51 protein-coding genes (2 of these 51 cut by a window edge) are annotated in these 55385 nt (G+C 74.6%); 27 read left to right on the top strand and 24 right to left on the bottom strand.

Translation table 11 applies throughout. From position 1 onward, the window contains the following. The 4 genes in view from ACZ3IL_RS14815 to ACZ3IL_RS14800 are tightly spaced (each overlapping or abutting the next) and all read left to right on the top strand, a layout consistent with a single transcriptional unit that may run on beyond the window. Nucleotides 1-242, top strand: the 3' end of a protein-coding gene (locus ACZ3IL_RS14815; protein ID WP_467390245.1) for an ABC transporter ATP-binding protein. The gene continues 571 nt to the left of window position 1, outside the view; the window shows 242 of its 813 coding nt (coding positions 572-813); its start codon lies beyond the left edge, outside the window; the stop codon is at nt 240-242. Beyond that, nucleotides 239-1129, top strand: a complete 891-nt coding sequence (locus ACZ3IL_RS14810; protein ID WP_467390243.1) for a branched-chain amino acid ABC transporter permease — start codon at nt 239-241, stop codon at nt 1127-1129. Before ACZ3IL_RS14815 ends, ACZ3IL_RS14810 begins: the two co-directional genes overlap by 4 nt. After that, nucleotides 1122-2261 carry a branched-chain amino acid ABC transporter permease gene (locus tag ACZ3IL_RS14805; protein ID WP_467390241.1) on the top strand — a complete coding sequence of 380 codons (1140 nt, stop codon included), beginning with the start codon at nt 1122-1124 and terminating at the stop codon, nt 2259-2261. The genes ACZ3IL_RS14810 and ACZ3IL_RS14805 overlap by 8 nt, the downstream gene beginning before the upstream one ends. Further along, nucleotides 2258-3523 carry an ABC transporter substrate-binding protein gene (locus tag ACZ3IL_RS14800; RefSeq protein ID WP_467390239.1) on the top strand — a complete coding sequence of 422 codons (1266 nt, stop codon included), beginning with the start codon at nt 2258-2260 and terminating at the stop codon, nt 3521-3523. Before ACZ3IL_RS14805 ends, ACZ3IL_RS14800 begins: the two co-directional genes overlap by 4 nt. A 7-nt stretch (nt 3524-3530) precedes the next feature. Here ACZ3IL_RS14800 and ACZ3IL_RS14795 read toward each other — a convergent pair whose 3' ends face one another. Further along, nucleotides 3531-4367 carry an NAD-dependent epimerase/dehydratase family protein gene (locus ACZ3IL_RS14795; protein ID WP_467390236.1) on the bottom strand — a complete coding sequence of 279 codons (837 nt, stop codon included), beginning with the start codon at nt 4365-4367 and terminating at the stop codon, nt 3531-3533. A gap of 57 nt (nt 4368-4424) precedes the next feature. Here ACZ3IL_RS14795 and ACZ3IL_RS14790 point away from each other — a divergent pair, with 57 nt between their 5' ends. Then, entirely contained in the window at nt 4425-5072 is a 648-nt protein-coding gene (locus ACZ3IL_RS14790) for a GNAT family N-acetyltransferase (RefSeq protein ID WP_467390233.1), read from the top strand. A 64-nt stretch (nt 5073-5136) separates the two neighbouring features. Here the strand turns inward: ACZ3IL_RS14790 and pssA are convergent, their stop codons facing one another. The 9 genes from pssA to ACZ3IL_RS14745 all read right to left on the bottom strand — a co-directional run bounded on the left by pssA (nt 5137) and on the right by ACZ3IL_RS14745 (nt 16046). After that, nucleotides 5137-6003 carry a CDP-diacylglycerol--serine O-phosphatidyltransferase gene (gene pssA / locus ACZ3IL_RS14785; protein ID WP_467390231.1) on the bottom strand — a complete coding sequence of 289 codons (867 nt, stop codon included), beginning with the start codon at nt 6001-6003 and terminating at the stop codon, nt 5137-5139. Then, entirely contained in the window at nt 5996-6652 is a 657-nt protein-coding gene (locus ACZ3IL_RS14780; protein WP_388695929.1) for a phosphatidylserine decarboxylase, read from the bottom strand. The genes pssA and ACZ3IL_RS14780 overlap by 8 nt, the downstream gene beginning before the upstream one ends. A 168-nt stretch (nt 6653-6820) precedes the next feature. After that, nucleotides 6821-8026, bottom strand: a complete 1206-nt coding sequence (locus ACZ3IL_RS14775; RefSeq protein ID WP_388695927.1) for an acyl-CoA dehydrogenase family protein — start codon at nt 8024-8026, stop codon at nt 6821-6823. Between the two features lie 2 nt (nt 8027-8028). Further along, entirely contained in the window at nt 8029-8553 is a 525-nt protein-coding gene (locus ACZ3IL_RS14770; RefSeq protein WP_467390227.1) for a MaoC family dehydratase, read from the bottom strand. A 5-nt stretch (nt 8554-8558) separates the two neighbouring features. Further along, nucleotides 8559-9533, bottom strand: a complete 975-nt coding sequence (locus ACZ3IL_RS14765; protein ID WP_467390225.1) for an HpcH/HpaI aldolase/citrate lyase family protein — start codon at nt 9531-9533, stop codon at nt 8559-8561. Further along, the gene (locus ACZ3IL_RS14760) at nt 9530-11551 is read right to left on the bottom strand and encodes a protein meaA (protein WP_467390224.1); all 2022 of its coding nucleotides are present in this window, start codon (nt 11549-11551) and stop codon (nt 9530-9532) included. Before ACZ3IL_RS14760 ends, ACZ3IL_RS14765 begins: the two co-directional genes overlap by 4 nt. A 14-nt stretch (nt 11552-11565) precedes the next feature. Further along, the gene (ccrA, locus tag ACZ3IL_RS14755) at nt 11566-12903 is read right to left on the bottom strand and encodes a crotonyl-CoA carboxylase/reductase (RefSeq protein WP_467390223.1); all 1338 of its coding nucleotides are present in this window, start codon (nt 12901-12903) and stop codon (nt 11566-11568) included. Between the two features lie 418 nt (nt 12904-13321). After that, nucleotides 13322-14149: a TetR family transcriptional regulator gene (locus ACZ3IL_RS14750; protein WP_467390221.1), complete on the bottom strand. Its 828-nt coding sequence runs from the start codon at nt 14147-14149 to the stop codon at nt 13322-13324. Nucleotides 14150-14264: 115 nt separating this feature from the next. Then, on the bottom strand, nt 14265-16046 hold the full coding sequence (locus ACZ3IL_RS14745) for a 3-hydroxyacyl-CoA dehydrogenase family protein (protein WP_467390219.1): 1782 nt from the start codon (nt 16044-16046) through the stop codon (nt 14265-14267). Nucleotides 16047-16364: 318 nt separating this feature from the next. Here ACZ3IL_RS14745 and ACZ3IL_RS14740 point away from each other — a divergent pair, with 318 nt between their 5' ends. Next, nucleotides 16365-16967 (top strand): HEAT repeat domain-containing protein, encoded by a 603-nt coding sequence (locus ACZ3IL_RS14740; RefSeq protein ID WP_467390217.1) that lies wholly within the window; start codon nt 16365-16367, stop codon nt 16965-16967. Between the two features lie 87 nt (nt 16968-17054). On the opposite strand, the gene ACZ3IL_RS14735 is transcribed toward ACZ3IL_RS14740, so the two are convergent. The 3 genes from ACZ3IL_RS14735 to ACZ3IL_RS14725 all read right to left on the bottom strand — a co-directional run bounded on the left by ACZ3IL_RS14735 (nt 17055) and on the right by ACZ3IL_RS14725 (nt 20342). Continuing rightward, nucleotides 17055-17531, bottom strand: a complete 477-nt coding sequence (locus ACZ3IL_RS14735) for a RidA family protein (RefSeq protein WP_467390215.1) — start codon at nt 17529-17531, stop codon at nt 17055-17057. A 46-nt stretch (nt 17532-17577) separates the two neighbouring features. Further along, nucleotides 17578-19197 carry an alpha/beta hydrolase gene (locus ACZ3IL_RS14730; RefSeq protein ID WP_467390213.1) on the bottom strand — a complete coding sequence of 540 codons (1620 nt, stop codon included), beginning with the start codon at nt 19195-19197 and terminating at the stop codon, nt 17578-17580. An 80-nt stretch (nt 19198-19277) separates the two neighbouring features. Beyond that, nucleotides 19278-20342: an Rv2578c family radical SAM protein gene (locus ACZ3IL_RS14725; protein WP_467390489.1), complete on the bottom strand. Its 1065-nt coding sequence runs from the start codon at nt 20340-20342 to the stop codon at nt 19278-19280. 148 nt (nt 20343-20490) lie between these two features. On the opposite strand from ACZ3IL_RS14725, the gene ACZ3IL_RS14720 reads away from it, so the two are divergent. Both ACZ3IL_RS14720 and ACZ3IL_RS14715 read left to right on the top strand, forming a co-directional pair. Further along, the gene (locus ACZ3IL_RS14720; protein ID WP_467390211.1) at nt 20491-20934 is read left to right on the top strand and encodes an SRPBCC family protein; all 444 of its coding nucleotides are present in this window, start codon (nt 20491-20493) and stop codon (nt 20932-20934) included. A 252-nt stretch (nt 20935-21186) separates the two neighbouring features. Next, nucleotides 21187-23703, top strand: coding sequence for an MFS transporter (locus ACZ3IL_RS14715; RefSeq protein WP_467390209.1), 2517 nt, complete (start codon nt 21187-21189; stop codon nt 23701-23703). 9 nt (nt 23704-23712) lie between these two features. Here the strand turns inward: ACZ3IL_RS14715 and ACZ3IL_RS14710 are convergent, their stop codons facing one another. Then, complete coding sequence (locus ACZ3IL_RS14710; RefSeq protein ID WP_467390207.1) at nt 23713-24987, bottom strand: hypothetical protein; 1275 nt, start codon at nt 24985-24987, stop codon at nt 23713-23715. Nucleotides 24988-25202: 215 nt separating this feature from the next. Here ACZ3IL_RS14710 and ACZ3IL_RS14705 point away from each other — a divergent pair, with 215 nt between their 5' ends. Genes ACZ3IL_RS14705 through ACZ3IL_RS14690 form a run of 4 tightly spaced genes read left to right on the top strand, consistent with a single transcriptional unit; the run spans nt 25203 to nt 30370 of the window. After that, nucleotides 25203-26036, top strand: coding sequence for a M55 family metallopeptidase (locus ACZ3IL_RS14705; RefSeq protein WP_467390204.1), 834 nt, complete (start codon nt 25203-25205; stop codon nt 26034-26036). Continuing rightward, nucleotides 26029-27363: a M20/M25/M40 family metallo-hydrolase gene (locus ACZ3IL_RS14700; RefSeq protein ID WP_467390202.1), complete on the top strand. Its 1335-nt coding sequence runs from the start codon at nt 26029-26031 to the stop codon at nt 27361-27363. The genes ACZ3IL_RS14705 and ACZ3IL_RS14700 overlap by 8 nt, the downstream gene beginning before the upstream one ends. Before the next feature lie 50 nt (nt 27364-27413). Beyond that, entirely contained in the window at nt 27414-29414 is a 2001-nt protein-coding gene (locus ACZ3IL_RS14695; protein ID WP_467390200.1) for a S9 family peptidase, read from the top strand. After that, nucleotides 29411-30370 carry a S66 peptidase family protein gene (locus ACZ3IL_RS14690; RefSeq protein ID WP_467390198.1) on the top strand — a complete coding sequence of 320 codons (960 nt, stop codon included), beginning with the start codon at nt 29411-29413 and terminating at the stop codon, nt 30368-30370. The genes ACZ3IL_RS14695 and ACZ3IL_RS14690 overlap by 4 nt, the downstream gene beginning before the upstream one ends. Before the next feature lie 135 nt (nt 30371-30505). Here the strand turns inward: ACZ3IL_RS14690 and ACZ3IL_RS14685 are convergent, their stop codons facing one another. Both ACZ3IL_RS14685 and ACZ3IL_RS14680 read right to left on the bottom strand, forming a co-directional pair. Next, nucleotides 30506-31594, bottom strand: a complete 1089-nt coding sequence (locus tag ACZ3IL_RS14685) for an adenosine deaminase (protein ID WP_467390196.1) — start codon at nt 31592-31594, stop codon at nt 30506-30508. Between the two features lie 55 nt (nt 31595-31649). Beyond that, on the bottom strand, nt 31650-32468 hold the full coding sequence (locus tag ACZ3IL_RS14680; protein ID WP_467390194.1) for a GntR family transcriptional regulator: 819 nt from the start codon (nt 32466-32468) through the stop codon (nt 31650-31652). A 180-nt stretch (nt 32469-32648) separates the two neighbouring features. Here ACZ3IL_RS14680 and ACZ3IL_RS14675 point away from each other — a divergent pair, with 180 nt between their 5' ends. After that, nucleotides 32649-33242: a GNAT family N-acetyltransferase gene (locus ACZ3IL_RS14675; protein WP_467390192.1), complete on the top strand. Its 594-nt coding sequence runs from the start codon at nt 32649-32651 to the stop codon at nt 33240-33242. A gap of 81 nt (nt 33243-33323) precedes the next feature. On the opposite strand, the gene ACZ3IL_RS14670 is transcribed toward ACZ3IL_RS14675, so the two are convergent. The 3 genes from ACZ3IL_RS14670 to ACZ3IL_RS14660 all read right to left on the bottom strand — a co-directional run bounded on the left by ACZ3IL_RS14670 (nt 33324) and on the right by ACZ3IL_RS14660 (nt 35256). After that, on the bottom strand, nt 33324-33656 hold the full coding sequence (locus ACZ3IL_RS14670) for a DUF6204 family protein (RefSeq protein ID WP_467390190.1): 333 nt from the start codon (nt 33654-33656) through the stop codon (nt 33324-33326). A 156-nt stretch (nt 33657-33812) separates the two neighbouring features. Beyond that, nucleotides 33813-34649 (bottom strand): methyltransferase domain-containing protein, encoded by an 837-nt coding sequence (locus ACZ3IL_RS14665; RefSeq protein WP_467390188.1) that lies wholly within the window; start codon nt 34647-34649, stop codon nt 33813-33815. Nucleotides 34650-34698: 49 nt separating this feature from the next. Next, entirely contained in the window at nt 34699-35256 is a 558-nt protein-coding gene (locus ACZ3IL_RS14660; RefSeq protein WP_467390186.1) for a GNAT family N-acetyltransferase, read from the bottom strand. Nucleotides 35257-35585: 329 nt separating this feature from the next. Between ACZ3IL_RS14660 and ACZ3IL_RS14655 the strand changes: the two genes are divergently transcribed. The 3 genes from ACZ3IL_RS14655 to ACZ3IL_RS14645 all read left to right on the top strand — a co-directional run bounded on the left by ACZ3IL_RS14655 (nt 35586) and on the right by ACZ3IL_RS14645 (nt 39237). Next, nucleotides 35586-36797 (top strand): sulfite oxidase, encoded by a 1212-nt coding sequence (locus ACZ3IL_RS14655; RefSeq protein WP_467390185.1) that lies wholly within the window; start codon nt 35586-35588, stop codon nt 36795-36797. Between the two features lie 116 nt (nt 36798-36913). Continuing rightward, entirely contained in the window at nt 36914-38182 is a 1269-nt protein-coding gene (locus ACZ3IL_RS14650; RefSeq protein WP_467390183.1) for an aminotransferase class I/II-fold pyridoxal phosphate-dependent enzyme, read from the top strand. Nucleotides 38183-38208: 26 nt separating this feature from the next. Continuing rightward, nucleotides 38209-39237, top strand: coding sequence for an MBL fold metallo-hydrolase (locus ACZ3IL_RS14645; protein WP_467390181.1), 1029 nt, complete (start codon nt 38209-38211; stop codon nt 39235-39237). On the opposite strand, the gene ACZ3IL_RS14640 is transcribed toward ACZ3IL_RS14645, so the two are convergent. Both ACZ3IL_RS14640 and ACZ3IL_RS14635 read right to left on the bottom strand, forming a co-directional pair. Further along, a complete protein-coding gene (locus ACZ3IL_RS14640; RefSeq protein ID WP_467390179.1) occupies nt 39217-39897 on the bottom strand; it encodes a DedA family protein in 681 nt (226 codons plus the stop codon). The genes ACZ3IL_RS14645 and ACZ3IL_RS14640 overlap by 21 nt on opposite strands. Further along, nucleotides 39894-40673, bottom strand: coding sequence for an MBL fold metallo-hydrolase (locus ACZ3IL_RS14635; protein WP_467390177.1), 780 nt, complete (start codon nt 40671-40673; stop codon nt 39894-39896). Before ACZ3IL_RS14635 ends, ACZ3IL_RS14640 begins: the two co-directional genes overlap by 4 nt. Nucleotides 40674-40828: 155 nt before the next feature. Between ACZ3IL_RS14635 and ACZ3IL_RS14630 the strand changes: the two genes are divergently transcribed. From ACZ3IL_RS14630 to ACZ3IL_RS14615, 4 genes are all read left to right on the top strand, one after another. Next, nucleotides 40829-41233: a hypothetical protein gene (locus tag ACZ3IL_RS14630; protein WP_467390175.1), complete on the top strand. Its 405-nt coding sequence runs from the start codon at nt 40829-40831 to the stop codon at nt 41231-41233. 120 nt (nt 41234-41353) lie between these two features. Continuing rightward, a complete protein-coding gene (locus tag ACZ3IL_RS14625) occupies nt 41354-43567 on the top strand; it encodes a phage holin family protein (RefSeq protein WP_467390173.1) in 2214 nt (737 codons plus the stop codon). A gap of 65 nt (nt 43568-43632) precedes the next feature. After that, complete coding sequence (locus ACZ3IL_RS14620) at nt 43633-45036, top strand: amino acid permease (RefSeq protein ID WP_467390171.1); 1404 nt, start codon at nt 43633-43635, stop codon at nt 45034-45036. A gap of 301 nt (nt 45037-45337) precedes the next feature. Beyond that, nucleotides 45338-45778, top strand: coding sequence for a hypothetical protein (locus ACZ3IL_RS14615; RefSeq protein ID WP_467390169.1), 441 nt, complete (start codon nt 45338-45340; stop codon nt 45776-45778). Here ACZ3IL_RS14615 and ACZ3IL_RS14610 read toward each other — a convergent pair. Continuing rightward, complete coding sequence (locus ACZ3IL_RS14610) at nt 45772-46605, bottom strand: helix-turn-helix domain-containing protein (protein WP_467390167.1); 834 nt, start codon at nt 46603-46605, stop codon at nt 45772-45774. The genes ACZ3IL_RS14615 and ACZ3IL_RS14610 overlap by 7 nt on opposite strands. A 99-nt stretch (nt 46606-46704) precedes the next feature. On the opposite strand from ACZ3IL_RS14610, the gene ACZ3IL_RS14605 reads away from it, so the two are divergent. Then, nucleotides 46705-47010: a 4a-hydroxytetrahydrobiopterin dehydratase gene (locus ACZ3IL_RS14605; protein WP_467390165.1), complete on the top strand. Its 306-nt coding sequence runs from the start codon at nt 46705-46707 to the stop codon at nt 47008-47010. Nucleotides 47011-47382: 372 nt separating this feature from the next. After that, complete coding sequence (locus ACZ3IL_RS14600) at nt 47383-48318, top strand: class I SAM-dependent methyltransferase (protein ID WP_467390163.1); 936 nt, start codon at nt 47383-47385, stop codon at nt 48316-48318. Nucleotides 48319-48409: 91 nt separating this feature from the next. On the opposite strand, the gene ACZ3IL_RS14595 is transcribed toward ACZ3IL_RS14600, so the two are convergent. Then, a complete protein-coding gene (locus tag ACZ3IL_RS14595) occupies nt 48410-49204 on the bottom strand; it encodes an aldo/keto reductase (RefSeq protein ID WP_467390487.1) in 795 nt (264 codons plus the stop codon). 291 nt (nt 49205-49495) lie between these two features. After that, a complete protein-coding gene (locus ACZ3IL_RS14590) occupies nt 49496-51319 on the bottom strand; it encodes an AMP-dependent synthetase/ligase (RefSeq protein WP_467390161.1) in 1824 nt (607 codons plus the stop codon). A gap of 522 nt (nt 51320-51841) precedes the next feature. On the opposite strand from ACZ3IL_RS14590, the gene ACZ3IL_RS14585 reads away from it, so the two are divergent. The 5 genes from ACZ3IL_RS14585 to ACZ3IL_RS14565 form a co-directional block, all read left to right on the top strand. After that, a complete protein-coding gene (locus ACZ3IL_RS14585) occupies nt 51842-52363 on the top strand; it encodes an isochorismatase family protein (RefSeq protein WP_467390159.1) in 522 nt (173 codons plus the stop codon). Then, entirely contained in the window at nt 52360-52743 is a 384-nt protein-coding gene (locus ACZ3IL_RS14580) for a (2Fe-2S) ferredoxin domain-containing protein (RefSeq protein WP_467390157.1), read from the top strand. The genes ACZ3IL_RS14585 and ACZ3IL_RS14580 overlap by 4 nt, the downstream gene beginning before the upstream one ends. A 224-nt stretch (nt 52744-52967) precedes the next feature. Next, nucleotides 52968-53915 (top strand): beta-ketoacyl-ACP synthase III, encoded by a 948-nt coding sequence (locus ACZ3IL_RS14575; RefSeq protein ID WP_467390155.1) that lies wholly within the window; start codon nt 52968-52970, stop codon nt 53913-53915. Between the two features lie 165 nt (nt 53916-54080). Next, nucleotides 54081-54791, top strand: a complete 711-nt coding sequence (locus ACZ3IL_RS14570) for a hypothetical protein (protein ID WP_467390153.1) — start codon at nt 54081-54083, stop codon at nt 54789-54791. Between the two features lie 163 nt (nt 54792-54954). After that, nucleotides 54955-55385 carry the 5' portion of a class F sortase gene (locus ACZ3IL_RS14565; protein WP_467390151.1) on the top strand. Its footprint extends 220 nt past the window's final position, so 431 of the gene's 651 nt are visible here — the first part of the coding sequence; its start codon is at nt 54955-54957; its stop codon lies beyond the right edge, outside the window.

The following is a 55385-nucleotide window of genomic DNA, read 5'->3' as shown; positions in this document are numbered from 1 at the left end:
AGCCCGTCGCCGGGATGACCGCCGACGAACGGCGCCGGACCGCCTCCGTCATCGCCGGGGTCCGCGACGGCCTGGGCATCTCGGTGCTCCTCGTCGAGCACGACATGGGCCTGGTGATGCGGCTCGCCGACTCCGTCACCGTCCTCGACTTCGGCCGCCGGATCGCCGACGGGGCACCCGCCGACGTGCAGGGCGACCCGGCGGTCGTCCGCGCCTACCTCGGAGAGGAGCCCGCCGCGTGAGCACCTTCGCGGAGTTCCTGATCAACGGCGTCTCGCTGGGCTCGATCTACGCCCTCGTCGCCCTCGGCTTCGTCGTCATCTTCCGTGCCACGGAGGTCGTCAACTTCGCCCACGCCTCCCTCCTCCTGGCCGGCGGCTACGTCACCGCCGTGCTCCACGACGAGATCGGCTTCTGGCCCGCGCTGCTCGCCGGCGTCGCCGGCGCGGCGGCGGTCGGCGCGGCCGTCGAGTTCCTCGTCATGCGCCGTCACCGGGGCTCCGACCACAGCGTCCTCGCCATCGTCACCATCGGCGTCGACATCCTGCTCGCCACCGAACTGACCCGCCGGATCGGCACCGACATCCTCCCCCTGGGGGACCCCTGGGGCGACGCCGTCGTCACCGCCGGACCGGTCACCGTCGCCCAGACCCGGATCGCCGCCCTCCTCGCGGCGGCCCTCCTCATCACCGCCTTCCTGCTCGCCTTCCGGTACACCTCCTGGGGCGTCGCCATGCGGGCCGCCGCCGAGAGCCGGGAGACCGCCGCGCTCATGGGCATCCGGCTCGGCCGGGTCTCGCTCGGCGCCTGGGCGGTCGCCGGCGGTCTCGCCGCCGTCGCCGCGCTCTTCCTCACCGTCTTCCCGACCCCCGGTCTGGAACGGGCCACCTCGCTCGCCGCCCTCAAGGCGTTCCCGGCCGCGATCCTCGGGGGCCTCGACTCGACCACGGGCGCCCTCGTCGGAGGCCTCCTCGTCGGCGTCACCGAGTCCCTGGTCACCGGCTACCAGGGCGACCTGGCGTTCCTCGGCCGGGGGATCGGCGACCTCGCCCCGTACCTCGTCATGGTCGCCGTGCTCCTGGTCCGCCCGGCCGGACTCTTCGGCACGAAGGAGCCCGCCCGTGTCTGAGACCCCCGCCCGCCCCGCCGGCACGGAGCGTCCCGCCGCGTCCGGGGCCCCCGCCCGCGCCCGCCTCCGGGGCCGCCCCGCGCTCTACGGAGGGGCCGCCGCCGGCCTCGTCCTGCTCGCCCTGCCCTTCTACCTGGACCGCTTCTGGCTCCAGGCCGGCCTGTTCGCCATGGCCGCCGCCCTCGGCGCCGTCGGGATCAACCTGCTGACCGGTGCCACCGGCCAGCTCTCGATGGGGCACGCCTTCTTCCTCGCCGTCGGCGCCTACGGCTACTGCGCCTTCGCCGGGGACGGCGGCGACGGCCTCACCGGCCTCGGTCTGCCCGGCTGGCTCGCCGCCGTCCTCGCGGTCGTCCTCGCCGGCCTCGCGGGCGGGGTGTTCAGCCCCATCGCGGGACGGCTGCACGGCGCGTACCTCGGCATCGCCACCCTCGCCCTGATCTTCATCGGGCAGCACGTGCTCTTCAACGCCCACGACCTCACCGGGGGCTACAACGGCCGCGCCGTCCCGCCGCTCTCCCTCTTCGGCCTCTCCTTCGACGACACCGAGGTGCTCGTCGCCCAGGTCCCCTTCGGCGCCGTCGAGAAGCTCTGGTACCTGGGGCTCGCGCTGCTCCTCGCCGGGGTGCTCTTCGCCGGGGGAGTCCTCCGGGGCCGCCCCGGCCGCGCCATGAACGCCATCCGGGACCACCGCATCGCCGCCGGCGTCATGGGCGTCCCCGTGGCCCGTCACCGCGCCGCCGTCTTCGTCCTCTCCTCCATGTACGCGGGCCTGGCGGGAGTCCTGCTCGCCCTGGTCTTCCAGCGGACCGTGCCGGAGTACTTCGGCATGGCCCTCTCCCTCGAGTACCTGGCCATGATCGTCATCGGCGGCCTCGGCTCGGTCGCCGGCGCCGTGGCCGGGGGCGTCTTCGTCGCCCTCCTGCCCCAGCTCCTCACCCGGTACGGCGACGCCCTGCCGCTGGTCTCCGCGCCCGGGACGGGCGGGATCGCGCCGGGGGAGGCCGCCCGCTACCTGTACGGCGCCGCCGTCGTCGCGGTCGTGCTGTTCCTGCCCGGCGGCCTCGTCCGCCTCGCCGCCCGGACCCCCGAGACCCCCACGTCCACCGAACCCCCAGGGGAGACACGATGAACCACAGACGACAGGCCGTGCGGGGCCTGGCCGCCGCGCTCGCCGCGCTGGTCGCCCTCACCGCCGCCGGATGCAGCTCCAAGGCGAAGACCGGCGACGGGAAGCGGACCGGCGCGGACGGGGTGAGGACCGGCGAGGGCGTCACCGACGGCACGATCGCGCTCGGCGCGCTCACCGACATGACCGGCGTGTACGCCACGCTCGGCAAGAGCGTCACCCAGGCCCAGCAGCTCTACGTGAAGCAGGTCAACGCCGCCGGCGGGATCTGCGGCCGGCGCCTGGAACTGACGGTCCGCGACCACGGCTACGACCCGCGGAAGGCCCTCGCCGCCTACACCGAGCTGGAGCCGAAGGTCGTCGGCTACGCCCAGTTTATCGGCTCCCCGTTCGTCGCCGCCGTCAAGCAGCTCATCGACACCCGGGACAAGGGCCTCGTCCTGCCGCAGGCCTGGTCGGCCTCGCTGCTCGGCTCGCCGTACATCCGCGTCCTGGGCTCCACGTACGACATCGAGACGATCAACGCCGTCGACTTCCTCGTCAAGGAGAAGGGGCTCCGGAAGGGCGACCGGCTCGGGCACGTCTACTTCGAGGGCGACTACGGAGAGAACGCCCTCGAAGGATCGAAGTACGCGGCGGACAAGGCGGGCCTGACCGTCGTCGAGCAGAAGATCAAGCCCACCGACAACGACATGTCCGCGCAGGTCGCGGCGCTCAAGCGGGCCGGGGTCAAGGCCGTCGTCGTCAGCGCAGGCCCCCGCCAGGCCGCCTCCCTCGTCGGCGTGGCCGCCGCGACCGGTCTGAAGGTCCCGGTCGTCGGCAACAACTCGGCCTTCGCCCCCCAGCTCCTCGGCACCCAGGCCGGTCCCGCCCTGGAGAAGATGTACTGGTTCGCCTCCCCGAGCCTCCCCGTCGGCGCGGACACCCCGGTCGCGAAGAAGCTGGTCGCCGACTACAGGGCCGCCCACCCGGGCGACACCCTCGACAACGGCGTCGTCGCCGGCTGGACCGCCGCGAGCGTCTTCGGCGAGGCCCTGAAGAAGGCCTGCGCCGACAAGGACCTCACCCGCGAGGGCGTCGGCAGGGCGCTGCTCACCCTGACGGCGTACGACGCCGGCTTCGGCATGACCCACGACCTCGGCGACCCGAAGGCGCCGTCGTCCCGCGAGTCCGTCATCGTCCAGCCGGACAAGTCCGTCCCCGGCGGCATGCGCACGGTCCGGCGGCCCTTCGTCTCGGACGCGGCGAAGACCTACAGGCCGTAGGCGCCCGTCACCGCTCCTGGTCGGCGAAGCCCGTCCGCCAGGACGGGCGGGCCGGGACCCAGCCGAGCGCGCGGGCCCGGGCGTTCAGGGCGCCCCGGGCCCAGGGCGTCCGGCCCCCGGTCCGCGCGGGGGCCGGGACGCCCAGGGCCTCCGCCAGGACCGGCAGCCAGGCGTGACCGGGCGCGGGCTCGTCGTCCACCACGTTGTACGCCCCCGGGGGCCAGGCCAGGGCCCGCACGGCGGCGTCGGCGGCGTCGGCCACGTGCACGAAGGAGCTCACCGAATCGTCGGCCGCCACGCTCCCCAGGAACCGGGCCCCCGGGTCCCCGGCGAGCGCGGCGGCGACGGCGCCGCCCGGCGCGTACCAGGTGCCGGGGCCGTAGAGGATTCCGTACCGCAGGACCACGGCCTCCGGCAGCCCGGCCACCGCCGACTCCAGGGCGCGCACCCCGGCGACGATCCGGGCCCTGGGGGCCTCCTCCGCCGGGTCCAGCGGCACGGACTCGTCGGCGGGCCCGTCTCCGGGGGCGTACGCCCAGGAGATCGACTGCGCCACGATCCGCCGGACGCCCGCCGCGCGCGCCGCGTCCACCAGGTTCCGGGTGCCCTCGACGCGGACCCGGTTGTTGGCGGCCCCGTCCGCCCCGCTCAGATCGGTGAGCTGGTGCACCACCGCGTCCGGCGCGGCCCCGGCCACCGCCCGCCGCACCGCCCCGGCGTCGAGCACGTCCACCGGGCGCGGACCGTGCCGAGAGATGCCCACGACCTCGTGGCCCGCCGCCTCCAGGAGGGGGACGAGCCGGCGACCCACGGCGCCCGTGGCGCCCGCGACCAGTACGCGCATGGACGCAGCTTAGAGGGACGTCACCTCCCGGAAACAACGCGGTGTGAAGCTCGTCCCATGCACCCGCTCTCCACGAACCCGCTCTCCGGAGACCCGCTCTCCACGAATCCCCTCTCCGGGGCCCCGCTCTCCGGGGACCGCTCGCGCCCCGGCCGCCTCCGTGCCGGGGAAGCCCCGGCGGCCGGCCGCGTCGAACGCCTCACTCCCGGCGCCGTGCGCGCCCACGCCCCGGAGGGGCTCGCCGCGCTCCTGGTGGACGCCGTGGACGACGGGGCCTCCGTGGGCTTCCGCGCGCCCCTGGACCCCGTCGAGGCGGCCTCCTGGTGGTCGGGGGCCGCCGGCGAGGCCGAGCGGGGCGTCCGGGACGTCTGGGCGGTCCGGGACGGGGAGGGGCGCCCGGTCGGGGCCGTCACCCTGGTCCGTACCGCCACCGCCAACGGTCGGCACCGGGGAGAGATCGCCCGGCTCCTGGTCCACCGTTCCGCGCGGGGCCGCGGCCTCGGCCGGAGCCTCCTCGCCGCGGCCGAGGCGCACGCCGCCGCCACCGGCCTGACCCTGCTGGTCCTGGACACCCAAACCGGCAGCCCGGCCGAGCGCCTCTACCGGGGCGCGGGCTGGACGGCCGCCGGGACGATCCCGGACTTCGCCGCCGACCCGGCCGGGGTCCTGCGCCCCACCACGCTGTACTACAAGCGCCTCGGGTGAACCCCGGCCACGCGAAAGGGCCCGGAAGGCGAGTCGCCTTCCGGGCCCTTTCGTACGCCGTCCGCTACGGCAGCTGTGCCGCCCGCGCCTCCCGGCTCTCGCGCCGGTTGCCGCGGAAGGTGTTCACCCGGCGGGCCGTCGCGAAGAGGGGGATCACGGCGCCCAGGACGACCTGGAGGGCGCAGCCGGTCTGGAGCAGGAACGCCCCGCCCGGGGCGTCGAACGCCCAGGCGGCCAGCATGCCCATCGCGCCGACGATCCAGCAGAGCATCGCCACCGCGAGCACACCGCGCGGCTTCGGGTACTCGACCCGGCTCACCATCAGCCAGGCCACCCCGATGATCGCGAGCAGCGTCGGGACGAACGGCAGCTCCAGGAGCACGATCGAGACCACCGTCAGCGCCCCGAAGGGGCTCGGCATGCCCTGGAACATGCCGTCCTTCATCGTCACGCAGGAGAATCTCGCGAGCCTGAGCACCACCGCGAGCAGCACCACGATCGCGGCCACGGCCGAGACCTTCTGCTGCGCGTCGTCCGCGACCATGCCGTACACGAGCACGAAGTAGGCGGGGGCGAGACCGAAGCTGATCAGGTCCGACAGGTTGTCGAGCTCGGCGCCCATCGGGGAGCTGCGGAGCTTGCGCGCCACCAGCCCGTCGAAGAGGTCGAAGACCGCCGCGCACAGCATCAGGATCACGGCGGTGGCGGCGCTGTTGCGCGCCATGCCGGTCTCGTTGCTGCCGGTGAGGTGCGGGATGAGGATGCCCGTGGTGGTGAAGTACACGGCCATGAAACCGCACGTGGCGTTACCGAGCGTGAGGGCGTCCGCTATGGACAGCCTCAGCGACAACGGCATCTCCTCGGCCTCCTCGGCCGCCCGCGCCTCGGCGTCGGCGGCCCAGTCGGCCGTCTGTGTGTCGGGATCAATCACGGTCAATGCGAGTCACCCCCGCTGTGGTGACCTGGCCGACCTCGACCGCGACCTCGACGCCCTCGGGGAGGTAGATGTCGACGCGCGAGCCGAAGCGGATCAGGCCGATGCGGTCGCCCTGCTCCACCTTCGTCCCCTGCGGGACGTACGGCACGATGCGCCGGGCGACGGCGCCCGCGATCTGTACCATCTCGATGTCGCCGAGCTCGGTGTCGAAGTGCCAGACAACGCGCTCGTTGTTCTCGCTCTCCTTGTTGAACGCCGGGACGAACCCGCCGGGGATGTGCTCCACGGACGTCACCGTGCCGGCCAGCGGCGCGCGGTTGACGTGGACGTTCAGCGGGCTCATGAAGATGGCGACCCGGGTGCGTCCGTCCTTCCACGGCATGATGCTCTGCACCACACCGTCGGCGGGGGAGATGACCCGGCCCTGAGCGATCTCGCGCTCGGGGTCGCGGAAGAACCACAGCATGCCGGCCGCGAGCGCGGTGGTCGGCACGGCGATGGCCGCGGCGCGCCTCGACCCGCGCGCGCGCACGAGGCTGAGCGCCGCGGTGGCGACGGTCGGCAGGAGCCACGGCGATGCTCCGCGCGCGAGGCGTACGCCCTTGAGGCTGTCGCGGTGTGCAGAGGTTTGGCTGTGGGGCATGGATGACCTTCGTAGCGGATGATGCCGCACTGGCAACGGGGACGGCGGCTTTCCGGCGATGCTATCGGTTGCGGGGCGCAACTGGGCAAGCCAGGAACCGAGTCGGCGGCCGGAAGACGAACACGGGGTGTGATCTTCTTCGCGGCCGAACCGGCTCAAAAGCGACAATCAACCCTGGAATCGGTACTCCTCCAGCAACCGGCGACCAATGATCATTTTCTGGATCTCGGCGGTACCTTCGCCGATGAGCAGCATCGGAGCCTCCCGGTAGAGGCGCTCGATCTCGTACTCCTTGGAGAAGCCGTATCCGCCGTGAATGCGGAAGGCGTCCTCGACGACCTCCTTGCAGTACTCGGAGGCGAGGTACTTCGCCATCCCTGCTTCGAGGTCGTTTCGTTCGCCGGAGTCCTTTTTGCGTGCTGCGTTCACCATCATGGCATGGGCGGCCTCGACCTTGGTAGCCATTTCGGCCAATTTGAACTGGATCGCCTGGTGCTGGGCGATGGCCTTGCCAAAGGTGTGGCGCTGCTGGGCGTACGAAACGCCCAGTTCGAACGCACGCTGAGCGACGCCGCACCCACGCGCCGCCACATTCACGCGTCCGACCTCGACGCCGTCCATCATCTGGTAGAAGCCCCGGCCGGTGACTCCGCCGAGCACACGATTGGCCGGAATACGCAGTCCGTCCATGATGAGCTCGGTCGTGTCGACGCCCTTGTAGCCCATCTTGTCGATCTTCCCGGGGATGGTGAGGCCCGGACGGACCTCTCCGAAGCCGGGCTCCTTCTCCACGAGGAAGGTCGTCATCGACTTGTGCGGGGCGGTGCCCTCCGGGTGTCCTTCGTCACTCCGGACGAGAACGGCCACCAGCGACGAGGTGCCGCCGTTCGTCAGCCACATCTTCTGGCCGTTGAGGACGTACTCGTCACCGTCCCTGACGGCCTTCGAGGTGATGGCCGACACGTCCGACCCGAGGGCCGGCTCCGACATCGAGAACGCGCCGCGCGTCTCGCCGGCCGCCATCCGGGGGAGGAAGTACTCCTTCTGCTCCTGCGTGCCGTGCTGCTTGAGCATGTACGCCACGATGAAGTGGGTGTTGATGATGCCGGAGACCGACATCCAGCCGCGGGCGATCTCCTCCACGCACAGCGCGTAGGTGAGCAGCGACTCGCCCAGGCCCCCGTACTCCTCGGGGATCATCAGGCCGAAGACGCCGAGCTCCTTGAGCCCGTCCACGATCTGCTGGGGGTACTCGTCGCGGTGCTCCAGGCCGGTCGCGACCGGGATGATCTCCTTGTCCACGAAGTCGCGGACGGTGGCCAGGATCTCCTGCTGGACATCGGTCAGACCGTGGGTCTGGGCGAGTCGCGCCATGACTACTTCTCCGACTTCTTGGAGGGCTCGACGAGCGTGGGGCGGCCGGGCTGCTCGCCGCCGCGCTCCTTGACGTACGTCTCGGTGGGGACCATCACCTTGCGGCGGAAGACGCACACCAGGGTGCCGTCCTGCTTGTAGCCCTTGGTCTCGACGTACACGATGCCGCGGTCGTTCTTCGACTTCGAAGGGGTCTTGTCGAGGACCGTCGTCTCGCCGTAGATCGTGTCGCCGTGGAAGGTCGGCGCCACGTGCCGCAGCGACTCGATCTCCAGGTTGGCGATGGCCTTGCCGGAGACGTCCGGCACGGACATGCCGAGCAGCAGCGAGTAGACGTAGTTGCCGACGACGACGTTCCTGCCGAAGTCCGTCGTGTTCTCGGCGTAGTTCACGTCCATGTGCAGCGGATGGTGGTTCATCGTGAGCAGGCAGAAGAGGTGGTCGTCGTACTCCGTGACCGTCTTCCCGGGCCAGTGCTTGTAGACGGCACCGACTTCGAACTCCTCGTACGTGCGGCCGAACTGCATCGGGATCAGGCCTCCGGGATCTCGAACTTGGTGGTACGCCGCATGCCGGCGGCGCGGCCCTTGCCGGAGATGACCAGGGCCATCTTGCGGGAGGCCTCGTCGATCATCTCGTCGCCGAGCATCGCGGAGCCCTTCTTCCCGCCGGCCTCGGACGTGTAGTAGTCGTACGCGTCGAGGATCAGCTCGGCGTGGTCGTAGTCCTCCTGCGAGGGCGAGAAGATCTCGTTCGCGGCGGCGACCTGGTCCGGGTGCAGCACCCACTTGCCGTCGAAGCCCAGGGCGGCGGCACGCCGCGCGACGGCCCGGTAGCCCTCCTGGTTGCGGATCTGGAGGTAGGGGCCGTCGATCGCCTGGAGGTTGTTGGCGCGGGCGGCCATCAGGATGCTCATCAGGATGTGGTGGTACGCGTCCGCCGGGTAGCCGGGCGGCTGCTCGCCCACGACGAGCGACTTCATGTTGATGGAGGCCATGAAGTCGGCCGGACCGAAGATGATCGTCTCGACGCGCTGGGAGGCCCGCGCGATCGCGTTGACGTTGTTCAGGCCCTGCGCGTTCTCGATCTGCGCCTCGATGCCGATCTTGCCGACCTCGAAGCCCATCGTCTTCTCGATCTGGGTGAGCAGCAGGTCCAGCGCGACGACCTGCTGCGCGTCCTGGACCTTCGGCAGCATGATGCAGTCGAGGTTCTGGCCGGCGCCCTCGACGACCGTGACGACGTCCCGGTACGTCCAGTGGGTCGTCCAGTCGTTGACGCGGACCACGCGCGTCTTGCCGGTCCAGTCGCCCTCGTTCAGGAACTTCACGATGGTGTGCCGGGCCTCGGGCTTGGCCAGCGGGGCGCAGGCGTCCTCCAGGTCCAGGAAGACCTGGTCGGCGGCGAGGCCCTGGGCCTTCTCCAGGAAGCGCGGGTTCGAGCCGGGGACCGCCAGACAGGAACGGCGGGGGCGCAGCCGGTTCACGGGAGACGCGGGGCTGGTCATGCGGGGACCTCCGTACTTTCGGGGGAGCTGAGCTTGTTGGCTCTGCGGATCTCGTCGACGATACGGCCGATGATCTCCGTGATGCCGAAGTCCTTCGGGGTGAAGACGGCGGCCACGCCCGCGCGCCTCAGTTCCGCCGCGTCGGCGTTCGGGATGATCCCGCCGACGACGACGGGGATGTCGGCCGCGCCCGCCTCGCGGAGGCGGCCGAGCACGTCCGGGACCAGCTCGGCGTGCGAGCCGGAGAGGATCGACAGGCCCACGCAGTGCACGTCCTCGGCCAGGGCGGCGTCGACGATCTGTTCGGGGGTCAGCCGGATGCCCTGGTAGACCACCTCGAAACCGGCGTCGCGCGCGCGTACGGCGATCTGCTCGGCCCCGTTGGAGTGCCCGTCGAGACCGGGCTTGCCGACGAGCAGCCGCAGCCGCCCGGCGCCCAGCTCCCCGGCGGTCCGCGCCACCTTCTCCCGCACCAGGGCCAGCGGCGTGCCCGCCTCGGCCGTCACCGCGACCGGGGCGGAGGACACGCCCGTGGGGGCGCGGAACTCGCCGAAGACGTCCCGCAGCGCCCAGGACCACTCCCCGGTGGTGACGCCCGCGCGGGCGCACTCCAGGGTGGCGGCGAAGAGGTTGCCGTCGCCGGCCGCCGTCGCCTTCAGCTTCGCCAGGGACTCCTGGGCACGGGCCTCGTCGCGGCGGTCGCGCCACTCGTGGAGGGCGGCGACCACCCGTGCCTCGTTCGCCGGGTCCACCGTCATGATCGCGGTGTCCAGGTCGGCGGTGAGCGGGTTCTCCTCGGTCGCCTGGAAGATGTTGACGCCGACGATCTTCTCCTCGCCGGCCTCGATCCGGGCGCGCCGCTCGGCGTGCGAGGAGACGAGCTGCGACTTGAGGTAGCCGGACTCGACGGCCGCCATCGCGCCGCCCATCTCCTGGATGCGGTCGATCTCGGCCAGGCACTCCTCGACGAGGGCGTCCACCTTGGCCTCGACCACGTGCGAGCCCGCGAAGATGTCCTCGTACTCCAGCAGGTCGGACTCGTGGGCGAGCACCTGCTGGATGCGCAGGGACCACTGCTGGTCCCAGGGCCGGGGCAGGCCCAGGGCCTCGTTCCAGGCGGGGAGCTGGACGGCCCGCGCGCGGGCGTCCTTCGAGAGGGTGACGGCCAGCATCTCCAGGACGATCCGCTGGACGTTGTTCTCCGGCTGGGCCTCGGTCAGGCCGAGCGAGTTGACCTGCACGCCGTAGCGGAACCGGCGCTGCTTGGGGTTCTCGATGCCGTACCGCTCGCGGGTGATCGTGTCCCAGATGCGGCCGAAGGCGCGCATCTTGCACATCTCCTCGATGAAGCGGACGCCCGCGTTCACGAAGAACGAGATGCGGGCGACCACCTCCCCGAAGCGGTCCTCCGGGACCTGGCCGGAGGCCCGGACCGCGTCGAGCACCGCGATGGCGGTGGACATCGCGTACGAGATCTCCTGGACCGGAGTGGCCCCCGCCTCCTGCAGGTGGTAGCTGCAGATGTTGATCGGGTTCCACTTCGGCATGCTGTTCACCGTGTAGGTGATCATGTCCGTCGTGAGGCGGAGGGAGGGGCCGGGCGGGAAGACGTGCGTCCCGCGCGACAGGTACTCCTTCACGATGTCGTTCTGGGTGGTGCCCTGGAGCCGGGTGACGTCCGCGCCCTGCTCCTCCGCGACCACCTGGTAGAGCGCCAGGAGCCACATCGCCGTGGCGTTGATCGTCATCGAGGTGTTCATCTGCTCCAGGGGGATGTCCTGGAACAGCCGGCGCATGTCGCCGAGGTGCGAGACGGGGACCCCGACCCGGCCTACCTCGCCGCGGGCGAGGACGTGGTCGGGATCGTAGCCCGTCTGCGTCGGCAGGTCGAAGGCGACCGAGAGGCCGGTCTGACCCTTGGCGAGGTTGCGCCGGTACAGCTCGTTGGACGCCTCGGCGGTCGAGTGACCGGCGTACGTCCGCATGAGCCACGGCCGGTCCTTCTGGCGCTCAGTCATCTGTGGTCCCGGGTTCAGATGTTGCGGAAGCGGTTGATGGCGTCGATGTGCTGGGCCCGCATCTCCGGGTCGCGCACGCCCAGGCCCTCCCGGGGCGCGAGGGCGAGGACGCCGACCTTGCCCTGGTGGAGGTTGCGGTGGACGTCGTAGGCGGCCTGGCCGGTCTCCTCCAGGGAGTAGACCTTCGACAGGGTCGGGTGGATCTTGCCCTTGGCGATCAGGCGGTTGGCCTCCCACGCCTCGCGGTAGTTCGCGAAGTGCGAGCCGATGATCCGCTTGAGCGACATCCACAGGTAGCGGTTGTCGTACTGGTGCATGTAGCCGGAGGTGGAGGCGCAGGTGGTGATGGTGCCGCCCTTGCGGGTGACGTACACGGAGGCGCCGAAGGTCTCGCGGCCCGGGTGCTCGAAGACGATGTCGATGTCCTCGCCGCCGGTCAGTTCGCGGATGCGCTTGCCGAAGCGCTTCCACTCCTTCGGGTCCTGGGTGTGCTCGTCCTTCCAGAACTTGTAGCCCTCGGCGTTGCGGTCGATGACCGCCTCGGCGCCCATGGACCGGCAGATGTCGGCCTTCTCGGGGGAGGAGACGACACAGATCGGGTTGGCGCCGCCGGCCAGGGCGAACTGCGTGGCGTACGAGCCGAGGCCGCCGCTGGCGCCCCAGATGAGGACGTTGTCGCCCTGCTTCATGCCGGCGCCGTTGCGGGAGACCAGCTGGCGGTACGCGGTGGAGTTGACGAGGCCCGGGGCCGCCGCCTCCTCCCAGCTCAGGTGGTCCGGCTTCGGCATCAGCTGGTTGGACTTGACGAGGGCGATCTCCGCCAGGCCGCCGAAGTTGGTCTCGAAGCCCCAGATGCGCTGCTCGGGGTCGAGCATCGTGTCGTTGTGGCCGTCCGAGGACTCCAGCTCGACCGAGAGGCAGTGCGCGACGACCTCGTCGCCCGGCTTCCAGGAGTTGACGCCCGGGCCGGTGCGCAGGACGACGCCCGCGAGGTCGGAGCCGATGACGTGGTACGGCAGGTCGTGGCGCTTGGTCAGCTCGGAGAGGCGGCCGTAGCGCTCCAGGAAGCCGAAGGTCGACACCGGCTCGAAGATCGAGGTCCACACCGAGTTGTAGTTGACCGAGGAGGCCATGACGGCGACGAGCGCCTCGCCCGGGCCGAGCTCGGGCAGCGGGACCTGGTCGAGGTGGAGCGACTTGCGCGGGTCCTTGTCGCGGCTGGCGAGGCCGGCGAACATCTCGGCCTCGTCCTTGTGGACGGTGACGGCGCGGTACGACTCGGGGAGCTGGATGTTCGCGAAGTCGGCGGACGTGGAGTCCGAGGACTGGATCGCGTCCAGGATTTCCTTCACGGGTTGCCTCCGGCGGTGAGCGTCCGGGGAGGACGCCTGGGGGTTGCGACGGGGAGTGCTGCTGCTGTGGAGGTGTGCCGTCGGTTCGGCTGGGTGGTGCGGTGGCGCGGCGCCGGTCGGGCGCGGGGTTGCCTGTGACGCAGGCGTCCGGGCGCACGGGCCTCCGGCTCGTGGGGACAGCCGGCGCGCGAGGTGGTCTCTGCGCGCCGACCGCCCGGACACCCTCAACGTATGGCACGCCGTGTCACCTGACAAGGCACTGCGTGCCAGTAATTTCACTCGGATGCGAACTGCCCGTCACAGATGAGCGATGATCGATCGAAAAAGGGGTGCGAACCGCTCCGAGCTGGGCGAACGCCGCGTGGGCCGCCCCCGGGATCGGGGACGGCCCACGCGACGTGCCGGGGGACGGAGGGGATCAGGTGGTGCCGAGCGCCTGCTGGATGGAGCGCATGACCTCGTCGAGCGGCGCGTCCGTACGGGCCACGGCGACCACCACGTCACCGCGGGCGGAGACCCTGGCGGCCGGGGCGGAGCCGTCCTGGGGGGCGGCGGAGGACGAACCCGGCCGGCCCGCGTCCATGCCCGACCCGAAGGTCTCCCGGACGATCGCGAAGGCGTGGTCGAGCTGGGCCTCCACGTCGCCCTCGCCGCCCGCCCGCAGCCAGCGGCGCAGCACGTGGTTGTGGGCGGTGACGACCGCCGAGGCCGCCACCTCGGCGAGCAGCGGGTCGTCGTTGCCGTCGTGGTGGTCGCGCTCGTCGAAGTGGCCGAGGAGGTAGCGGGTGAACAACCGCTCGTAGCGGGCCACCGAGGCGATCTCCCGCTCCCGCAGCGTCGGCACCTCGCGGGTGAGCCGGTAGCGCTCCACGGAGACCGCGGGGGACCCCGCGTACATCTTCATGACCTCCTTGATGCCCCGGCACACCGTGTCGAGCGGGTGCTCGTGCGGCGGAGCGGCGTTCAGGACCGCCTCGGCCCGCACCAGGGTGTCGTCGTGGTCGGGGAAGATCGCCTCTTCCTTGGAGCGGAAGTGGCGGAAGAAGGTCCGCCGCGCGACCCCGGCCGCGGCCGCGATCTCGTCCACCGTGGTGGCCTCGTACCCCTTGGTCGCGAAGAGCTCCATCGCCGCGGTGGCGAGCTCCCGGCGCATCTTGAGCCGCTGCGCGGCGGCGCGGGTGCCCGCCGCGCTCTCCGGAGCGTCGGACGGGGAGGTGGCACGGGGTGACTTCGCGGCCTTGGACATGGTCCGAACGTACTGCATCGGAGTGGGCGTGTGCCCAGGTGGGGGCGGGGAGCCCCCCGGGGCACCGGGGGTGCCCGGGGGGATCAGGAGCCCGCCCCAGCCGGGGGTGCGGGGTTCAGCGCCGGGCATGTTCGCGGAAGCCGCGCCCCGTCTTGCGGCCCAGGCAGCCCGCCGCCACCAGGTGCTCCAGGAGCGGGGCCGGAGCGAGGCCGGGGTCGCGGAACTCGCGGTGCAGGACCCGCTCGATCGCCAGCGAGACGTCGAGGCCGACCACGTCGAGCAGTTCGAACGGACCCATCGGGTAGCCGCCGCCCAGCTTCATCGCGGCGTCGATGTCGTCCAGGGTCGCGTAGTGCTCCTGGACCATCTTGACCGCGTTGTTCAGGTACGGGAAGAGCAGCGCGTTCACGATGAAGCCGGCCCGGTCGCCGCAGTCCACCGGGTGCTTGCGGATCTTCGTGGTGACCTCGCGGACGGTGGCGTGGACGTCGTCGCCGGTCAGGACCGTGCGGACGATCTCCACCAGCTTCATCGCGGGCGCCGGGTTGAAGAAGTGCATCCCGATGACGTCCTGCGGGCGCGTGGTGGCCCGGGCGCAGGCCACGACCGGCAGGGAGGAGGTCGTGGTGGCGAGCACCGCGCCGGGCCTGCAGACCTTGTCGAGCCGCGCGAACAGCTCCTGCTTGACCTCCAGGTCCTCCGCGACCGCCTCGACGGCCAGGTCCACGTCGGCGAAGGCGTCGAGCGTGCCGGCCGGGGTGATCAGGCCCAGGACGGTGTCGCGGGCCTCGGCCGTCATCCGGCCCCTGGTGACCGAACGGTCCAGGGACCCGGCGATCCGGGCCTTGGCGGCGTCCGCCTTCTCCTGGGAGCGGGCGGCGAGCACGACCCCGTACCCGGCCTTGGCGAAGACCTCCGCGATGCCGGAGGCCATGGTGCCCGAACCGGCCACGCCGACCGAGCGGACCTCGCGCCCGGCCCCGGCCTCCGCCGCGGCGAGCGGGGTGAGCGCGTCGCGCACCACCTCGCCGGAGCCCGGCGCCGCGTACGTGTAGAAGCCGCGGCCCGCCTTGCGGCCGGTCAGGCCCGCCTCGCTGAGCTGCCTGAGGATCGGGGCGGGGGCGTGCAGCCGGTCGTGCGAGGAGGAGTACATGGCCTCCAGGACCGTGCGGGCCGTGTCGATCCCGATCAGGTCGAGCAGCGCCAGCGGGCCCATCGGCAGGCCGCAGCCCAGCCGCATCGCCGCGTCGATGTCCTCGCGGGAGGCGTACTTGGACTCGTACATCGCGGCGGCCTGGTTCAGGTAGCCGAAGAGCAGCCCGTCCGCGATGAAACCGGCCCGGTCCCCGACCGCCACCGGCTCCTTGCCGAGGTCCTGGGCGAGCCGGGTGACGGCCTCGACGGCCCGCGGGTCGGTCAGCACGGAGGAGACCACCTCGACCAGCCGCATCGCCTGGACCGGGGTGAAGAAGTGCAGGCCGAGCACCCGCTCGGGGTGCGCCGAGTCGGCGGCGAGCCGGGTGACGGAGAGCGCGTTGGTGCCGGTGGCCAGGATCGCGTCGGGTCTGACGATGCCGTCGAGGGCCCGGAAGACCTCCTGCTTCGCCTCGTACGACTCCGGCACGACCTCGATCACGAGGTCCGCCTCGGAGGCCGCGCGGAGGTCGGGGAAGGTGCGGAAGCGGGCCAGCGCGTCCTGCCGCTCCTCCTCGGTGATCCGCTCGCGGGCCACGGCGCGGGCGGTGGAGGCCTCCAGGGCGGCGACGGCCCGTGCGGCGGCCACGTCGCTGATGTCGATGCCGATGACCTCGCGGCCGGCCCGGACGAGGACGTCGGCGATGCCCGTGCCCATGGTGCCGAGGCCGACGACGGCGATGGTGGAGAGAGGGGTGTCCATCAGGGGACTCCAGGGAGGAAGAGTGACGACTGAGGGCAGTGCGTGCGGGTGGTGCCGCTGAATCGCGCGAAAGGAATCGCGGAGGAACACACGGGAGAGCCCGGGAAAGGGCGGTGCCCGGTGAAAAGGGGAGACGGGCTCTGTCCCGGAGCCACGTCGAAACTGCCGAACCGACGAACGCTCACGACGGCTGCGTCACCAGGCCGTTGTGAGAAGCGGGGGTCGACCCGCTCACCCGAGACTAACCGGCGGGTAACGAGCGCGCCAGTCCCGGGAAGTCGAGAAGATGTGATCTGGATCGCGGATAGGCTCGGATTCATGGAATGCGCCGACGACCCGGAATTCTGCTCGATGATCGATCGATTGCGCGACGAGATCGAGAATGAGGGCGGAGAGGTCCCGGCGGAATTCGAACGGCTCGCGGAAACCCGCGACCCCGAGGAACTGCACCGCGTCCTCACCGCGCCCGGGCAGCCGCTCTGGGCCCGGGAGATCGCCGCCTACGCCCTCGGCGTCGCCGGTGATCCACGCGCCTTCGAGGCCCTCGTCCTCCTCCTCAACCACCGCGACCCCGAGCGCTGCGTCACCGCCGCCCACGCCCTGACCCGGCTCGGGGACCCGCGCACCGCCCGCGCGGCCGCCGCCCTCGCCACCAACGAACTCCGCGCCGCCTACGCCCTGCTGCCGGTCCGGCTGCTCGCCGCGCTGCGCGCCCCCGAGTCCGTCCCGGCCCTGATCACCGTCCTCGAACGGCGCCTCCCGGCCGCCGACCCGCACTGGCGGGTCGGTCTCGCCTGCGTCGAAGGGCTCGGCGCCCTCGGAGACCCCCGGGCCCGTCCCGCCCTGGAGGCCGCGCTGCCGCACCCCCGTCTCGGCGCGGCGGCGGGACGGTCCCTGGCCCTGCTCGGCGCGGCGGGCTGAGCGGGACGGGCCGCCGGCTCCCGCGTACGGAGGGGAGACGCGGGCGCCGGCGCGGCGGAGGGGCCCGGCCGGAGGCGGGCCCGGACCTCAGCCCTCCGCCCCCTCCGTTACGTCTCCCGTCCCGGCCGTCCCGGCCTCTTCCGTGGTCTCGGCCCGCTCCGTCCGTTCCGCCACGAGCGCGAACGCCTCGATCTCCACGAGCAGTTCCGGCCGGACGAGCGCCGACACCGCCACCGCCGAACTCGCGGGGAGCGGCAGCCCCGCGAAGGCGGCGTCCCGGGCCTCCCGCACCGCCGGGAGGTGGGCTGTGTCCGTGACGAAGTACGTCAGCTTCACGACGTCCCCGAAGCCCGCCCCGGCCGCCGCGAGACAGCGCTCCAGGTTCGCGAAGACCTGACGGGCCTGGGCCGCCGGGTCGCCCTCCCCGACGACCGCCCCGGAGGCGTCGAGGGAGCACTGCCCGGATATCGCGACGAACCGGCCGGTGCCCCACACGACATGGCTGTACTGCGGGCTGGGCGCGAGGCCGTCGGGGGCGGGCACATGGGTGAGGTGACGAGTCATCCCCCCATCCTCGCGCACGCCGCCGGTGGGGGCGGAGGGGGTCCGGTCAGCGCGCGTGGCCGAGGAGGCCGTGCAGAACGGCCCCGGCCGGCCCCACCCGGGGCGGCGTGCCGCTCTTCTCCGGGGGCTTCGCGCCGGCCGGGGCCGCCGGCTCGGGCTCCGGGTCCGGGAGCGCGGCGCAGACCGCGTCCACCTCGCTCCCCTCCCCGCCGCGCGGGACCCTGCCCGTGGCGAGGTAGGCCGCCAGGTGCCCGTCGGCGCAGTCGTTGCCCGCGAGCGTCACGCCGTGGTTGCCGCCGCCCTCCTCCACGACCAGGCTGGAGCCGCGCAGCAGCCGGTGCAGGGCGACCGCGCCCTCGTACGGCGTCGCCGCGTCGTCCGTCGCCTGGAGGACGAGGACCGGCGGGACGCGGTCGTTGCGGACGTTCGGCGGGGTCAGGGACTCCACCGGCCAGAACGCGCACGGAGCGTTGTACCAGGTGTTGTTCCAGGTCGAGAACGGCGCCTTGGCGTGCGTCTTCCAGGCGTCCTTGCGCCAGACGTTCCAGTCGCGCGGCCAGCCCGCGTCCCGGCACTGCACGCTCGTGTAGACCGAGTAGCCGTTGTCGGTGGCGGCGTCGGCCTCCGCGTACCGCTCGTACGCCTCCGTCAGCGGCTTCGGGTCCGCGTCGACGGCGTACGCGGAGAACGCCTTCGCCAGCGCGGGCCAGTAGCCGTTGTAGTACCCGCCGGGCAGGAAGGTGTCCTCCAGTTCGCCCGGTCCGACCTTCCCGCCGGCCGGGGCCGCGCGCACCGCGTCGCGCATCCGGTACCAGGCCGCCTCGACCGCCGCCGGGTCGGTGCCGAGCCGGTACGCGGAGTCGTGCCGGGCCACCCACGCCATGAAGGCCTTGTGGCGCGCGTCGAAGGCGTGGTTCTGCGCGATGTTGGACTCGTACCAGACGGCGTGCGGGTTGACGACGGAGTCGAGCGCCATGCGCCGCACCCGGTCCGGGTGGAGCCGCGCGTACACGGCCCCCAGGTAGGTGCCGTACGAGTAGCCCAGGTAGGTGAGCTTCGGCGCGCCGAGCGCCTCCCTGACGAGGTCCAGGTCCCGGGCGGTGCTCACGGTGTCGACGTACGGCAGGACGTCGGCGTACTTCTCGCCGCAGGCCTCGGCGAACTCCTGCGCCCGGTTCACCCCCGTCCGCTCGGCCCGGCTCCCGCGCGGCACCGAGTCGGGGCGCACCGGCGCGAAGCGGCCGGGGAGGCAGTCGAGCGCGGGCTCGCTCCTGCCGACCCCGCGCGGGTCGAAGCCGATCACGTCGTACTGGGCGGCCACCTCCGGGGGCAGCGCGGACGCCACGTACCCGGCCATGCCGCGCCCGCTGCCGCCGGGGCCGCCCGGATTCACGAACAGCGGCCCCTGGAAGGCCTTCGCGGTGTGCGGGACCCGGGTGAGGGCGAGCGTGACCGTCCGCCCGGCCGGGTCGTCGTGGTCGAGCGGGACCTTCAGGGTGGCGCACTGGAGCTTCGGGTACGCCTTCGTGGCGCAGTCGGTCCAGGCGAGCCGGGGGAGGGGGCGGGGGGCCGGTTCACCGGCGCCCGCGGGGGAGGCGGGCACGACGGTGACCGTCCCGGCCACCAGTGCTCCAGCGGCGATCAGCATGCCTGCGCGTGGGGTCATGGGGGCTCCGTGCCCCGAACGGGGCCCGGAAGGACCCGTTCGGCCCGGAGTTGACCCGAACGGAGGGACCCGACGGCGTGTCAGGCGTACCGGTCCGACGATCCGACCGGCCGCCGGAGGGGAACCGGTCCCCGCTCCCGTTCCGGTCCCGGGGAGGGGCCCGGCCCCGCCGGCGCGGCGGTCCGGCGCGTCCCGTCCGGCGTCCCGGGGCCGATGCCGAACTCCGCGGCGAACTCGTGCACCTGACGGGTGATCCGGCGCTGGTACCGGGTCGGCGCGTAGGCCCCGTCCGCGTACATCCGCTCGTACCGCCCCACCAGGCCCGGATGGCGGCGCCGCAGCCACTCCGTGAACCACTCGCGGGCGCCCGGCCGCAGGTGCAGGACGAGCGGGGTGACCGACGTCGCCCCGGCCCCGGCTATCGCGCGGACCGTCTCGCGCAACTGCTCCGGCCGGTCGCCGAGGAAGGGCACCACGGGGGCCATCAGGACCCCGCAGCCGATGCCGCGGGCGCCGAGCGCGCGGACGACGTCGAGGCGGCTCTGCGGGGAGGGGGCGCCGGGTTCGACCGCGCGCCACAGCTCCCGGTCGGTGAAGCCGACGGAGACGGAGACGCCGACCTCGGTGACCCGGGCGGCCTGGGCGAGGAGCTCCAGGTCGCGCAGGATCAGGGTGCCCTTGGTGAGGATCGAGAAGGGGTTGGCGCGGTCGCGCAGGGCGGTGAGGACGCCCGGCATCAGGCGGTAGTGGCGCTCGGCCCCCTGGTAGCAGTCGACGTGGGTGCCCACGGCGACGTGCGCGCCCTGCCAGCGGGCCGAGGCGAGCTGCCGGGCCAGCAGTTCGGGGGTGTTCAGCTTGACGACGATCCGGGTGTCGAAGCCGGTGCCCGTGCCGAGGCCGAGGCGGTCGTGGGACTTGCGGGCGAAGCAGTACACGCAGGCGTGGGAACAGCCCCGGTACGGGTTGACCGTCCATTCGAACGGCATCCGGGAGGCTCCGGGAACCCGGTCGAGGGCCGACCGGACCCGCACCTCGTGGAAGGTGACGCCCCGGAGGCCGGGGGTGTCGAAGGTGCGGGTGGCGACCGCCTCCGCGCCGAACAGGGCGATGTCGGCGGGGGGTTCGCCCGGACCGTCCCGGCGCATGGACACCTCCTCGGCGGCCGGGGTTCGGCCGTTCGTCAAGAATAGAACACACGTTCCCTTGATCGCCGCAACCCGGATTTCGCGCCCCGGCGCCCACGTGGTTCGCTTGGACCGCATCTCCCGAGGAACCACGAGCTGGAGGAAGTCAATGGCGCAGGTCGAGGCCACGACGGAACGGATCATCGCCGCGAGCCCCGAGACGGTGTTCGACGCTCTCGCCGATTACAGCGGCACGCGCGCGAAGCTCCTCCCCGAGCACTTCAGCGAGTACGAGGTGCGCGAGGGCGGCGACGGCGAGGGCACCCTCGTCCACTGGAAGCTCCAGGCCACCAGCAAGCGCGTCCGCGACTGCCTCCTGGAGGTCACCGAGCCCACCGACGGGCAGCTCGTCGAGAAGGACCGCAACTCCTCCATGGTCACCACCTGGACCGTGACCCCCGCCGGGGAGGGCAGGTCCCGCGCCGTCGTCACCACCGTCTGGAACGGCGCCGGCGGCATCGGGGGCTTCTTCGAGAAGACCTTCGCCCCCAAGGGGCTCGGCCGGATCTACGACCTCGTCCTCGCCCGGCTGGCGACCGAGGTCGAGAAGTAACGCCCGGAGCGTTCACCGATTCGAGTGGATCGCCCGCGCCCCCGTGTCCGCGCCCCCGGCGCGCCGGGGGCGCGGGCCCTCTCGTAAACGCGCTGATGAGCGCCCCAAGTGCGCCGTCGTGCGGGGGCGTTCGGCCCCCGGCCGCCACCGGCCTCCCGTGCCGCCCGACTTGCTCCCCCTTCGCGCCCAATGCGAAGAATGGCGCGGCGCAGACGCCGTGACGAGGGGAGCAGACACGTGGGTGGGGTCACCATGGCGAAGACCACCGAGGCCGCCGAGGACGCCCGGAGCACCGGGGCCGCCCGGAGCGCCGGAGAGGCGGCGGGCGCGGTGCCGCCCGCACCGGACGGACCGCTCCCCGGTTCCCCGCCCCCGCCCGGCCCCGGCCCGGCCGCCCTCGACCCCCGCCGCGTCCGGCTCGTCTTCCTCGGCCTCGTGCTCGCGCTGCTCCTCGCCGCCCTCGAGCAGATGATCGTCGCCACCGCCCTGCCGAAGATCGTCGGCGAACTCCATGGCCTGGACCGGATGTCCTGGGCGATCACCGCCTACCTGCTGACCTCCACCGTCGGCCTGCCGGTCTACGGAAAGCTCGGCGACCTCCTCGGCCGCAAAGGCGTCTTCCTCTTCGCCATCGTCGTCTTCGTCATCGGCTCGGGGCTCGCCGGCTGGTCCCGGACGATGGACCAGCTCATCGCCTTCCGCGCGATCCAGGGCATCGGCGCCGGCGGCCTCATGATCGGCGTCCAGGCGATCATCGCGGACATCGTCCCCCCTCGGGAACGCGGCCGGTACATGGGCCTCATCGGTGCCGTCTTCGGCCTCGCCTCCGTCGCGGGGCCCCTGCTCGGCGGCTTCTTCACCGACCACGTCTCCTGGCGCTGGTGCTTCTACTTCAACGTGCCCTTCGGGCTCGTCACCCTCGCCGTCGTCGCCACCGTCCTCAAGCTCCCCAAGCCGGCCGCACGCGCGCGCTTCGACGTCCTCGGCGCCCTGCTCCTCGCCGCCGCCTCCACCTGCCTGGTCCTGCTGACGAGCTGGGGCGGCACCGAGTACGCCTGGAACTCCCGCGTCATCCTCGGTCTCGCCTGCGGAGCCGCCGGAACCGCCCTGCTCTTCCTGGTCGTCGAACACCTCGCGCCCGAACCCCTCATCCCGCTCCGCCTCTTCCGCGACTCCGTCTTCACCGTCACCGCCCTCGTCGGCGCCGTGATCGGCATCGCGCTCTTCGGCGCCGCCAGCTACCTCCCCACCTTCCTCCAGATGGTCGAGGGCGCCACCGCCACGGAGTCCGGACTCCTGATGCTGCCCCTCATGGGCGGCATCGTCCTCGCCTCCGTGGTCTCGGGCCAGCTCATCAGCCGCACCGGCCGCTACAAGGCCTACCCGGTGGCCGGCGGCGCCCTCTCCGTCCTCGGCATGTGGCTGCTCTCCCACATGGGCACCGAGACGCCGCGCCTGCACCACAGTCTCTGGCAGGCCGTCCTCGGCCTCGGCATCGGCCTGGTCATGCCGGTGCTCGTGCTCGCCGTGCAGAACTCCGTGCGCCCCGCCGACCTCGGCACCGCCACCAGCGCCCACAACTACTTCCGCCAGATCGGCGGCAGCGTCGGCGCCGCCGTCTTCGGCACCCTCTTCGCCTCCCGGCTCGACGACGCCCTCGGCGACCGGCTCGCCGGCCTCCCGCCCGGGGGCGGCGCCGGCGGCCCGCTCCCGGCCGAGTCGATCACCCCGCAGACGGTGCACACCCTGCCGCCCGCCCTGCGCGACGCGTACGTCCAGGCGTACGCGGACGCGATGCCGCGCGTCTTCCTCTACCTCGTGCCGGTCCTCGTGCTCGGCCTCGTCCTCGCCTTCGCCCTCAAGGAGAAACCGCTGGTGTCCCACCACACCCCCACCGCCGGGGCCACCGACTTCGGTACCCAGGCGGTGCCGCAGGCCCGGCTCGCCGCCCCGGAGCCCGCCCCCGCCGCCCCGTCGCGCCCGGCCCCGCCGTACCCCGGACCGCCGCACTCCGGGCTGCCCGTCTGCGGCACCGTCCAGCACCACGACGGCAGCCGCGTCCCCCGGGCCGCCCTCACCCTCATCGACGTCCAGGGACGGCAGGTCGGCCGGGGCGCGAGCGGCGAGGACGGCCGGTACGCGCTGAGCGTGCCCGGCGGCGGCGCGTACGTCCTGATCGCGGCGGCCGGCGGACACCAGCCGCAGGCCGTCTCCGTCACCGTCGGCGACCGGCCCGTCGAACTCGACGTCGTCCTCGGCGGCGCCGGCCGGCTCGCGGGCAGCGTCGTCACCGCCGACGGCACCCCCGTACGGGACGCGTCCGTCACCCTCACCGACGTGCGCGGCGAGGTCGTCGCCTCCACCCGCAGCGGACGCGAGGGCGGGTACGTCATCACCGAACTGGTCGCGGGGGAGTACACGCTCGCCGCCAGCGCCCCCGCCTTCCGGCCCGCCGCGCTCCCGGTGAGCGTCCAGGCCTCCCGCGAGACCCGCCAGGACATCGAACTGGCCGGCGGCGCCGTGCTGCGCGGGACGGTGCGCGCCGGGGGCGGGCGCGCCGTGGAGGACGCCCGGGTCACCCTGCTCGACGCGGCCGGCAACGTCGTGGACACCCTCACCACCGGCCCGGACGGGACCTTCCGCTTCGTGGACCTGTCCTCCGGCGAGTACACGGTCATCGCCGCCGGCTACCCGCCCGTCGCGACCGTCCTCCAGGTGGCCGGCGGGGGCCGCACCGAACGCGACCTCCAGCTCGGCCACCAGGACTGAGACGGGTCCTCAGGAGGCGGTCGACGCCCTGCGCAGCGTGCTGATGCAGGAGCCGATCGCCTCCTGGAGGGCTTCGAGGCGCTGGAGCATGTCGTCCTCGAAGACCTCCTCCTCCAGGACCTCGTCCAGCGTCAGCTCCTCGAAGACCTTCGTCGCCTTCTGCAGGCTGTTGTAGAACTTCGTCCGCCGCTCCCGCACGCGCAGCGCGGGGTCCTCCTCCACGACCCTGGCGACCAGGCCCCGGACGGCGTCGTAGGCCTCGCCGGCCCACTCGCCCGCCTCCTCCGAGTCGTCCAGCTCGTCCAGGAGGGACAGGTGCCGCTCGGCCTCCGCCCGCAGCTCGGCCGGGGCCTCCACGGTCTGCCCGGCGGGCGTCCTGATCTGCCCCTTCTCGACGATCTGGCGCACGTAGCCGATGCGGTCGGCCGCCTTCGCCTCGCTCGCCACCGCCTTCTTCAGGCCGTCGGTGCGGACGAGGGCGCGGGCCATCTCCGTCTGGAGGGCCGGGTCCTCCTTCATCCGGTCGAGCAGCGCGCCGCGCGCGGCCTCCGCCGTCCCGGGGTCGGCGAGGATCGCGGCCCGGAGCGCCGTCGGGTTCTCCGCGACCTCCAGGGCCTTCGTCGGACGGATGCCCTCCGCCTCGGCCGCCTCGCTGATCGCCCGGCCGCGCACGGAGGCGGCGCCGTTGCGGGAGGAGTAGTACGCGATCCAGGAGTCCGCGTCGGGCAGGTCGACGTCCTCGCCGGGGACCAGGACCTCGAACTGCGGGACCAGGCCGTCGTCGGCCGCCATGTCCCACGCCCGGTAGTGGCGCATGACCCGCTCGGGCGAGCATCCCGCCAGCTCGGCGAACGCCTTAGCCGAGACCTTCGTCCGGGCCGTGCCCTCGGCGGGCTGGCCGCCGGGGCGCACGCTGCGCGCCACCTTGAGCGCGAAGGCCCAGCCGCCGGTGCGCGCGTAGACGCCGAAGTCGCGGGCGTCCCGGACGACGACGGGGTCGGGCTCGCCGGCGTCCGGGTCCTCGTTCCGGTCCCGGTCCTCTTCCCGGCCGTCCTCCCGGTCCCGGTCCTCTTCCCGGCCGTCCTCCCGGCCGTCGCCGTCCTCCCGGTCCGGGGCGTCCCGTCCCTCCTCGCCGTCCCGCTCCTCCCGGGGCTCCGGCGGCGAGGGCTCCCAGAACTCCGGCTCCTCCGCCATGACGGGCCCTGCGGCCTCGCCCGCGGGCCCGGGGACGACGGTTCCGGCCTCGGCGGGCACGGTTTCGGACGGGGTGAAGGCGGTGGTCACCGGGGCTCTCCGGGGGTCGGGTGCGGGAACTGCGGCCGACAGCCTATACACACCCCTTGGCGAGGTTTCACCCGTTTCGGGATATCGGCCCCCGGGAGCGACCGGAACCCGCCGGGTGATTCCGCGCCGCCGTCCGGTCCGTGCCACCGGTCCACTCCAACGGTGGTTTTCCACAGGGGTGGTGGGGCGGCCGGGCGGCGCGTACGGTGCCAGGCATGAAGATCCTCATCAGCGCCGACATGGAGGGCGCGACCGGCGTGACCTGGCCCGCCGACGTGCTGCCCGGCACGCCCCAGTGGGAGCGGTGCCGCGCGATGTTCACGTCCGACGTGAACGCCGCCGTGCTCGGCTTCTTCGACGGCGGCGCCGACGAGGTCCTCATCAACGAGGCGCACTGGAGCATGCGGAACCTCCTCCTGGAGCGGCTGGACGAGCGGGCCGAGATGATCACCGGCCGGCACAAGTCGCTCTCCATGGTCGAGGGCGTGCAGCACGGCGACGTCGACGGCGTCGCCTTCGTCGGCTACCACACGGGCGCCGGCTCCGAGGGGGTCCTGGCCCACACCTACCTCGCCAACTCCGTCACCGGGGTCTGGCTCAACGGCGAGCGGGCGAGCGAGGGCCTTCTCAACGCCCACGTGGTCGCGGAGTACGGCGTCCCCGTCGTCCTCGTCACCGGCGACGACCTCACCTGCGAGGACGCCCTCGGCTACGCCCCCGAAGCGCCCAAGGTCGCCGTCAAGGACCACGTCTCGCGGTACGCGGCGGTGTGCCGCACCCCGGCCAGGACCGCCGCCGACATCCGGGCCGCGGCGAAGACGGGCGCCTCGCTCGCCGTGCGGCACGAACCGGTCCGGGGCGGCCCCTTCACCGTGGAGCTGGAGTTCGACGCCGAGCACCTGGGTGCCGCCGCCACGGTGGTCCCCGGCGTGGCGCGGAGCGGCGAGCGGCGCGTCGCCTACACCGGCGCGACGATGTACGAGGCGATTCGCACGTTCAAAGCGGTCACGACCATCGTCTCGGCCGCCGTGGAGGAGCAGTATGGCTGAGGACGCCCGTGAACCGGACGCGACGGCGCTCGACGAGGTGGTCACCTTCACCTCCGAGCTGATCCGCGTCGACACCGCCAACCGGGGCGGCGGCGACTGCCGCGAGCGGCCCGCCGCCGAGTACGTCGCCGAGCGGCTCGCCGCCGCCGGGATCGAGCCCACCCTCCTGGAGCGGACCGCCGGCCGGACCAACGTCGTGGCGCGCGTCCCCGGCACCGACCCCGGGGCCCCGGCACTCCTCGTCCACGGCCATCTGGACGTGGTTCCCGCCGACCCCGCCGAGTGGACCGTGCACCCCTTCTCCGGCGAGGTCCGCGACGGGCTCGTGTGGGGGCGCGGCGCCGTCGACATGAAGAACATGGACGCGATGGTCCTGGCCGTCGTCCGCTCCTGGGCCCGGCAGGGCGTCCGGCCCCGCCGCGACATCGTCCTCGCCTACACGGCCGACGAGGAGGACAGCGCCGACGACGGCTCCGGCTTCCTGGCCGACCGGCACGCGGCCCTCTTCGAGGGCTGCACGGAGGGCATCGGCGAGTCCGGGGCGTACAGCTTCCATCCGGACCCGCGCACGAGGATCTACCCGATCGCGGCGGGCGAGCGGGGCACCGCCTGGCTCCGGCTGACCGCCCGCGGACGGGCGGGCCACGGCTCCAAGGTGAACACGGCCAACGCCGTCACCCGCCTCGCCGCCGCCGTCGCCCGGATCGGCGCCCACACCTGGCCGGTCCGGCTCACCGCCACCGTCCGCGCCGCCCTCACCGAACTGGCCGCCCTGTACGGCGTCGAGGTCGACACCCACGCCCCCGACCTCGACGTGGACCTCCTCCTCGACAAGCTCGGACCCGCCGCCGCCCTGGTCGGCGCGACCGTCCGCAACAGCGCCAACCCGACGATGCTGGAGGCCGGCTACAAGGTCAACGTCATCCCGGGCACGGCCGTCGCGTACGTCGACGGGCGGATGCTGCCGGGCGGCGAGGAGGAGTTCACCGAGACGATGGACCGGCTCACCGGGCCCGACGTGGAGTGGGAGTTCCACCACCGCGAGGCGCCCCTGGAGTCCCCCGTCGACACGCCGACGTTCGCCCGGCTGCGGGCCGCCGTCGAGCACTTCGACCCGGCAGGACACGTCGTGCCGTTCACCATGTCCGGCGGCACCGACGCCAAGCAGTTCTCCCGGCTCGGCATCACCGGCTACGGCTTCTCGCCGCTCCGGCTGCCCCCGGACCTCGACTACGGGGCGCTCTTCCACGGCGTGGACGAACGCGTCCCGGTGGACGCCCTCCACTTCGGCGTCCGCGTGCTCGACCACTACCTGAAGTCCGCGTAGGGCACGTGAACGCGACCCGGGGAACAGAACCGATGACAGGGGGAGACCGGATGAAGACCAGTGCCGCCCACGGCACCTGGCCGTCGCCCGTCGACGCGGCGCTCGCCGCCGCGCGCGACGGACGGCCCGAATACCTCGGCGCCGTCGGCGACGAACTGTGGTGGACCGCGCCCCGGCCCGCCGAGGACGGCCGCCGGGCCCTCGTGCGACGGCACGCCGACGGCACGGAGGAGACCGCGCTCCCCGCCCCGTGGAACGTCCGCAGCCGGGTCGTCGAGTACGGCGGCCGGCCCTGGGCGGCGGTGGACCGCCCGGCGGGGGGAGCGCTCGTGGTCTTCTGCCACTTCCCCGACCAGCGGCTGTACGCGTACGAACCCGACGCCGCCCCGGGCACGCCGCCCCGGCCGCTCACCCCCGTCTCCGCCGTCGGCGGCGGACTGCGCTGGGCCGACCCGGTGATCCGCCCGGAGCGGGGCGAGGTGTGGTGCGTCCTGGAGGAGTTCACCGGCCCCGCGCCGACCGACGTGCGCCGGGTGCTCGCCGCCGTGCCCCTCGACGGTTCGGCCGCCGGGGACCGCGCCGCCGTACGCGAGCTCACCGCCGAACGGCACCGGTTCGTCACCGGCCCCCGGCTCTCCCCGGACGGGCGCCGGGCGGCCTGGACCGGCTGGGACCACCCCCGGATGCCGTGGGACGGCACGGAGGTCGTCCTCGCCGAGGTCGCCCCCGACGGCACCTTCCGGAACGCCCGGACCGTCGCCGGCGGGCCCGCCGAGTCCGTTCCGCAGGTCGACTGGGACCCCGCGGGGCGACTGCTCCTCGTCAGCGACCGCACCGGCTGGTGGAACCTCTACCGGGCGTCGGTCGACGCCGACGGCACCCTGTCCGAGCCGGTCCCGCTCTGCCCCCGCGCCGAGGAGTTCGGCGGCCCGCTCTGGAAGATCGGGCTGAAGTGGTTCACGCCCCTGGAGAACGGGCTCGTCGCCGTCGTCCACGGCGCGGGCGCCACCTCCCTCGGCGTCCTCGACCCCGAGAGCGGCGAACTGGCCGACGCCGTCGGGCCCTGGACGGAGTGGGACGCGACCCTCGCCGCGCACGGCACCCGGGTGGTCGGCCTCGCCGCCGGACCGCGCAGCTCCCACGAACTGGTCGAGCTCGACACCCGCACCGGCCGCACCCGCGTGGTCGGCGCCGCGCACACCGACGCCGTGGACCCCGCCTACTACCCCTCGCCGCGCACCCGCACCTTCACCGGCCCCGGCGGGCGGGAGATCCACGCCCACCTCCACCCGCCCCACCACCCCGCCTTCACCGGCCCCGCCGGGGAGCTGCCGCCGTACGTGATCCGGGCGCACGGCGGGCCCACCGGACGCACCCCGTGCGCCCTCGACCTGGAGATCGCCTACTTCACGTCACGGGGCATCGGCGTCGCCGAGGTCGACTACGGGGGCTCGACCGGCTACGGCCGGGAGTACCGGGAGCGGCTGCGGGAGCAGTGGGGCGTCGTGGACGTGGAGGACTGCGCGGCCGTCGCGGCGGCGCTCGTCGCCGAGGGCGCGGCCGACCCCGCGCGGCTCGCCGTGAGCGGCGGCAGCGCGGGCGGCTGGACGGCCGCCGCCTCCCTCGCCGGGACGGACGTGTACGCCTGCGGCACGATCGTCTACCCCGTCCTCGACCTGCGGGACTGGGCCACCGAGGGGACCCACGACTTCGAGTCCCAGTACCTCCACGGACTGATCGGCCCCCTCGACCGGGTGCCGGCCCGGTACAAGGAGCGCTCGCCCGCCGAGCACGTCGACCGGATCACGGTCCCGTTCCTGCTGCTCCAGGGCCTCGACGACGTCATCTGCCCGCCCGCGCAGGCCGAGCGGTTCCTCGCCCGCGCGGCCGGTCGGGGGGTTCCGCACGCCTATCTCGCCTTCGAGGGGGAGGGCCACGGCTTCCGCGCGGCCGACACCCTGGTCCGGGCCCTGGAGGCCGAACTGTCCCTCTACTCGGAGGTCTTCGGGCTCGGCCGCACGGACGTGCCCGCCCTGGAGTACCGCACATGACCGGGCGGGAGGGGCGGGGTCCGGCCGTGGCCGTCCCCCTGGCGCGACCCGCCAGGCTCCGGCCCGGGGCGCGGGTCGCGATCGTCGCCCCGAGCGGACCCGTCCCGGAGGAGCGGCTGCGGGCCGGGCTCGACGTGCTGCGCGGCTGGGGCCTGGAGCCGGTGGTCGCCCCGCACGTCCTGGACGTCCATCCCGTGCTCGGACACCTCGCGGGGGCGGACCGGGACCGGGCCCGGGACCTGACCGGGGCCTGGTGCGACCCCACGGTCTCCGCGGTGATCTGCGCGCGCGGCGGATTCGGGGCCCAGCGCATGGTGGACCTCGTGGACTGGACGGCGATCCGGGAGGCCGGGCCCAAGGTCTTCGTCGGCTACAGCGACGTGACCGCCCTGCACGAGGCCTTCGCCGTCCGCGCGGGCTTCGCGACCCTGCACGGCCCGATGGCCGCGGCGGGCACGTTCCTGACGGACCCGCGCACCCGGGAGTCGCTGCGGGCCACCCTCTTCGCACCCGAATCGGTACGGACCCTCGGTCTGGAGACGGCACGGGCCCTGGTGCCGGGCCGGGCCCGGGGCGTGACGCTCGGGGGCTGCGCCAGTCTCCTCGCCGCCGGTCTCGGCACCCCGTACGGGCGGCCCTCGGCGCGCGGCGGGCTGGTGCTCCTGGAGGACGTGGGGGAGGAGCCGTACCGTCTCGACCGCGTCCTCACCCAGCTGGTGCGCTCCGGCTGGTTCGACGGGGCCGCGGGCGTCGCCCTCGGTTCCTGGGCGGAGTGCGGTCCCTACGAGGAGGTGCGGGCGGTGCTCGCCGACCGGCTGGGCGGGCTCGGGGTGCCGGTCGTGGAGGAGCTGGGCTTCGGGCACGGCGCGACGGCCCTGACCGTACCGCTCGGGGTCCCCGGCGTGCTCGACGCGGAGGCGGGCACCCTCACCCTGGACGTGCCGGCCCTGCGCTGAGCCGCCGCCCGCGCCGTCGTCCCCTCCCCGGCACCCCGTGCACCCGTGTCCCCCGGCACCCCGTGCACCCGTGTCCTCGGGGGACACGCGCCCCCGAGGGACCATCGTTACTGGCGCGCGGGGGGGCAACCGGTCCTAGAGGGCCGCGTACCCCGGGCGCACGACCTCGTCGATCAGCCGCCGCCGCTCCGGCAGCGGCAGGAACGCGGCCTCCAGGGCGGCGACCGTGAACTCCTCGAAGACCTCGGGGCCGTAACCGAAGGCGTCCACCATGTGCTGGAACTCCTCGCTCATGGTGGTGCCGGAGACCAGACGGTTGTCGGTGTTGAGCGTGATCCGGAAACCGAGCCGGCGCAGCTCGTCGATCGGGTGCGAGGCGTAGTCCTTCGCCGCGCCCGTCTGGAGGTTGGAGGTCGGGCAGACCTCCAGGGCGATCCGGTTGTCCCGGACGTACGCGGCGAGCCGGCCCAGCGTGCCGTCCTCGGCTATGTCGTCCGTGATCCGCACGCCGTGGCCGATCCGCTCGGTGCCGCAGACCTGCACGGCCTCGTGGATCGACTCCGCGCCCACGGCCTCGCCCGCGTGGATCGTGAAGTGGCAGTTCTCCCGCTTGAGGTGCTGGAAGGCGGGGAGGTGGCGGGCCGGCGGGTTGCCGATCTCGCCGCCCGCGATGTCGAAGCCGGCCACGCCGTTGTCCCGGTGCGCGACGGTGAGCCGCGCGATCTCCAGGGAGCGGTCCGTGTGGCGCATGCCGGTGAGCAGGGTGCGGACGGTGACCCGGCCGCCGGAGCGGCGCTCGCCCTCGCGGAAGCCGTCGTTGACCGCCTCGACCACCTCGTCCAGGGTGAGGCCGCCCTCCAGGTGCTGCTCGGGGGCGTAACGGACCTCGGCGTAGACGACGCCGTCCGCCGCCAGGTCCTCGGCGCACTCGGCCGCGACGCGCGTGAGCGCCTCGCGGGTCTGCATCACCGCACAGGTGTGGGCGAAGGTCTCCAGGTACCGCTCCAGCGAACCGGAGTCGGCGGCGTCCCTGAACCAGACCGCGAGCGCGGCCGGGTCCTCGGTGGGCAGCCCGGTGTAACCGCACGCGCGCGCCAGCTCGACGATGGTCGCGGGGCGCAGCCCGCCGTCGAGGTGGTCGTGGAGGACGGCCTTGGGGGCGCGCCGGATCCAGTCGGAGACCGGGGCGGCGGCAGGCGTGGCGGAGTTGTCAGACAAGTGCATGGCGGGGAAGTGTACGCCACGGCCGGGAGAGCGCGGTGCGGTGCCCGGCGGGGCCTCAGTGGGACTGCGTCACCGGCAGCGCGGGCGCCCCCGTCGGCAGCATGTGCTTGGCGGCCAGGACGGGAACCTCCCCCACCCGTACGACCTGGGTGACCAGGACGGCGGGGGTGTCCGCCGGGCGGCCCAGCTGCTCCCCGCGCCGCCGTCCGAGCAGCGTCGCGGTGATGCCGCTGTGCGCGCTCAGGGCCGTTTCGCGCGAGGCGCCGACCAGGACCGAGAGCATGGAGACCGCCGGACGCCCGCCGCCCCCCGCCGGACGCCCACCGCCTCCCGCCGGACACCCACCGTCCCCCGCCGGGGGCGCGTCCGTCTCCCGGAGGGCCAGCGCGAACGCGGGGTGCACCCGGTCGAGGAGGTCGTCGGCCGCCGCCCATTCGTGGCTCAGGGCCGCTGCCGTGCCCTCCCCGGTGAGCACGGACTCCCAGAACCGCAGTTCGGCGCGGGCCGGGGCGAGCAGGTGCTGGGTGGTGAAGTCGGTCGGCTCCTCGACCGTCCGGAGCAGCGCCCGCACGCGGAGCGGGGCCCCCGATCCCGCGCCGATCAGCTCCTCCAGCGGCTGGACGTGCTCGAAACCGCGCCGGGGCGGGCGGTCGTTGACGGTCCGGCCCACCCCGCGCCGCACGGTCAGGACGCCGTCCTCCTGGAGCAGCAGCAGCGCCTCCCGCAGGGCGGGCCGGCTCACGCCCAGTTCGGCGGCGAGCCTCGGTTCGGAGGGGAGCGTGGAGCCCGGCGGGTAGGTGCCGTCGTGCACCGCGTCCGCGATCCGCTCGTAGAGCGCCACGACGGGCCGCCGCCGCTGTCCGCTGACCGCCACGGCCCCTCCTCGTCTCGTCGCCGGCCTCTTCCGCGCCGGTGCCCGCCCCACGGTAGTCGGGCCACGTTGTCTGACAAGTCGCCCGCGCGGCGCTCACCCGCCGTCACCGAAGGGGCGTCGCCCCCTCATTCTGGTCCCACGGCGCGCCGGCCGGTCACCGGCCCCGCGTAATCTGGTCCGATGTCCGACGAAACCCGCCCGTACCTCGCCGTCGGGCCCCGGGTGGGCCTGCGGCCCTTCTCGTACGACGACGCGGAGGAGTTCACCGCCCGCGCCCGCGAGAGCCGGGAGTTCCACCGGCCGTGGCTCTTCCCGCCGTGCACGCCCGAGGCGTACGCCACCTACGCGGGCGCCCTCGTCGAGAACCCGGAACGCGCCGGGTTCCTCGTGTGCGAGCGTGACGAGGGCGGCCGGATCGCCGGATTCGTCAACATCAACAACATCGTCCGGGGAGGCTTCCTCAGCGGGGCCCTCGGCTACGGCGCCTTCGCGCACGCCGCGGGACGCGGCCTGTTCGGCGAGGCCCTGGGCCTCGTCCTGGAGCACGCCTTCGGCCCGCTGGGGCTGCACCGCCTGGAGGCGAACATCCAGCCCGGCAACACGGCCTCCCGGGCGCTCGTCCGCCGTGCGGGCTTCCGCCTGGAGGGCTTCTCGCCCGCGATGCTCTTCATCGACGGGGCCTGGCGCGACCACGAACGCTGGGCGATCACGGCCGGGGAGCGGAGGCCGGGGACGGGGGAGGGACCGGGGCCGGAAGCCGGGCGCCCCGCCTGAACCGGCGCGCCCCGCCTGAACCCGGCGCGCTCCGTCCGAACCGACGTGCCCCGTCCGGGCCGGCGTCCCGTCCCGGCCTCCTCAGCGCTTGCGGTTGACCTTCATCGTGTCGAGGTCGGTCACCGTCGAGCGCAGCCCCTTGTACCCGTGGCCCAGCTCCCCGAGCGCGGTCTCCACCCGGTCCTCCGCGAGCACGCCCGCCATCTCCTCGCCGTCCTCGGCGTCGGAGACGACGACCAGCCGGTACGAGAAGTGCTTCAGCGTCCGGTCGTAGGTGAGCGAACCCTCCTCCGTGAACCGCATCGCCGTCAGCCCGTGCTCGTCCGCCTCGGCCAGCAGCCGGGACCGGCTCTCCTCCGAGAGGCCGTCGAACGTGCCGCGCACGATGACCCGGTAGGTGTGCTGCGTGCCCATGACCCGTACTCCTTGTGTCGCCTTGTGTCGCCGCTCCCGGCGCGCCGACCCGTCACGGTACGGCGCCGGGGGGCTTCGCCGCCCGGAATATCCGGCCCCGGCCGCCCCGGCCCGGGCGCGCCCGGCCTGGAGGGGGGCGGGGCTGGACGGCGCCGGTCAGGGCACCCGGCACAGGATCTCGCCGTGCGGGACCATGAACCACGCGTCCTCCCGCCCGCCCCACTCCCGCCACGCCTCCGCGATCGCAGCCAGTTCGCCGTCGGTCGCGTGGCCGCCGGAGACGGCCCGGCCGGCGTAGTCGGAGGCCACCGTGCGGTCCGCCCACAGGCCGCTCCACCACGCCCGCTCGCCGGGGGTGGCGAAGCACCAGGCGGAGGCGGTCGTGGTGACCTCGGTGAAGCCGGCCCGCCGGGCCCAGGAGAGCAACCGCCGCCCCGCGTCCGGTTCGCCGCCGTTGGCGCGCGCGACCCGGCGGTACAGGTCCAGCCAGCCGTCGAGGGCGGGCCGTTCGGGGAACCAGGCGAAGGAGCCGTAGTCGCTGTCCCGGGCCGCGACGATCCCGCCGGGACGGCAGACCCGCCGCATCTCGCGCAGCGCCCGCACCGGGTCGCCCACGTGCTGCAGCACCTGGTGGGCGTGGACGACGTCGAAGGAGTCGTCGGGGAAGTCCAGGGCGTGGACGTCCGCCACGCCGAAGGTGACGTTCTCCAGGCCGCGTCCGGCCGCGACGGCGCGGGCCTCCGCCAGGACGCCCCCGGCCGCGTCGACCCCGGTCACGTGCCCCGGAGCGACCAGCGCGGCCAGATCGGCGGTGATGGTCCCGGGCCCGCACCCCACGTCCAGGACGTCGAGTCCGGGCCGCAGCGCGGGCAGCAGGTGAGCCGCGGAGTTGGCGGCGGTCCGCCAGGTGTGCGAGCGCAGGACCGACTCGTGGTGGCCGTGGGTGTAGACGGCGGTCTCGTGGGGCGCGGGCGGTACGGGGGCGTGTGTCATGGAACCGGCTCCCTCGGTGTGGGTGGTGGCTCCACCGTAGGCGGAACACTCACATGGTGAGACCTGCGTCTTGGTATGTGGATGCTCCCCTGTCCGGCAGCGCCCTCCGGTACCGGAGTTCCTCCAGGACCCGGCCGCCCGTCTCCTCCCGCGCGGACCCGCCGTCCGCCCGCCACCCCGCCGCCTCGTAGAACCTCCGGGCCCGCCCGTTCCCGGCGAACACCCACAGCGCCGCCGAGCGGAAACCGGCCTCCACGAGCGCCCCGGTGGCCGCCGCCAGGAGTGCCCGCCCCACACCCGTGCCCCACACCTCCGGCAGGGCGTACAGCGTCGACAGCTCGGCCGTGGTCGCCGGGTCGAACTCCCCGCCCGGCCAGGGGCGGAAGCAGGAGAAGGCGACCGGCCGGCCGTCCGCCGCCGTCGCCAGCAGCACGGCGGGCCGGTCCGGGGCCGTCAGGCGGGCGCGCCAGACGGCGGCGCGCTCCTCCACGTCCAGTCCCTCCAGATACGGACCGGGGAGCAGGTCGCGGTAGGCGGCCCGCCAGGACAGCACGTGCACGGCGGCGAGGGCGGCCGCGTCCCGGGGGAGCGCTTCACGGATCGGCATGCCGTGCATTCTGTGCCCGGAGCCCTCCCGCCGCCCCGCGTTTTCCGGCCCCCGCCGGCGGACGCGGGGGTTCCCGCCGACGGGAGCCCCCGCGTCCACCGGGCCCCGCACCCCCTCTGTGACAGGTCTGTGAACGGACCGTCCGAACGTGTTCCCCGCCCCCGGACCGTGTCCGTAGAGTCCCGCCCGGGCCGCGACGCCTTGCGATTCCACGCACCGGACGTCGCGGTCCCTGCCCTCCGGGCGGACGGCGCTCCCTTCCGGACCACGGCCCGGGACCGGCACGCCGCCCGTCCGGCCGTTCCCCCTTCCGTCCGCCGAGGAGTCCCGTGACGTACCCGCCCGTGCCCGCCCGACGCTCCCTGCTGAAGCTGCTCGCCGCGAGCCCGGCGGTGTCCGCCCTCGGCGGGCTCGCCGGCGCGGCCCCCGCGCGGGCGGCGACCGCGGCGGGACCCGCCGCGCCGGGGATCGTCAAGCCGCTCCCCGCCGAGCACTTCACCGTCCGGGGCACCAACGCCGAGGCGCGGTTCGACGCCTTCGCGGACACCGGGTACCTCACCCCCGCCGACCGCTTCTTCGTCCGCAACCACACCTCCACCCCCGTCCTCGACGTCCGCGACTGGCGCCTGACGCTCTGGGGCGACGGCCTGCACGGCCGCCGCCCCGTCCACTTCACCCACGGGCAGCTGCGCGACCTGCCGTCCGTCACCCGGACGGCCCTCATCGAGTGCGCCGGCAACGGCCGCAGCTTCTATGCGAGCCAGCAGGGCGAGGCCGTCACCGGAACCGCCTGGACCCTGGGCGCCGTCGGGGCCGCCCGCTGGCGCGGCGTCCGCCTCGCCGACGTGCTCCGGCGCGCCGGGATCGCCCGCGACGCCGTCGCCGTCCAGCCGCGCGGCCTCGACGACCCGTACGTCTCCGGCGGCGTCGACTTCGGCCGGGTCCGCCGCCCGCTGCCGCTCGCCAAGGCCCTGGACGACGTGATCCTCGCGTACGAGATGAACGGCGAGCCCCTCCCGTACGACCACGGCCACCCCGTCCGGCTCGTCGTGCCCTCCTGGATAGGCATCGCCTCCATCAAGTGGCTCGGCGACATCGAGGTCTCCACCCGCCCGCTCACCTCGCCCTGGTCCACCGACTGGTACCGGCTCTTCGGCGACGCCCACCCCGAGGGGGGCGGCGCCCCGCTCGGCCGCCAGACCCTCAAGTCCGGCTACCATCTCCCCTCCGGCGCCGCCCTGGAGGCCGGCCGCGTCCACCGGCTCACCGGCCGCGCCTGGTCCGCCCTCGCCCCCGTGCGGAAGGTGGAGGTCTCCACCGACGGCGGCGCCCACTGGCGCCCGGCCCGGCTCCACGACGCCCCCCGGCGCGACGGCTGGGTCCGCTGGAGCGCCCCCTGGCGCCCGCACCGCGCCGGCCGGGTCACCCTGCTCTCCCGCACCACCGACGCCGCGGGCCACGTCCAGCCCGAGCGGGCCGTCCACAACACCCAGGGCTACCTCTTCGACGCCGTCGTGCGCCACCCCGTCACCGTCGTCTGAGCCGCCCCGCACCGTCCCCCGGGCCGGCTCCAGAAGCGGCGGAACCGCCCGAACCTCCGTATAAAGGGCATGAGGGTGCCCTGCCCGGCGCCCCGTGCGCTCAGGAGGTACGGGACATGCCGCAGAAGGCTCCGGAAGGCCGCGGACCGGTCCGTTACGGTCCTCCCGCGCCCGACACCGGGCTGCCCGTCCCGTCCGTGCTCACCGCGCTCCTCTCCGCCTCCGCCGGACGCACCGACCCCGAGCCGCCCGGCGGCGGGCCCGTCCTGCGCGAGGCCGCCGCCGGCTACTGGTGGCGCCGGGGCCTGCGCACCCACCCCGAGGACGTGGTGGCCGCCCCCGGCGCCCCCGTCCTGCTCCTGGCCCTGCTCGCGGCCCACGGCGGCGACCTCCTGCTGCCCCGCCCCTGCCCCGCCTGGTGGACCCCGCAGGCGCGGCTCCTCGGCCGGCCCGCGTACCACGTGCCCACCCCCGCCGAGTGCGGCGGCGTCCCCGACCCGTACGCCCTCCTGGAGACCGTCCGGCGGGTCCGCGCCGAGGGCGGCGACCCCCGGGTCCTGCTGCTCTCCGTCGCCGACGACCCCACCGCCACCGTCCCGCCGCCCGAACTCGTCCGCGAGGCCTGCGAGGCCGCCGTCGCGGAGGGCCTCCACGTCGTCAGCGACGAGACCTGGCGCGACACCCTCCACCCCCCGCAGGACACCGTCCTCCTCAGCCCCGCCGAGATGTGCCCGGAGGACGTCACCGTCCTGAGCGACCTCGGCGGCGCCCTCACCCCGGCCGCCTGGCCCTGCGCCGTCGCCCGCTTCCCGCCCGCCGGCCCGGCCCGCGCCGACCGGTGGGCCGACCCCAGGGCCCGCGTCCTCGACGTGCTCACCGCGCTCGGCGCCATCCTCCCCGCCCCCCTGGTGCCCGCCGTCTCCCACGCCCTCGACGAACCCGGGGACGTCACCGGGGACGCCCGGCGCGCGGCCGCCGTCCACGGGCGCCTCGCCGGCGCCGCGCACCGCGCCGTCCTCGCCGCCGGGGGGCTCGCCCTGCCCCCGAGGGCCGGCCGCCACCTCTACGCGGACCTCGGCCCGCTGCGGGCCGGCCTCGCCGCCCGGGGCGTCACCGACGCCCCGGAACTGGAGGGCCACCTCACCGCGCGGCTCGGCGCCCCGGCGCCCGGCGGCCACCGTTTCGGCGACGGGACCGGCGCGCTGCGCGTCAGGTTCAGCACGCGCATGTTCCTGGGGGGCACGGGGGAGGAGCGGTCCGGGGCCCTCGGAGCCGGGGACCCCGTGGAACTCCCCCACGTGGCCCGCGCCCTGACGGACTTCGGCGCGGCCCTGGCGGAGTTCCGGACCCCGGCCGCGCACCGACGCCCCACGGACCCGCCATGAAGCGCCGAACGGAACGGAGCCCGCAGATGACCGAACGGACGGCAAGCGCCACGTACGACCCCCGTCCCGCGACGGTCCCCGCCGCCGCGCCCGCCCTCCATCCCGTCGGACGGCTGCGGCGGGACTGGCCCCGCAGCTTCACCGACCGGCTCACGACGCCCCTGCCCGGTCTCCGGGCCATGGCCCGCTTCGCCCGCGAAGGTGCCGTGCGCCCCCGCCCCGAGGGTCTGCGCGACGTCCCGCTGCTCCCCTTCGAGCCCGGCCCGCTGCCGCCCGCCGGGCCCGGTACCGTCGCCGTCACCTGGGCCGGGCACGCCAGTTGGGTGGTGCGCGTCGGCGGCCTCACCGTCCTCACCGACCCGGTCTGGTCGCGCCGCATCCTCGGCACGCCCGCCCGGCTCACCCCCGTCGGGGTCCGCTGGGAGGACCTGCCGCCCGTCGACGCCGTCGTCATCAGCCACAACCACTTCGACCACCTCGACGCCCCCACCCTGAGGCGGCTGCCCCGGGACACCCCGGTCTTCGTCCCGGCCGGCCTCGGCCGCTGGTTCGCCCGCCGCCGGTTCACCCGGGTGACCGAGCTCGACTGGTGGGAGGCGGCCGAACTCGACGGCGTGCGCTTCGACTTCGTCCCCGCCCACCACTGGTCCAAGCGCACCCTCACGGACACCTGCCGCACCCTGTGGGGCGGCTGGGTGCTCACCGACCGCTCGGGGCACCGCGTGTACTTCGCCGGGGACACGGGCTACGGACACTGGTTCGCCGAGATCGGCCGCCGGTACCCCGGCATCGACCTGGCCCTGCTCCCGATCGGCGCCTACGACCCGCGCTGGTGGCTCAGCGACGTCCACACCGACCCGGAGGAGGCGGTCCGCGCCCACCAGGACCTGGGGGCGAAGAGGATGGCGCCCATGCACTGGGCCACCTTCGCCCTCTCCTCGGAGCCCGTCCTCGAACCGCTCGTCCGGGTCAGAGCCGCCTGGGAGAAGGCCGGACTGCCCCGCGAGGACCTGTGGGACCTGCCGATCGGCGCCTCACGGGTGCTCGTGCCCTGAGGCGCCCGGGGGGTCCGCCGCCCCGCCGCGCGCCGCCCCCCGTACCCGGCGCCACAGCACCGGGACCGCGCCGACGAGCACCGTCAGGCCCACCGCCGCGACGACGCCCTGCCACGGTTCGGGGAAGAGCGAACCGCCCAGGACCCCGATCAGCTGGTACGTCGCCGCCCACGCCAGACAGGCCGTCGCGTCCCCCCGGAGGAAACGGCGCAGCGGCATCTCCGCGAGCAGGCACGCCAGCATCACCGGAATCCGCCCCGCGGGCACCAGCCGGGACAGCACCAGCACCGACACCTGGTGCGTGTCCAGCCGCCGCCGGGCGTGCGCCAGCCGCTCCGGGGTGACCCGGCCGCGCAGCGAGGCCAGCCACCGGGAGCCGCCGCGCGAGTGCACCCCGCGCCGCCCGAGCCAGTACAGCGCCGCGTCCCCGGCGCACGCGGCCGCCGACGCGACCAGGAAGACGAGGAGCAGCGAGAGCGGTGAAGCCCGGTGCAGGGCGACCACCGCCGCCGAGCTGACGATCGCGCCCGTCGGCACCACCGGCACCAGCGCGCCGAGCGCCACGAGGAGGAACAGCGAGGGGTAGCCGACCGCCTGCTGCGTGGACTCCGGCGGCAGCTCCCGCACCGCCGCGAGGACCCGGGCGGCCCCGTCGGTCACCGGGCGACCTCCGGCCGTACCCGTTCGCCGTGGCCGAGCAGGTGGACCACCACCTTCGGCGCGAGGCGCGCCGCGTGACGGACGAACTCGTCCCCGGGGGAGTGGAACTCGTGCGGCCGGACCCCGTCGAGCCCGACCGGCCAGTACGTGCCGTAGTGCACCGGCACCGCCGCCGCCGGGGAGAGTTCCGCCAGGGCTTCGGCGGCCCGGCCCGCGTCCAGGTGGCCCGCCCCCAGGAACGGGCCCCAGCCGCCGACGGGCAGCAGGGCCACGTCCACCGGCCCCACCGCCTCCGCCATGCCGTCGAAGAGCCCGGTGTCCCCGGCGAAGTACGTCCGCGCCCCGCCCTCGACCACGTATCCGAGCGCGGGGGAGCGGTGCGGCCCCACGGGCAGGCGGCGCCCGTCGTGGAGCGCGGGGACGGCCCGTACCGTCACCCCCTCCACCGTCACCTCGTCGCCCGGTTCCACCTCGGTCAGCCGCAGCCCGTTCCGCTCCAGCCGGCGCAGTCCCGGCACGGTGGCGGGCGCCCCGCGCGGCACCAGGAGCCGCGTCCCGGGCGCGAGCCGGGCCAGCGACGGCAGGTGGAGGTGGTCGGAGTGCAGGTGCGAGACGAGGACGGCCTCGGCGGCGGCCGCTCCGGGCGGCGGCAGGGCGCCGCGCCGCCGCCGCAGGTGGGCGAACCGCCGCGCGAACAGCGGATCGGTCAGGAACCGGACCCCGGAGTCCTCGACCGTGCAGGTCGCGTGTCCCCACCAGGTGACCTCCACCGGCATGCCGTCCTCCGTCCCGGGGCCCGGCCGCCGGGCCCGTCGCCGCGGCCGGTCCGTGCCCCTGTGCCTCCGTGTCCCCGTACCCCCGCGACGAGCGTAGACGTCCCGCCCGGGCACCGGGGATGTCCGGGCCCGCCTTCCCGCAGTAGGGTCGGCCCATGGACGACGTCCGGGTGGCGGTGATCGCCAGCCTCACCCCCCTCGAAGAACTCGACAGCGAACCCTTCCTCGTCGACACGCGCGCCCAGTACGCGATGTGCGCCCGCTGGGCCGAGGACAGGGGGTACGCGATCACCCGCCAGCTCCTGTTCTACGGCCTGCGCCCCGACCACGAGGCGCTGTGGGCGGACGTGGAGGCGGGCGCGGTCGACCTCTTCGTGGCCGCCGGCGAACGGGTCCTCGCCCGCGCCCTGACCTCCGTGGACGGCTTCCGCGCCGAGTGCGGGCGGCGCGGGGTGCGGGTGGAGACCGTCTCCCGCGACGAGCCGCCCTACGACGCGGCGGCCAAGGCCGGGGTGCACCGCAGGCTCTCCATGCCCACCGCGGGGTACGACGGGTCCTGACGCGGGCCCGCCCCCCATTCCGCGACCGCCGGCGGACGGGTCCCCGCCCGCGTCCCGGACCGTTCCGGCCGCTGTGACAGGCTGAGGGGAGGCAGGGAACGCGGGAAGGGCGAGGCGGGCGTGGGTGACGGGCGAGGGGGCGGCGCCGGGCGCTGGCGGTCCGCGGGGCGCGCGCTGGGGCGGGTGGCCGGGGTGTGGGCGGCCTCCACGCTCACCCTGCTGGTCCTCGCGGGGCTGCTCCCCGACTTCCAGCTCCAGTCCCCCGACGGGGACACCCTCACGCGGACCGCGCTCACCGCCGCCTGGGCGGCGGGCGCGTTCGGTCTGCTGGGCGCGCTCGTGTGGCCGCTGCTCGTACGGGCCCTGCTGCTCGTCCCGGCCCTGGTCCTCGGCCTGTTCGGCTTCTTCCTCAACGGTTCGCTGCTGCTCGTCGCGCTCCGGCTGACCCCGGACGGGCGCGGCGCCGCCGATCCCGAGACCGCCGTCGTGGTGGCCGCCGTGATGTCGGCCGTCGCCTCCGGCACCTCCACGGCCCTCGCCGTCCGCGACGACGACGCCTACCGCCGCCGCCTCTACCGGCTCACCGGCCGCACCCGGCCCCGCGGCCCCGGAGGCCCGGCGGACGTCACCCCCGGCACGGTCTTCCTCCAGCTCGACGGCGTCGGCCACGACGTGCTGCGGGACGCCGTCGCCGCCGGGCTCATGCCGACCGTCGCGAAGTGGCTGGCGGCCGGCCACCGGCTCACCCCCTGGCGCACCGACTGGTCCAGCCAGACCGGCGCCAGCCAGCTCGGCATCCTGCACGGCTCCAACGAGGACGTGCCCGCCTTCCGCTGGTACGAGAAGGACACCGGCCGGATCATGGTGTCGAACCGGCCCGGCAGCGCCGTCGAACTCCAGCGCCGGGCGGTGCGCCGCACCGGTGACGGCGGGCTCCTCTCCTTCGACGGGGCCTCCCGGGGCAACCTCTTCAGCGGCGGCGCCGAACAGGTCGCCCTGGTCCTCTCGGTGGCCGCCCGGCGCGGCCGGCGCAACCGTTCCCGGGCCGGCTACTTCGCGTACTTCTCCGACCCGGCCAACGCCGTCCGCACCGCCGGATCGTTCGTCGCCGAGTGCGTCCGCGAGATGTGCCAGTCGGCGCGGGCGGGGCTGCGCCGCGAGACCCCCAGGATCTCGCGCGGCGGTACGTACCCCCTGGTCCGCGCCTTCGCGACGGTCGTGGAGCGGGACGTGGTGGTCTCGGCCGTGATGGGCGACGTGCTGGCGGGGCGGACCGTCGTCTACGCCGACCTGGTGGCGTACGACGAGGTGGCGCACCACTCCGGCCCGCGCGGCCGCGACACCGACCAGGTCCTGCGCCGCCTCGACCGCTCGATCGCGCTCGTGGCGACCGTCGCCGAGCACGCCCCGCGTCCGTACCGGATCGTGCTCCTCTCCGACCACGGGCAGAGCCCGGGCGAGACCTTCGAGGCGGCGTACGGCCTGACGCTCAAGGATCTGGTCAGGGCCGGGTGCGGACTGCCCGTGCCGCGCCGGGTGCGGCGCACCCGCAGCGGCTCGGAGGCGCGGGACGCGGCCAGGGACGCGCTGCGGGGCGCGCTGCACCGCCCGCCGGCCGAGGGGGACGAGACGGCCCGGGAGCTGCCCGCCCGGCCCTCCGAGCCGGTGGTCCTCGCCTCGGGGAACCTGGGCCTGATCTCCTTCCCCGACGTGCCGCACCGGATGACCCGGGAGGAGCTGGACCGGCGCCACCCGGCGCTGCTCCGCACCCTCGCGCACCATCCGGGCATCGGCTTCGTGCTCGTGGCGAGCGCCGAGCACGGCTCGGTGGTCCTTGCGGGCGACGGCACGGAGGTCCCGGTCTCCGAGCTCACCGACGACGGGCCGCTGGCCGTGTTCGGGCGGGGCGCGGCGGCGGCCGTGCGGCGCGTGGACGGCTTCCCGCACGTCGCGGACGTCATGGTCAACTCCGCGTACGACCCGGAGACCGGCACCGTGCACGCGTTCGAGGAGCAGATCGGTTCGCACGGCGGTCTCGGCGGCGAGCAGGCGCGCCCCTTCCTGCTCTCGCCGCCGGAACTCTCGCCGCCCGTGGGGGAGGGGGAGGAGCTGGTCGGCGCGGAGCGGGTCCACCGGGTGCTGCGGCGCTGGCTGGAGGAGTCCGGGGGGCCGCAGGTGCCGGTGGAGTCCCCGCCGGAGGGGGCTCGCGCGCCGGAGGGGGTTTGTGAACCGGGGGAGTCCCCGCCGGCGGAGACGGAGATTTCACCGTCCCCGCGCCGTCCGGAATCACATCTTCCGGTTGATGACCCGATTGCGCAGGACGAAAAGCGCTGATTTGGACGCTTGTGCGTCACCGTCGGACCATGACCGGACCTGTACGACGGAAGGCGCACCCCCTCATGAGCACGGCCCCCACGACACCCCAGCGGGCACCGGACCCGGCCCCCGGCGGCGGGACCGGCCCCGAGAGCAGGCACGCCCGGCGCTTCGGCCTCCCGGTCGCGACCGCCCTGGTCATGGGGAACATCATCGGCGGAGGCATCTTCCTGCTGCCCGCCTCCGTCGCCCCCTACGGCACCATCAGCCTCGTCGCCTTCGGCGTCCTCACCCTCGGCGCGATCGCCCTCGCCGTCGTCTTCGGCCGCCTCGCCCGCCGCCTCCCGAAGACCGGCGGCCCCTACGTGTACGCCCGCGAGGCCTTCGGCGACTTCGCCGGATTCCTGACGGCCTGGTCGTACTGGATCACCACCTGGGTCTCCAACGCGGCCCTCGCCGTCGCCGCCGTCGGCTACCTCGACGTCCTGGTGCCCGTCCACGGCTCCAAGGCCGCCACCATCGCCGCCGCGCTCCTCCTCCAGTGGCTCCCGGCCCTCGCCAACCTCGCCGGCACCCGCTACGTGGGCGCCGTCCAGCTCGTGGCCACCGTGCTCAAGTTCCTTCCGCTGCTCCTGGTCGCGATCGGCGGACTGTTCTCCTTCGACAGCGCCAACCTCGGACCCTTCCGGGCGGGGGAGGACAGCGCCCTCGGGGCCGTCTCCGCCTCCGCCGCGATCCTGCTCTTCAGCTACCTCGGCGTCGAGTCGGCCGCCGTCAGCGCCGGCGAGGTCCGCGACCCGCGCCGCAACGTCGGCCGGGCCACCGTCCTCGGCACCCTCGCCGCCGCCGCGCTCTACCTCCTCACCACCCTGTCCGTCTTCGGCACCGTCCCGCACGAACGGCTCGTCTCCTCCACCGCCCCCTTCACGGACGCCGTCGACCTGATGTTCGGCGGCTCCTGGGGCGGCACCGCCGTCGCCTGCATGGCCCTCGTCTCCATGGTCGGCGCCCTCAACGGCTGGACGCTCCTCAGCGCGCAGACCCCGTACGCGGCGGCCCGGGACGGGCTCTTCCCGGCGGTCTTCGCCCGGAAGCGGCGCGGCGTCCCGACCGCGGGCGTCCTCGTGACCGTCGTCCTCGCCTCGCTCCTGACCGTCTACAACTACACGGCCGGCACCGAGGGCGTCTTCGAGATCCTGGTCCTCGTCACCACCTTCACCGCCACCGTCCCCTACCTCCTCTCCACCGCCGCGCAGCTCTACTTCCTGCTCTCCGGCCGGTCCGACCGGGTCCACGGCCCCCGCCTCGCCCGGGACGCCGTCCTCACCCTCGCCGCCTTCGGCTTCTCCCTCTGGCTGGTCGCCGGCTCCGGCTACGCCGCCGTCTACCAGGGCGTGCTGTTCCTCTTCGCGGGAGTGCTCGTGTACGCCTGGATGGCGGCCCGCAGGCAGCGTGCCGCGGCACCGGACGACGTAGCCCGGGACTGATCGCGCCCCGGCCGTGAGTGCGCCCCGGGTGTGAGCGTGCCCCGGCCGTGAGGGCGTCCCAGCCGTGAGTGCGCCCCGGGCGAGGGTGCGTCCCGGTCGTGAGCGCGCTCCGGCTGCGAGCGCGCTCCGGCCGTGCGCGTGTTCCCGGGACGCCGGGGAAAGCGCCCGGGCATTACCTCCGGGGTCATCGACCCGCCCCGCGCCGCCCGGCATGCTCGTGGGCACCGGAACCCGGGCGGCGCACTCCGTCCGGGCTCCGGGTCCACCACCCGCCGCCCGTCCTCCCGGAGGATGATCCGCCATGCCCCGGACCCCGCTCGCCGGTCCCGCCCGCACCGCCCGCCCCCACCTGGCGGTCCGCCGCCTCCTCGCCCTGGACGCCGCCGTCACCGGGGCCAACGGCCTCGCCTACGCCGCCGCCCCGCGCCCCCTCGGGGAACTCCTCGGGGCCGACGCGGGCCTGCTGCTCGGACTCGGCGCGTTCCTGGTCCTGTTCGCCGCCGGGGTCGCCCTGCTCGCGAGCCGCCCGCAGCCCCCGGCGGCCCTCGTGGGGGCCGTCGTCGACGCCAATCTCCTGTGGGTCGTCCTCAGCCTCGTCGCCCTGGCCGTCTGGCTGGAGCCGACCACCGCCGGCCTGGTGTGGACGCCGCTCCAGGCGGCGGCCGTCGGGGGCTTCGCCGCCCTCCAGTGGGCCGCGCTGCGGGCGGCCGGGGACCGGGCCGCCGGACGCCGCCCTCAGTGACCCCCGTCCTCCCCGGAGGCGTCCGCGAGCGACCGCAGGTACGCGGCCGTCCCCGGATCGGCCGGCATGAGCGTCTCGATGGCCAGCTCGGCGACCGTCACGTCCAACGGGGTGTTGAACGTCGAGATCGACGACACGAACGACAGCACCCGTCCGCCGTGCTCGATCCGCAGCGGCAGCGCGACGTACGGATGCGTCTCCGGTTCCGGCTCCTCCGGGACGCTCCCGGTGCCGGGAGGCGACGGGTAGGCCGCCACCTCCTCGTACAGCGCGCGCAGCGAGTCCGAGCGGACCAGGGCCATCTGGCGCTCCATCTGGGACAGCAGGTGGCCCCGCCACTCCGGCAGGTTCCTGATCCGGGGCGCCAGGCCCTCCGGGTGCAGGGCGATCCGCATCGTGTTCAGCGGCGGGACCAGCAGGTGCGCGGGGAGGCCCGACAGCAGCAGCTCGACGCCCCGGTTGGCCGCCACCACCGTGTACGAGCCGTCCACCACGAGCGCCGGGAACGGCTCGTACCCCCTCAGCAGCCGCTCGACGCCCTCCCGCAGCGCCTCCAGGCGCGGGCCGTCGAGCGGGGACTCCGTGTACCGGGGGGCGTACCCGGCGGCGAGCAGCAGCGCGTTCCGCTCCCGCACCGGCACCTCCAGGTGCTCGGCGAGCCGCAGGACCATCTCCTCGCTCGGCCGGGAACGGCCCGTCTCCACGAAGGAGACGTGCCGCGCCGAGGAACCCGCCCGCAGCGCCAGCTCCAGCTGGCTCAGCCGCCGCCGCTCGCGCCAGCGGCGCAACAGCGGTCCCACTCCCGTGTCGCTCACGACCGTCGTCATGACCGGACGGTATCCCAGGGGGAGGCGCGGGTACCTTCCCCCCGGGGACACCGCCCCGCCCGTCCGCCACCGCCCCGCCCGACCGGAGGGAACACCGCCGTGCCCACGCAACCGCTGTCGCAGAAGGAGATCGAGGACCGCCTGCGGGAGCTTCCCGGCTGGTCCGCCGAGGACGGCCGCCTCACCCGCGCCTACCGGCTCGCCGACCACTTCGCGGCGACCGCCCTCGTCGTCCACGTCGCCCAGGTCCAGCAGGAGCTCGACCACCACTCCGACCTCACGCTCGGCTACGACTCCGTCGCCCTCTCCGTGCACACCCACTCCGCCGGAGGCGCCCTCACCGAGAAGGACTTCGAACTCGCCGAACGCGTCGAACGGATCGCCCCGGCCCACGGGGCCCGCTGACCCCTCCGGCAGGGGCCGGACCTCGCCGGCGGGCCCTCTGTCACGGCCGCCTCTGTCACGGCCGCCTCTGTCACGGCGGCCTCCGCCACGGCTGCCTTCGTCACGGTGCCCTCCGCCCCGGCCGCCTTCCGTCACGGCGGCGGACACCGCCCGGCCCACGCCGCGTCCCGGGCGGGGCGTGGGCGGCACGACGGTGCCCCGGGGCGGACGGCGGACGCCGTGGACCGGGGGCGCCCGCCCCATCGGCGCGGACAACGGACGCTGCGGACCGGGGCCCCGCCCCACCGGCGCGCCCGGCGGACGCTCTCCGCCCGCCTTGCCGAACCGGCAATTTTTGTCGCGCTTCCGGCCGCCCCGGCGCACCCTGGAACCATGAGCCAGCATCACGCACCCCACCAGGACCACTCGCACGAAGCGCACGGCGAGGGGCACGGCCACCGGCACGGACACGGCGACCAGGACGGCACCCACCTCGACTGGAACCTGCTCGCCCCGCTCCTGGAGCGGCAGGCGGAGATCGCGACCCCCGCCTACGCGGACGCCGCCGCCTGGCTCGGCACCCTCGTCCCCGCGCAGGGCGTCCGCCGGGTCCTCGACGTCGGCAGCGGGCCGGGCGTCGTCACCACCGTGCTCGCCGAGGCCTTCCCCGCCGCCGAGGCCGTCGCCGTCGACGGCTCCCCCGAACTCCTCGAACGGGCCCTGAAGCGGGCCGGATCACGCGGACTCGGCGCCCGGGTCTCCAGCCTCCACGCCGAACTCCCCGACGACATCGGCTCCCTGGGCAGGGCCGACGTCATCTGGGCGGGCAACTCCCTGCACCACCTGGGCGACCAGGGCGCGGCGCTGAAGGAGTTCGCCGGCCTCCTCGAACCGGGCGGCCTGATGGTCCTCGTCGAGGGCGGCCTGCCCACCCGGCACCTGCCCCGGCACATCGGGATCGGACGGCCCGGCCTGGAGGCCCGGCTCGACGCGGTCCACACCGAATGGTTCGGCAGGATGCGCGCGGACCTCCCCGGCTCCCGGGACGAGCCGGACGACTGGCGGGCGCTCCTCGCCGCCGCCGGCCTCGCCCCGGCCGGCACCCGCACCTTCCTCACCGACCTCCCCGCCCCCGTCTCCCCGGTCGTCCGGGAGCTGGCCGTCGCCCACTACGAGCGCCTGCGGGAAGGCCTCGGCGCCCGGATCGACCCGGACGACAAGGCGACGCTCGACCGGCTCCTCGACCCGGACGACGTCCTGTCCCTGTACCACCGCACGGACCTCTTCCACCTCACGGCCCGCACGGTCCACACCGCCCGCAAGGGCTGACGGCGGAGGGGCGCGCCCCGGACCGGGACGCGCCCCTCGCCGGGGCCCCGGGCCGCACCGGAACTCCGGCGCGGCCCGGGGCCCCACGTGCTCAGGCGCCGACGGCGAACTCCGCCGGGTCCGGGCCCAGCCGCCGGTTCTCGTCGAGGGCGGCGATCGCGGCCAGGTCCTCGTCGTCCAGCTCGAAGCCGAAGACGTCGATGTTCTCGCGGATGCGCGACGGGGTGACCGACTTCGGGATCACCACGTTCCCCAGCTGGAGGTGCCAGCGCAGCACCACCTGCGCCGGGGTCCTGTCGTGCTTCCGCGCGATCGCGACGATCGCCGGAACCTCCAGGAGCCCCTTGCCCTGGCCGAGCGGCGACCACGCCTCGGTCACGATGCCGTGCCGCGCGTGCGCCTCGCGCGAGGCCCGCTGGGAGAGCTGGGGGTGCAGCTCGATCTGGTTGACGGCGGGCACGACCGAGGTCTCGCCGATCAGCCGCTCCAGGTGCTCGGGGAGGAAGTTCGAGACGCCGATCGCCTTGGCGCGCCCGTCCGCGTAGATCTTCTCGAAGGCCCGGTACGTGTCGACGTACGCGTCCTTCGCGGGCAGCGGCCAGTGGATCAGATAGAGGTCGACGTAGTCGAGGCCCAGCCTGTCGAGGGAGGCGTCGAAGGCGCGCAGCGCCGCGTCGTGGCCGTGATCGCCGTTCCACAGCTTGGTGGTGACGAACAGGTCCTCGCGGGCGATGCCGGAAGCGGCGACGGCGCGGCCGGTGCCCCGCTCGTTCTCGTAGGCGGCGGCGGTGTCGATCGATCGGTACCCGGCTTCGAGGGCGGTCGCCACGGCCTTCTCCGCCTCGTCGTCCGGCACCTGCCAGACTCCGAATCCCAGCTGCGGCATCGGCACGCCGTTGTTCAGGATGACCGGGGGGACCTTGCTGTCCGTGCTCACGTGAGGGGAATCCTTACGTCGTTCTAGGTCGTACGGGGTACTCCCAGCGTCAACGATCACGGGCCGTTCCGCATTCCGGCCCCGGCCGCCGGGGCCCCTCCCGCCGGGCACTTCCCCCTCCCGCCGGGGTTCCTCCCGCCGGGCACTTTCCCCTCCCGCCGGGGTTCCTTCCGCCGGGCACCCCCGGAGCACCCCTTCCGCCGGGCACCCCCCCGGGGCGCCCCTCCCTGCGGGCTCCGCTCAGCCGTACAGCGCCGCGACCTCCACCGCGTACGCCCGCTCGATCGCCCTCCTCTTCAGCTTCAGGGAAGGCGTGAGCAGTCCGTGCTCCTCGCTGAAGGGATGCGCCAGTATCCGGAAGGTCCGGATCGACTCGGCCTGCGAGACCAGCGTGTTCGCCGCCACCACGCCCCGCCGGACCTCCGCCTCCAGGGCCGGGTCGCGGACGAGTTCGGCCGGGGGGAGCGGCGCCCGCCCCTGCACGGCGAGCCAGTGCTCCACCGCCTCCCGGTCGAGCGTCACCAGGGCGGCGACGTACGGCCGGTCGTTGCCCACGACGATGCACTGGGCGATCAGCGGATGCTCCCGCACCCGGTCCTCCAGGGCGCCCGGGACGACGCTCTTGCCGCTCGACGTCACCAGGATCTCCTTCTTCCGCCCGGTGATCGTCAGGTAACCGTCCTCGTCGAGGGCGCCGATGTCCCCGGTGGCCAGCCAGCCGTCGCTCAGGACGGCGGCGGTCGCCTCCGGATCGTTGAGGTAGCCCGAGAAGACCTGCCCGCCGTGCAGCCACACCTCCCCGTCCTCCGCGATGTGCACCGTGGTCCCCGGGACCGGCTGCCCGACCGTGCCGTACTTGGCCCGCCCGGGCGGGTTCGCCGTGGCGGCGGCCGAGGACTCGGTGAGCCCGTACCCCTCCAGGACCGGGACGCCCGCGCCCGCGAAGAACAGGCCCAGCCGGCGGTCCATGGCCGAACCGCCCGACATCGCGTGCCGGACCCGGCCGCCCAGGGCCGCGCGGACCTTCTCGTACACGGTCTTCTCGAAGAACCGGTGCTGCACGCGCAGCGCCGCCGACGGGCCCGGCCCGCGCCCGAACGCCCTCTGCTCCAGCGCCTCCGCGTACGCCACCGCCACCTCCACGGCCTTGTCGAAGGGGCCCGCCCTCCCCTCGCCCTCCGCCGTGCGCCGTGCCGCGCGGAAGATCTTCTCGAAGACGTACGGGACGGCCAGGACGAAGGTCGGCCGGAAGGCCGCCAGGTCCGGGAGCAGCTCGGCCGCCGCCATCACGGGCTGGTGGCCCAGCTTCACCCCGCCCCGGACCGCCGCGACCTCCACCATCCGCCCGAAGACGTGCGCCAGCGGCAGGAACAGCAGCGTCGAGGCCCGTTCCTCCGGCCGGGACCGGAACACCGGCTCCCAGCGGCCCCGTACCATGTCGGTCTCGAACATGAGGTGGGCGTGGGTGATCACACAGCCCTTGGGGCGGCCGGTCGTCCCCGACGTGTAGACGACCGTCGCCACCGTCTCCGGGGTCACCGCCCGCCGGTGCCGGTGCACGACCTCCTCGTCGATGCCGGTCCCCGCCGCCGTCACCTCCGCCACCGCGCCCGCGTCCAGCTGCCACAGCCGCCGCAGCCGGGGCAGCCGGTCGACCACCGAGCCGATCGTCATGGCGTGGTCCTCGTGCTCCACGACGCAGGCCGTGACCTCCGCGTCGTGCAGCATCCAGAGGACCTGCTCGGCGGAGGAGGTCGGGTAGACCGGCACGGGCTGCGCGCCCAGCGTCCACAGCGCGAAGTCGAAGAGCGTCCACTCGTAGCGGGTGCGGGCCATGATCGCGACCCGGTCGCCGAACCGCACCCCCTCCGCGACGAGTCCCTTCGCGAGGCCCAGCACCTCGTCCCGGAACCCGGCGGCCGTCACGTCCCGCCACCGCCCGTCCGGGCCCTTGCGGCCGAAGGCGACCCGCCCGGGATCGGCCAGGGCGTGCTCGAACACGGCGTCCGCCAGACCGCCGACCTGAGGCGCCGCCTCGACGGGCGGCACGGTGAACTCGCGCACTGACCTGCTCCTCGACGGCTCGATGGCTGCCCGAAGGCCGCCCGACGGCTGAAACCCGTTGTCGCGCTCCGTACGGCGCGGGTGACGGTACCCCACCCCATGACCCGGCGGCAGGACCTTCACCAAGCCGGGACGTTCCGCGTTCCCACAGGTCAGCATGGGTGGGGACGGCGGACCGCGACCGCCGTCGGCCCGTCGCGGGCCACGCGGTGCGCCCGCCGGGCACGAATCTCCACGGAATCTGTACGGGCCGGCCACGCGGAGCCCCCGGCCGGCCGGGAGAAGCCCCTTCGGCAAGCGCCCGGACCTTCCCGGAAGTCCCCCAGGAACTCCCCGGGAAGTCCCCGGCGGCTCCTCCGGCACGGCCGCCCGGCACCCTCCCCGTGGACGCCTCCCGCCCGGCCCCGGGCCGGACGCCACCGCCCTCCGGGGGCCGGGGAGGGCGGCGCCCACCCCTCTCCGTAGGCCGGATCACACCCCCGTCCGTCCCTCGGTGATCATCCGGGCCGCTACGGTGCTTCCATGCCCGCACTCGATCCCGGCCGCACCGCGCTCGTCCTCGTCGACCTGATGGAACGCATCGTCGCGCTGCCCCTCGCCCCCCGCCCCGGCACCGACGTCCTCGCCGCCTCCGCCCGGCTCGCCGACGCCTTCCGGGACGCGGGCGCCCCCGTGGTCCACCTGCGCGCCGAGCGGCCGAACACCGCCACCCAGCCGCCCGGCAGCGAACTCGTCCCCGACCTCGTCGGGGACGGCGAACCGGTCGTCGTCAAGCGGACCATCGGCGGCTTCCACGAGACCGGTCTCCACGAACTGCTCTCCGGCCTCGGCGCCACCACCCTCGTCCTCGGCGGCATCGCCACCAACCTCGGCGTCGAGTCCACCGCCCGCGCCGCCTGCGACCTCGGGTACGACCTCGTCTTCGCCGAGGACGCCATGTCCGCCCTCACCGCCGACGAGCACCACGCCTCCGTCGCGCTCGACTTCCCCCGCCTCGGCACGGTCGCCCCCGTCTCGGCGATCACCCTGGACGGCCCGGAGTGAGCCCGTTCCCGATACGGTACGGGGCCCGGCCCTGCTCCCTGGTCGTCTGCCGGGGCTGCTGCTGCGGCGACGCCCGCAAGAACCCCGGCACCGACCACGACGCCCAGCTCGCCCGGTTCCGCGAGGCCGCCGCGGCCTCCGGCGGCCGGCTGCTCGTCCGCACCAGCGACTGCCTCGGCCCCTGCGCCCAGGCCAACGTCGTCGTCGTGCAGCCCTCCACCGAGGGCCGGCGGCGCGGCGGACGGGCCGCGTGGGTCGGCTTCACCCTGGACGACGACTGCCTCGACGACATCCTCGCCTGGACCGACGCGGGCGGCCCCGGCATCGCCCCGCCCCCGGCGACCCTCGCCCTCCAGCTGATCGACCCGCCGAAGAACTGAACCCGGCCGCCGCCCCGCCCGGCCGGGGGGCGGCGGGGCCCGCATCCGGTCCCGCCCGGACGAAGGGCGGCACGACCGGGGCACGCGCCCCGACCGGCCCCTTGTCACGGTCGGCCAAGCGGTACGGGGGAACGTTGGTGGTTTACGTCACCGGTTACCCGTCAGTCGCTGGCAAGACTGGGTGGTCCTGCCGGACGAACGAACCACCTAGGGGGTCCCTGAGCATGACGGGCACTCGCATTGCCGCGCTCGGGCACTACCAGCCCGCCAGGGTGCTGACCAACCACGACCTCGCCGGGATCGTCGACACCGACGACGCGTGGATCACCAGCCGGGTCGGCATCCGCACCCGGCACGTCGCCGGACCGGACGAGCCCGTCGACGAACTCGCCGCCCACGCGGCGGGCAAGGCCCTGGCCGCCGCCGGCCTCACCCCCGGCGACATCGACCTGGTCCTCGTCGCCACCTCCACCGCCATCGACCGCTCGCCGAACACGGCCGCCCGCGTCGCCGCCCGCCTGGGCATGGGTTCGCCCGCCACCCTGGACCTCAACGTGGTCTGCGCCGGCTTCACGCACGCCCTGGCCACCGCCGACCACACCGTACGGGCCGGCGCGGCCCGCCGCGCCCTGGTCATCGGCGCCGACAAGATGACCGACGTGACCGACTGGACGGACCGCACCACCTGCGTCCTCGTCGGCGACGGCGCGGGCGCCGCGATCGTCGAGGCGGTCGAGGACGGCTCCCCTGCGGGCATCGGCCCCGTCCTGTGGGGCTCCGTCCCGGAGATGGGACACGCCGTCCGCATCGAGGGCACCCCGCCCCGCTTCGCCCAGGAGGGCCAGAGCGTCTACCGCTGGGCGACCCAGCGGCTCCCCGCCCTCGCCCGCGAGGCGTGCGAACGCTCCGGGACCGCCCCCGAGGACCTCGCGGGCGTGGTCCTGCACCAGGCCAACCTGCGGATCATCGAGCCGCTCGCCGCGAAGATCGGTGCCGTCAACGCGGTCGTCGCCCGCGACGTCGTCGACTCCGGCAACACCTCCGCCGCCTCGATCCCGCTGGCCCTGGCCAAGCTGGTCGAACGCGGCGAACTGCCCTCCGGCGCACCGGTCCTGCTCTTCGGCTTCGGCGGCAACCTCTCCTACGCCGGCCAGGTGATCCGGGTCCCGTAGCCGGGGCGCGGGCCGCCGGGCCGCACCGGCGGGCGTACCCCGTCCGGCGGAGCCCGGTGGCGGCGGGCCGGGGGCGGGCCTAGCTTCGGACGCGGTGAGGGCCGCTCCCCTCCGGCCGCGGAAACGCTCCGCGACCGGGGCCCTCGTGTGATCCGGAGGACCGCCATGCGCGCGATACGTGCCGCCACCGCGGCCGCCCTGTTCGGTGCCGCCGCCGTTCTGGCGACGGGTTCCGCCGCCCTGGCGGACGGGGCCGACACCCCCGTCACGTCGTTCGGCTTCTCCGTCACCCCGACGACGGTCGCCCCCGGCGGCACCGTCACCCTCGCGTCCGAGGGCTGCGAGGCGCCGTCCGTGACGGCCACCTCCGGCGTGTTCGACGCCGTGACCCTCGGCGAGGGCCGCCCGGGCACCGCGACCGTGGACCCCGCCGCCGAGCCTGGCGCCCGGCACGAGGTCACCTTCGACTGCGGGGGCGAACGGGGCACCACCGCCCTCACCGTCGCCGCGGCCGACGCGGCCGAGCCGACGGCGGGTCACACCGGCGGGACCTGGCCGCAGGACGCCGTCGAGCCCACGGCCGGTCACACCGCCGATGCCTGGCCGCACGACGCCGCAGAGCCGACGGCGGGTCACACCGGCGGGGCCTGGCCGCACGACGCGGCCGAGCCCACCGCCGGCCACACCGCCGGCACCGCCACGCCCCCCGGTACCGCCCCCAAGGGCGTGAAGGCCGGCTACGGAACCGCCTCCTCCGGCGCGGAGGCCGGCGGACTGCGTACGGCCGAGATGGTGACGGGAGCCCTGCTCATCGTCGGCGCGCTCGGCGCCGCCGTCGTCCTGGCCCGCCGCCGCGGCGCCGGCGGCCGCTTCTGACGGCGGGGACCCGGGGGACCTGAAACGGCCCCTCCGCCCCGGTGTGACGAGGACCGGGGCGGAGGGGCGCCATGCCCGTACGGGCACGAGGACGGACGGCGCGGGGCCCGCGAAGGAGAACGAAGAGAACGAAGGGGAACGGAGAGGGCGGAGGAGGGCGGACGTGGGACGGTCGGACGGCACGGGCCGGCGCGGCGCCTGGGGCGTCGTCGCCGTCGTCCTCCTCGTCGGGGTGCATCTCGTGCGCGGAGGTGGGGAGGAGCTCCGGGCGGACGGCCCGCCGCAGCCCCTCCCGGCCGCCGCCCCCGACGGCGCCCGCGCCCGCACCGCCGCGTTCGCTCCCGCTCCCGGTCCGCTGCCGGCCTCGCCGCCGACCCGGGTCCGGGTCCCGGCCGCCCGCGTCGACGCGCCCGTCACCGGCGTCGGCCTCGACGCCGACGGATGGATCGAGCCACCGCCGCCGGAGGAGGACCGGCTCGCGGGCTGGTTCACCGGAGCGGTCACCCCCGGCGAGCGCGGTACCGCCGTCGTCGTCGGCCACGTCGACACCCCGGCCGGCCCGGCCGTCTTCTACGGCCTCGGCGCCGTCGGCCG

The sequence above is a fragment of the Streptomyces sp. NPDC014907 genome, from assembly GCF_055562975.1.
The sequence above is the reverse complement of the archived record's forward strand: the minus strand, read 5'-3'. Positions and strand labels throughout refer to the sequence as shown.

What these genes read in the sequence shown, in the direction of transcription:
- ACZ3IL_RS14620 (WP_467390171.1), top strand. Translation starts at nt 43,633, where the DNA reads ATGAGCACGGCCCCCACGACACCCCAGCGGGCACCGGACCCGGCCCCC.
- ACZ3IL_RS14570 (WP_467390153.1), top strand. Translation starts at nt 54,081, where the DNA reads ATGCGCGCGATACGTGCCGCCACCGCGGCCGCCCTGTTCGGTGCCGCC.
- ACZ3IL_RS14720 (WP_467390211.1), top strand. Translation starts at nt 20,491, where the DNA reads ATGGCGCAGGTCGAGGCCACGACGGAACGGATCATCGCCGCGAGCCCC.
- ACZ3IL_RS14685 (WP_467390196.1), bottom strand. Translation starts at nt 31,594, where the DNA reads ATGCACTTGTCTGACAACTCCGCCACGCCTGCCGCCGCCCCGGTCTCC.
- ACZ3IL_RS14695 (WP_467390200.1), top strand. Translation starts at nt 27,414, where the DNA reads ATGAAGACCAGTGCCGCCCACGGCACCTGGCCGTCGCCCGTCGACGCG.
- ACZ3IL_RS14730 (WP_467390213.1), bottom strand. Translation starts at nt 19,197, where the DNA reads ATGACCCCACGCGCAGGCATGCTGATCGCCGCTGGAGCACTGGTGGCC.
- ACZ3IL_RS14635 (WP_467390177.1), bottom strand. Translation starts at nt 40,673, where the DNA reads ATGCCGGTGGAGGTCACCTGGTGGGGACACGCGACCTGCACGGTCGAG.
- ACZ3IL_RS14645 (WP_467390181.1), top strand. Translation starts at nt 38,209, where the DNA reads ATGACCGAACGGACGGCAAGCGCCACGTACGACCCCCGTCCCGCGACG.
- ACZ3IL_RS14740 (WP_467390217.1), top strand. Translation starts at nt 16,365, where the DNA reads ATGGAATGCGCCGACGACCCGGAATTCTGCTCGATGATCGATCGATTG.
- ACZ3IL_RS14800 (WP_467390239.1), top strand. Translation starts at nt 2,258, where the DNA reads ATGAACCACAGACGACAGGCCGTGCGGGGCCTGGCCGCCGCGCTCGCC.
- ACZ3IL_RS14725 (WP_467390489.1), bottom strand. Translation starts at nt 20,342, where the DNA reads ATGCGCCGGGACGGTCCGGGCGAACCCCCCGCCGACATCGCCCTGTTC.
- ACZ3IL_RS14595 (WP_467390487.1), bottom strand. Translation starts at nt 49,204, where the DNA reads ATGCCGCAGCTGGGATTCGGAGTCTGGCAGGTGCCGGACGACGAGGCG.
- ACZ3IL_RS14775 (WP_388695927.1), bottom strand. Translation starts at nt 8,026, where the DNA reads ATGGCGCGACTCGCCCAGACCCACGGTCTGACCGATGTCCAGCAGGAG.
- ACZ3IL_RS14610 (WP_467390167.1), bottom strand. Translation starts at nt 46,605, where the DNA reads ATGACGACGGTCGTGAGCGACACGGGAGTGGGACCGCTGTTGCGCCGC.
- ACZ3IL_RS14575 (WP_467390155.1), top strand. Translation starts at nt 52,968, where the DNA reads ATGACGGGCACTCGCATTGCCGCGCTCGGGCACTACCAGCCCGCCAGG.
- ACZ3IL_RS14750 (WP_467390221.1), bottom strand. Translation starts at nt 14,149, where the DNA reads ATGTCCAAGGCCGCGAAGTCACCCCGTGCCACCTCCCCGTCCGACGCT.
- ACZ3IL_RS14615 (WP_467390169.1), top strand. Translation starts at nt 45,338, where the DNA reads ATGCCCCGGACCCCGCTCGCCGGTCCCGCCCGCACCGCCCGCCCCCAC.
- ACZ3IL_RS14745 (WP_467390219.1), bottom strand. Translation starts at nt 16,046, where the DNA reads ATGGACACCCCTCTCTCCACCATCGCCGTCGTCGGCCTCGGCACCATG.
- ACZ3IL_RS14735 (WP_467390215.1), bottom strand. Translation starts at nt 17,531, where the DNA reads ATGACTCGTCACCTCACCCATGTGCCCGCCCCCGACGGCCTCGCGCCC.
- ACZ3IL_RS14675 (WP_467390192.1), top strand. Translation starts at nt 32,649, where the DNA reads ATGTCCGACGAAACCCGCCCGTACCTCGCCGTCGGGCCCCGGGTGGGC.
- ACZ3IL_RS14650 (WP_467390183.1), top strand. Translation starts at nt 36,914, where the DNA reads ATGCCGCAGAAGGCTCCGGAAGGCCGCGGACCGGTCCGTTACGGTCCT.
- ACZ3IL_RS14700 (WP_467390202.1), top strand. Translation starts at nt 26,029, where the DNA reads ATGGCTGAGGACGCCCGTGAACCGGACGCGACGGCGCTCGACGAGGTG.
- ACZ3IL_RS14715 (WP_467390209.1), top strand. Translation starts at nt 21,187, where the DNA reads ATGGCGAAGACCACCGAGGCCGCCGAGGACGCCCGGAGCACCGGGGCC.
- ACZ3IL_RS14705 (WP_467390204.1), top strand. Translation starts at nt 25,203, where the DNA reads ATGAAGATCCTCATCAGCGCCGACATGGAGGGCGCGACCGGCGTGACC.
- ACZ3IL_RS14795 (WP_467390236.1), bottom strand. Translation starts at nt 4,367, where the DNA reads ATGCGCGTACTGGTCGCGGGCGCCACGGGCGCCGTGGGTCGCCGGCTC.
- ACZ3IL_RS14765 (WP_467390225.1), bottom strand. Translation starts at nt 9,533, where the DNA reads ATGACCAGCCCCGCGTCTCCCGTGAACCGGCTGCGCCCCCGCCGTTCC.
- ACZ3IL_RS14760 (WP_467390224.1), bottom strand. Translation starts at nt 11,551, where the DNA reads ATGACTGAGCGCCAGAAGGACCGGCCGTGGCTCATGCGGACGTACGCC.
- ACZ3IL_RS14600 (WP_467390163.1), top strand. Translation starts at nt 47,383, where the DNA reads ATGAGCCAGCATCACGCACCCCACCAGGACCACTCGCACGAAGCGCAC.
- ACZ3IL_RS14585 (WP_467390159.1), top strand. Translation starts at nt 51,842, where the DNA reads ATGCCCGCACTCGATCCCGGCCGCACCGCGCTCGTCCTCGTCGACCTG.
- ACZ3IL_RS14770 (WP_467390227.1), bottom strand. Translation starts at nt 8,553, where the DNA reads ATGCAGTTCGGCCGCACGTACGAGGAGTTCGAAGTCGGTGCCGTCTAC.
- ACZ3IL_RS14665 (WP_467390188.1), bottom strand. Translation starts at nt 34,649, where the DNA reads ATGACACACGCCCCCGTACCGCCCGCGCCCCACGAGACCGCCGTCTAC.
- ACZ3IL_RS14790 (WP_467390233.1), top strand. Translation starts at nt 4,425, where the DNA reads ATGCACCCGCTCTCCACGAACCCGCTCTCCGGAGACCCGCTCTCCACG.
- ACZ3IL_RS14780 (WP_388695929.1), bottom strand. Translation starts at nt 6,652, where the DNA reads ATGCCCCACAGCCAAACCTCTGCACACCGCGACAGCCTCAAGGGCGTA.
- ACZ3IL_RS14670 (WP_467390190.1), bottom strand. Translation starts at nt 33,656, where the DNA reads ATGGGCACGCAGCACACCTACCGGGTCATCGTGCGCGGCACGTTCGAC.
- ACZ3IL_RS14660 (WP_467390186.1), bottom strand. Translation starts at nt 35,256, where the DNA reads ATGCCGATCCGTGAAGCGCTCCCCCGGGACGCGGCCGCCCTCGCCGCC.
- ACZ3IL_RS14690 (WP_467390198.1), top strand. Translation starts at nt 29,411, where the DNA reads ATGACCGGGCGGGAGGGGCGGGGTCCGGCCGTGGCCGTCCCCCTGGCG.
- ACZ3IL_RS14630 (WP_467390175.1), top strand. Translation starts at nt 40,829, where the DNA reads ATGGACGACGTCCGGGTGGCGGTGATCGCCAGCCTCACCCCCCTCGAA.